53 protein-coding genes and 1 riboswitch (1 of these 54 cut by a window edge) are annotated in these 56,503 nt (G+C 71.0%); of the genes, 14 read left to right on the top strand and 39 right to left on the bottom strand.

Translation table 11 applies throughout. From position 1 onward, the window contains the following. On the top strand, positions 1-742 hold a 742-nt coding region (locus tag ABZ484_RS13540; RefSeq protein ID WP_358866035.1), incomplete at its 5' end, for a thiamine pyrophosphate-dependent enzyme. Positions 743-801: 59 nt separating this feature from the next. On the opposite strand, the gene ABZ484_RS13545 is transcribed toward ABZ484_RS13540, so the two are convergent. Continuing rightward, positions 802-1,209 carry a helix-turn-helix domain-containing protein gene (locus tag ABZ484_RS13545; protein WP_358866036.1) on the bottom strand — a complete coding sequence of 136 codons (408 nt, stop codon included), beginning with the start codon at positions 1,207-1,209 and terminating at the stop codon, positions 802-804. Positions 1,210-1,303: 94 nt separating this feature from the next. Between ABZ484_RS13545 and ABZ484_RS13550 the strand changes: the two genes are divergently transcribed. The 3 genes from ABZ484_RS13550 to ABZ484_RS13560 all read left to right on the top strand — a co-directional run bounded on the left by ABZ484_RS13550 (position 1,304) and on the right by ABZ484_RS13560 (position 3,934). Then, positions 1,304-2,158: an SDR family oxidoreductase gene (locus ABZ484_RS13550; RefSeq protein WP_358866037.1), complete on the top strand. Its 855-nt coding sequence runs from the start codon at positions 1,304-1,306 to the stop codon at positions 2,156-2,158. Between the two features lie 195 nt (positions 2,159-2,353). After that, positions 2,354-3,424 carry an EamA family transporter RarD gene (rarD, locus tag ABZ484_RS13555; protein ID WP_358866098.1) on the top strand — a complete coding sequence of 357 codons (1,071 nt, stop codon included), beginning with the start codon at positions 2,354-2,356 and terminating at the stop codon, positions 3,422-3,424. Positions 3,425-3,442: 18 nt separating this feature from the next. Beyond that, positions 3,443-3,934 (top strand): VOC family protein, encoded by a 492-nt coding sequence (locus ABZ484_RS13560; protein WP_358866038.1) that lies wholly within the window; start codon positions 3,443-3,445, stop codon positions 3,932-3,934. A gap of 18 nt (positions 3,935-3,952) precedes the next feature. On the opposite strand, the gene ABZ484_RS13565 is transcribed toward ABZ484_RS13560, so the two are convergent. Continuing rightward, positions 3,953-5,221: a tetratricopeptide repeat protein gene (locus ABZ484_RS13565; RefSeq protein WP_358866039.1), complete on the bottom strand. Its 1,269-nt coding sequence runs from the start codon at positions 5,219-5,221 to the stop codon at positions 3,953-3,955. Positions 5,222-5,398: 177 nt separating this feature from the next. Here ABZ484_RS13565 and ABZ484_RS13570 point away from each other — a divergent pair, with 177 nt between their 5' ends. After that, positions 5,399-5,908 (top strand): DUF6668 family protein, encoded by a 510-nt coding sequence (locus ABZ484_RS13570; protein ID WP_358866040.1) that lies wholly within the window; start codon positions 5,399-5,401, stop codon positions 5,906-5,908. Between the two features lie 12 nt (positions 5,909-5,920). On the opposite strand, the gene ABZ484_RS13575 is transcribed toward ABZ484_RS13570, so the two are convergent. The 4 genes from ABZ484_RS13575 to ABZ484_RS13590 form a co-directional block, all read right to left on the bottom strand. Next, complete coding sequence (locus ABZ484_RS13575; protein WP_358866041.1) at positions 5,921-6,814, bottom strand: ABC transporter permease; 894 nt, start codon at positions 6,812-6,814, stop codon at positions 5,921-5,923. Beyond that, positions 6,801-7,781 (bottom strand): ABC transporter ATP-binding protein, encoded by a 981-nt coding sequence (locus ABZ484_RS13580; protein WP_358866042.1) that lies wholly within the window; start codon positions 7,779-7,781, stop codon positions 6,801-6,803. The genes ABZ484_RS13575 and ABZ484_RS13580 overlap by 14 nt, the downstream gene beginning before the upstream one ends. A gap of 40 nt (positions 7,782-7,821) precedes the next feature. After that, entirely contained in the window at positions 7,822-9,036 is a 1,215-nt protein-coding gene (locus ABZ484_RS13585; protein ID WP_358866043.1) for a DUF2092 domain-containing protein, read from the bottom strand. Positions 9,037-9,317: 281 nt separating this feature from the next. Continuing rightward, positions 9,318-10,328 carry a polyprenyl synthetase family protein gene (locus ABZ484_RS13590; RefSeq protein ID WP_358866044.1) on the bottom strand — a complete coding sequence of 337 codons (1,011 nt, stop codon included), beginning with the start codon at positions 10,326-10,328 and terminating at the stop codon, positions 9,318-9,320. A 592-nt stretch (positions 10,329-10,920) separates the two neighbouring features. Next, positions 10,921-11,106: riboswitch (cyclic di-AMP (ydaO/yuaA leader) on the top strand. Positions 11,107-11,109: 3 nt separating this feature from the next. On the opposite strand from ABZ484_RS13590, the gene ABZ484_RS13595 reads away from it, so the two are divergent. Further along, complete coding sequence (locus tag ABZ484_RS13595; RefSeq protein WP_358866045.1) at positions 11,110-11,601, top strand: transglycosylase SLT domain-containing protein; 492 nt, start codon at positions 11,110-11,112, stop codon at positions 11,599-11,601. Between the two features lie 37 nt (positions 11,602-11,638). Here the strand turns inward: ABZ484_RS13595 and ABZ484_RS13600 are convergent, their stop codons facing one another. Next, positions 11,639-12,445, bottom strand: coding sequence for an HAD family hydrolase (locus ABZ484_RS13600; protein ID WP_358866046.1), 807 nt, complete (start codon positions 12,443-12,445; stop codon positions 11,639-11,641). A gap of 325 nt (positions 12,446-12,770) precedes the next feature. Further along, entirely contained in the window at positions 12,771-14,009 is a 1,239-nt protein-coding gene (locus tag ABZ484_RS13605; protein WP_358866047.1) for an ATP-grasp domain-containing protein, read from the bottom strand. 244 nt (positions 14,010-14,253) lie between these two features. On the opposite strand from ABZ484_RS13605, the gene fahA reads away from it, so the two are divergent. Together fahA and ABZ484_RS13615 are read left to right on the top strand one after the other, a co-directional pair. Next, positions 14,254-15,465: a fumarylacetoacetase gene (gene fahA, locus ABZ484_RS13610; RefSeq protein WP_358866048.1), complete on the top strand. Its 1,212-nt coding sequence runs from the start codon at positions 14,254-14,256 to the stop codon at positions 15,463-15,465. 316 nt (positions 15,466-15,781) lie between these two features. Beyond that, on the top strand, positions 15,782-16,720 hold the full coding sequence (locus tag ABZ484_RS13615) for a M56 family metallopeptidase (protein ID WP_358866049.1): 939 nt from the start codon (positions 15,782-15,784) through the stop codon (positions 16,718-16,720). A gap of 15 nt (positions 16,721-16,735) precedes the next feature. Here ABZ484_RS13615 and recQ read toward each other — a convergent pair whose 3' ends face one another. The 15 genes from recQ to ABZ484_RS13690 form a co-directional block, all read right to left on the bottom strand. Next, a complete protein-coding gene (recQ, locus tag ABZ484_RS13620; protein ID WP_358866099.1) occupies positions 16,736-18,742 on the bottom strand; it encodes a DNA helicase RecQ in 2,007 nt (668 codons plus the stop codon). Positions 18,743-18,929: 187 nt separating this feature from the next. Further along, positions 18,930-20,579 carry an NADH-quinone oxidoreductase subunit NuoN gene (nuoN, locus tag ABZ484_RS13625; RefSeq protein ID WP_358866050.1) on the bottom strand — a complete coding sequence of 550 codons (1,650 nt, stop codon included), beginning with the start codon at positions 20,577-20,579 and terminating at the stop codon, positions 18,930-18,932. Continuing rightward, entirely contained in the window at positions 20,576-22,147 is a 1,572-nt protein-coding gene (locus tag ABZ484_RS13630; protein WP_358866051.1) for an NADH-quinone oxidoreductase subunit M, read from the bottom strand. Before ABZ484_RS13630 ends, nuoN begins: the two co-directional genes overlap by 4 nt. 5 nt (positions 22,148-22,152) lie before the next feature. Further along, the gene (gene nuoL, locus ABZ484_RS13635; protein ID WP_358866052.1) at positions 22,153-24,099 is read right to left on the bottom strand and encodes an NADH-quinone oxidoreductase subunit L; all 1,947 of its coding nucleotides are present in this window, start codon (positions 24,097-24,099) and stop codon (positions 22,153-22,155) included. A 15-nt stretch (positions 24,100-24,114) separates the two neighbouring features. Next, complete coding sequence (gene nuoK / locus ABZ484_RS13640; protein WP_358866053.1) at positions 24,115-24,414, bottom strand: NADH-quinone oxidoreductase subunit NuoK; 300 nt, start codon at positions 24,412-24,414, stop codon at positions 24,115-24,117. Beyond that, positions 24,411-25,253: an NADH-quinone oxidoreductase subunit J gene (locus ABZ484_RS13645; protein ID WP_358866054.1), complete on the bottom strand. Its 843-nt coding sequence runs from the start codon at positions 25,251-25,253 to the stop codon at positions 24,411-24,413. The genes nuoK and ABZ484_RS13645 overlap by 4 nt, the downstream gene beginning before the upstream one ends. Next, positions 25,250-25,891 (bottom strand): NADH-quinone oxidoreductase subunit NuoI, encoded by a 642-nt coding sequence (nuoI, locus tag ABZ484_RS13650; protein WP_358866055.1) that lies wholly within the window; start codon positions 25,889-25,891, stop codon positions 25,250-25,252. The genes ABZ484_RS13645 and nuoI overlap by 4 nt, the downstream gene beginning before the upstream one ends. Then, complete coding sequence (gene nuoH, locus ABZ484_RS13655; RefSeq protein ID WP_358866056.1) at positions 25,884-27,248, bottom strand: NADH-quinone oxidoreductase subunit NuoH; 1,365 nt, start codon at positions 27,246-27,248, stop codon at positions 25,884-25,886. Before nuoH ends, nuoI begins: the two co-directional genes overlap by 8 nt. Beyond that, entirely contained in the window at positions 27,245-29,749 is a 2,505-nt protein-coding gene (locus ABZ484_RS13660) for an NADH-quinone oxidoreductase subunit G (protein WP_358866057.1), read from the bottom strand. Before ABZ484_RS13660 ends, nuoH begins: the two co-directional genes overlap by 4 nt. Next, entirely contained in the window at positions 29,746-31,122 is a 1,377-nt protein-coding gene (gene nuoF, locus ABZ484_RS13665) for an NADH-quinone oxidoreductase subunit NuoF (protein WP_358866058.1), read from the bottom strand. The genes ABZ484_RS13660 and nuoF overlap by 4 nt, the downstream gene beginning before the upstream one ends. Beyond that, complete coding sequence (nuoE, locus tag ABZ484_RS13670) at positions 31,122-31,901, bottom strand: NADH-quinone oxidoreductase subunit NuoE (protein ID WP_358866059.1); 780 nt, start codon at positions 31,899-31,901, stop codon at positions 31,122-31,124. The genes nuoF and nuoE overlap by 1 nt, the downstream gene beginning before the upstream one ends. After that, a complete protein-coding gene (locus ABZ484_RS13675) occupies positions 31,898-33,229 on the bottom strand; it encodes an NADH-quinone oxidoreductase subunit D (protein ID WP_358866060.1) in 1,332 nt (443 codons plus the stop codon). Before ABZ484_RS13675 ends, nuoE begins: the two co-directional genes overlap by 4 nt. Further along, a complete protein-coding gene (locus ABZ484_RS13680; protein WP_358866100.1) occupies positions 33,226-33,963 on the bottom strand; it encodes an NADH-quinone oxidoreductase subunit C in 738 nt (245 codons plus the stop codon). The genes ABZ484_RS13675 and ABZ484_RS13680 overlap by 4 nt, the downstream gene beginning before the upstream one ends. Positions 33,964-34,013: 50 nt before the next feature. Continuing rightward, positions 34,014-34,568, bottom strand: a complete 555-nt coding sequence (locus ABZ484_RS13685; RefSeq protein WP_358866061.1) for an NADH-quinone oxidoreductase subunit B family protein — start codon at positions 34,566-34,568, stop codon at positions 34,014-34,016. A gap of 14 nt (positions 34,569-34,582) precedes the next feature. Further along, complete coding sequence (locus ABZ484_RS13690) at positions 34,583-34,942, bottom strand: NADH-quinone oxidoreductase subunit A (protein ID WP_007383963.1); 360 nt, start codon at positions 34,940-34,942, stop codon at positions 34,583-34,585. An 883-nt stretch (positions 34,943-35,825) separates the two neighbouring features. Between ABZ484_RS13690 and ABZ484_RS13695 the strand changes: the two genes are divergently transcribed. Then, entirely contained in the window at positions 35,826-36,662 is an 837-nt protein-coding gene (locus tag ABZ484_RS13695) for a C40 family peptidase (RefSeq protein ID WP_358866062.1), read from the top strand. A gap of 144 nt (positions 36,663-36,806) precedes the next feature. Here the strand turns inward: ABZ484_RS13695 and ABZ484_RS13700 are convergent, their stop codons facing one another. Then, the gene (locus ABZ484_RS13700) at positions 36,807-38,099 is read right to left on the bottom strand and encodes a geranylgeranyl reductase family protein (RefSeq protein ID WP_358866063.1); all 1,293 of its coding nucleotides are present in this window, start codon (positions 38,097-38,099) and stop codon (positions 36,807-36,809) included. A gap of 98 nt (positions 38,100-38,197) precedes the next feature. On the opposite strand from ABZ484_RS13700, the gene ABZ484_RS13705 reads away from it, so the two are divergent. Then, positions 38,198-38,713, top strand: coding sequence for a GNAT family N-acetyltransferase (locus tag ABZ484_RS13705; protein WP_358866064.1), 516 nt, complete (start codon positions 38,198-38,200; stop codon positions 38,711-38,713). Between the two features lie 119 nt (positions 38,714-38,832). Then, the gene (locus tag ABZ484_RS13710; RefSeq protein WP_358866065.1) at positions 38,833-39,156 is read left to right on the top strand and encodes a PASTA domain-containing protein; all 324 of its coding nucleotides are present in this window, start codon (positions 38,833-38,835) and stop codon (positions 39,154-39,156) included. A 22-nt stretch (positions 39,157-39,178) separates the two neighbouring features. Here ABZ484_RS13710 and ABZ484_RS13715 read toward each other — a convergent pair whose 3' ends face one another. The 5 genes from ABZ484_RS13715 to ABZ484_RS13735 all read right to left on the bottom strand — a co-directional run bounded on the left by ABZ484_RS13715 (position 39,179) and on the right by ABZ484_RS13735 (position 44,690). Then, positions 39,179-39,871, bottom strand: a complete 693-nt coding sequence (locus ABZ484_RS13715) for a demethylmenaquinone methyltransferase (protein WP_358866066.1) — start codon at positions 39,869-39,871, stop codon at positions 39,179-39,181. 100 nt (positions 39,872-39,971) lie between these two features. Next, entirely contained in the window at positions 39,972-40,430 is a 459-nt protein-coding gene (locus tag ABZ484_RS13720; RefSeq protein WP_358866067.1) for a hypothetical protein, read from the bottom strand. Between the two features lie 7 nt (positions 40,431-40,437). Then, positions 40,438-41,652, bottom strand: coding sequence for a cyclic dehypoxanthinyl futalosine synthase (gene mqnC / locus ABZ484_RS13725; RefSeq protein ID WP_358866068.1), 1,215 nt, complete (start codon positions 41,650-41,652; stop codon positions 40,438-40,440). A 105-nt stretch (positions 41,653-41,757) separates the two neighbouring features. Next, positions 41,758-43,677 carry a protein kinase gene (locus ABZ484_RS13730; protein WP_358866069.1) on the bottom strand — a complete coding sequence of 640 codons (1,920 nt, stop codon included), beginning with the start codon at positions 43,675-43,677 and terminating at the stop codon, positions 41,758-41,760. A gap of 164 nt (positions 43,678-43,841) precedes the next feature. After that, complete coding sequence (locus tag ABZ484_RS13735) at positions 43,842-44,690, bottom strand: menaquinone biosynthesis protein (RefSeq protein WP_358866070.1); 849 nt, start codon at positions 44,688-44,690, stop codon at positions 43,842-43,844. Positions 44,691-45,051: 361 nt separating this feature from the next. Between ABZ484_RS13735 and ABZ484_RS13740 the strand changes: the two genes are divergently transcribed. Both ABZ484_RS13740 and ABZ484_RS13745 read left to right on the top strand, forming a co-directional pair. Then, complete coding sequence (locus tag ABZ484_RS13740; protein ID WP_004984723.1) at positions 45,052-45,255, top strand: cold-shock protein; 204 nt, start codon at positions 45,052-45,054, stop codon at positions 45,253-45,255. A gap of 176 nt (positions 45,256-45,431) precedes the next feature. Further along, entirely contained in the window at positions 45,432-46,106 is a 675-nt protein-coding gene (locus tag ABZ484_RS13745; RefSeq protein WP_358866071.1) for a class I SAM-dependent methyltransferase, read from the top strand. 58 nt (positions 46,107-46,164) lie between these two features. On the opposite strand, the gene ABZ484_RS13750 is transcribed toward ABZ484_RS13745, so the two are convergent. After that, positions 46,165-48,138: an AMP-dependent synthetase/ligase gene (locus ABZ484_RS13750; protein ID WP_358866072.1), complete on the bottom strand. Its 1,974-nt coding sequence runs from the start codon at positions 48,136-48,138 to the stop codon at positions 46,165-46,167. A gap of 415 nt (positions 48,139-48,553) precedes the next feature. Here ABZ484_RS13750 and ABZ484_RS13755 point away from each other — a divergent pair, with 415 nt between their 5' ends. Then, the gene (locus ABZ484_RS13755; RefSeq protein WP_358866101.1) at positions 48,554-49,399 is read left to right on the top strand and encodes a MaoC/PaaZ C-terminal domain-containing protein; all 846 of its coding nucleotides are present in this window, start codon (positions 48,554-48,556) and stop codon (positions 49,397-49,399) included. Here ABZ484_RS13755 and ABZ484_RS13760 read toward each other — a convergent pair. The 9 genes from ABZ484_RS13760 to ABZ484_RS13800 all read right to left on the bottom strand — a co-directional run. Then, positions 49,387-50,052, bottom strand: coding sequence for a TetR/AcrR family transcriptional regulator (locus ABZ484_RS13760; RefSeq protein WP_358866073.1), 666 nt, complete (start codon positions 50,050-50,052; stop codon positions 49,387-49,389). The genes ABZ484_RS13755 and ABZ484_RS13760 overlap by 13 nt on opposite strands. Positions 50,053-50,124: 72 nt before the next feature. Beyond that, positions 50,125-50,424: a DUF4229 domain-containing protein gene (locus ABZ484_RS13765; protein ID WP_358866074.1), complete on the bottom strand. Its 300-nt coding sequence runs from the start codon at positions 50,422-50,424 to the stop codon at positions 50,125-50,127. Between the two features lie 106 nt (positions 50,425-50,530). Next, positions 50,531-51,064: a GNAT family N-acetyltransferase gene (locus ABZ484_RS13770; protein ID WP_358866075.1), complete on the bottom strand. Its 534-nt coding sequence runs from the start codon at positions 51,062-51,064 to the stop codon at positions 50,531-50,533. 16 nt (positions 51,065-51,080) lie between these two features. After that, entirely contained in the window at positions 51,081-51,755 is a 675-nt protein-coding gene (locus ABZ484_RS13775; protein ID WP_358866076.1) for a UdgX family uracil-DNA binding protein, read from the bottom strand. A 70-nt stretch (positions 51,756-51,825) separates the two neighbouring features. Continuing rightward, positions 51,826-52,989, bottom strand: a complete 1,164-nt coding sequence (gene mqnE, locus ABZ484_RS13780) for an aminofutalosine synthase MqnE (protein WP_358866077.1) — start codon at positions 52,987-52,989, stop codon at positions 51,826-51,828. 47 nt (positions 52,990-53,036) lie between these two features. Next, the gene (locus tag ABZ484_RS13785) at positions 53,037-53,492 is read right to left on the bottom strand and encodes an Lrp/AsnC family transcriptional regulator (RefSeq protein ID WP_358866078.1); all 456 of its coding nucleotides are present in this window, start codon (positions 53,490-53,492) and stop codon (positions 53,037-53,039) included. 73 nt (positions 53,493-53,565) lie between these two features. Continuing rightward, positions 53,566-54,240 carry a UbiX family flavin prenyltransferase gene (locus tag ABZ484_RS13790; protein WP_358866079.1) on the bottom strand — a complete coding sequence of 225 codons (675 nt, stop codon included), beginning with the start codon at positions 54,238-54,240 and terminating at the stop codon, positions 53,566-53,568. A 28-nt stretch (positions 54,241-54,268) separates the two neighbouring features. Further along, positions 54,269-55,171, bottom strand: coding sequence for a menaquinone biosynthesis prenyltransferase MqnP (gene mqnP, locus ABZ484_RS13795; RefSeq protein ID WP_358866080.1), 903 nt, complete (start codon positions 55,169-55,171; stop codon positions 54,269-54,271). Further along, positions 55,168-56,503 carry the 3' portion of a menaquinone biosynthesis decarboxylase gene (locus ABZ484_RS13800; RefSeq protein WP_358866081.1) on the bottom strand. 122 nt of this gene lie beyond the right edge of the window, so the window shows 1,336 of its 1,458 coding nt (coding positions 123-1,458); its start codon lies beyond the right edge, outside the window — the gene reads right to left on this strand; its stop codon occupies positions 55,168-55,170. Before ABZ484_RS13800 ends, mqnP begins: the two co-directional genes overlap by 4 nt.

Raw genomic sequence — 56,503 nt, forward strand, 5'->3', positions numbered from 1 at the left:
CGGTGACGGCGACGCCCTGTCCATCGGCGGCAACCACCTCATCCACGCCCTGCGCCGCAACGTCAACCTCAAGATCCTCCTGTTCAACAACCGGATCTACGGCCTCACCAAGGGCCAGTACTCCCCCACCTCCGAACTCGGCAAAATCACCAAGTCGACGCCGATGGGCTCGCTGGACGCCCCCTTCAACCCGGTGTCGCTGGCGATCGGCGCGGAGGCCTCCTTCGTGGCCCGCACAATCGACTCCGACCGCAAACACCTGACCGAGGTGCTGCGCCAGGCGGCCGCCCACCCCGGCACAGCCCTGATCGAGATCTACCAGAACTGCAACATCTTCAACGACGGCGCCTTCGACGCCCTCAAGGACCGGCAGCAGGCCGAAGAAGCCCTCATCCGCCTGGAACACGGGCAGCCGATCCGCTTCGGCACCGACGGCTCCCGGGGTGTGGTGCGGGACGCGGCCACCGGCGACCTGAAGGTGGTCACGGTGACGCCGGAGAACGAGGGCGACATCCTGGTCCACGACGCCCACTCCGCCTCCCCCACGACGGCGTTCGCCCTGTCGCGGCTGGCCGACCCCGACACCCTCCACCACACACCGATCGGCGTCTTCCGCAGCATCGAACGACCCGTCTACGACACCCTCATGACCGACCAGCTCGACACCGCGATCGAACAGCGCGGCAAGGGCGACCTGGCCGCCCTCCTGGCCGGCGGCGACACCTGGACCGTCGTCGGCTGAGTCCGAGTCCGCCCGTCGTCCCTTTGTCGTCCGCTTGTCTTCGCTTGTCGTCAGTTCGCTCACGAGGCCCGGGACCGCGCGTCCCGGGCCTCGTCGTATGCCCGGCGAGCCTTCTCCACCTCGCCCATGCGGTCGTCGGTCCACTGAGCGAGAGCCCGCACCTGCTCCGCCGCCTCGCGGCCCAGTCCGGTCAGGGAGTAGTCGACGCGTGGCGGGATGACGGGCTTGGCGTCCCGGTGGACGAGGCCGTCGCGCTCCAGGGTCTGGAGGGTCTGCGTGAGCATCTTCTCGCTGACGCCCCGCCCGCCGACGCTGCCGATCGCCCGCCGCAGTTCGCTGAAACGGTACGGCCGGTCCAGGAGCTGGATCAGCACCAGCACGCCCCAGCGGCTGGTGACGTGCTCCAGGACCAGACGGTGGGGGCACAGCGCCTCGGCGTCCGCGAGCCGCTTGTCACTTACTGCCATGCCAGTACCTTACTTCAAAGTGGGTACTTTCCGATGGTTAGCGCCTCCCATAAGGTCGGTGCCATACACACCCCACGCCTTACGGAGACCCCCCATGAGCATCGTCGTCACCGGAGCCACCGGACACCTCGGCCGCCTCGTCGTGGAGCAGCTGCTGGAGAAGGTTCCGGCCGAGCGGATCACCGCCGTCGTCCGCACCCCGGAGAAGGCCGCCGACCTCGCCGGGCGCGGCGTGCGGATCGCCGTCGCCGACTACAACGCGCCCGAGACCTTCGACGGCCTGTTCGCGGCCGGCGACAGGGTGCTGCTCATCTCCGGCAACGAGTTCGACAAGGGGCGGGTACGGCAGCACCGGGTCGTCATCGACGCGGCCGAGGCGGCCGGTGTCGCGCTGCTCGCCTACACCAGCGCCCCCGGGAGCCTGTCGGCCGCCCTCGCCGACGACCACCGGGGCACCGAGGAGGCGCTGCTCGCCTCCGGACTGCCCTACACGCTGCTGCGCAACGGCTGGTACCACGAGAACTACACCGAGCAGCTCGCCCCCGTCCTGGAGCACGGTGCCGTCGTGCAGGCCGCGGGCGAGGGCCGGATCTCCTCCGCCTCGCGCGCCGACTACGCGGCCGCCGCCGTCGCGGTGCTCACCGGCGAGGGTCACGAGAACCGGACGTACGAGCTGGGCGGGGACCAGGCGTGGGGCTTCGCCGAGTTCGCCGCCGAAGTCAGCCGGCAGACCGGCAAGGAGATCGGCTACCGGCCGGTCTCGGTCGAGGAGTACCAGGGCATTCTGGCGGGCGCCGGGCTCCCCGGGCCGCTCGCCGCGATCCTGGCGGGCGTGGACGCGTCCATCGAGAAGGGCGAACTGGTGGTCGACTCCGGGGATCTGTCCCGGCTGACCGGCCGCCCGACCACCCCGCTCGCCCAGTCGATCGCCGCCGCACTCGAGGGCTGAGACCCCGTACGCCTCCCCACCCCCGCCTGTCATGACCGTATGCCGATACGGACATGACAGGCGGGGGTGCTCGGCGCTACCTTCTTGCTTGCTGCACCAGGATCCGGCCAGGCCGAACAAGAGGGAGGGCACGTGACCGAGAAGTCGCACGGCGAGCGGCGCACAGGACTGCTGAACGGCTTCGCGGCCTACGGGATGTGGGGGCTCGTCCCCCTCTTCTGGCCCCTGCTCAAGCCCGCCGGGGCGATGGAGATCCTCGCCCACCGGATGGTGTGGTCCCTCGCCTTCGTCCTCGTGGCGCTGCTCTTCACACGGCGCTGGGCCTGGGCCGGGGAACTGCTCCGGCAGCCGCGCAGGCTCGCTCTGATCGTGGTCGCCGCCGCGGTGATCACCGTCAACTGGGGCGTCTACATATGGGCCGTGAACAGCGGACACGTCGTGGAGGCCTCCCTCGGGTACTTCATCAACCCGCTGGTCACCATCGCGATGGGTGTGCTGATCCTCAAGGAACGGCTGCGTCCCGTGCAGTGGGCGGCGGTCGGCACCGGCGCCGCCTCCGTGCTGGTGCTCACCATCGGCTACGGCCGCCCGCCCTGGATCTCCCTCTGCCTGGCCTTCTCCTTCGCCACCTACGGACTGGTGAAGAAGAAGGTCAACCTCGGCGGCATCGAGTCGCTGGCCGCCGAGACCGCGGTCCAGTTCCTGCCCGCGCTCGGCTATCTGCTGTGGCTCGGCGCGCAGGGCGACTCGACCTTCTCGGGCGAGGGCGCCGGGCACGCGGCCCTGCTCGCCTCCACCGGCGTCGTCACCGCGCTGCCGCTGGTCTGCTTCGGCGCCGCCGCGATCCGGGTGCCGCTGTCCACACTGGGGCTGCTGCAGTACCTCGCGCCGGTCTTCCAGTTCCTGCTCGGCGTCGTCTACTTCCACGAGTCCATGCCGGCCGAACGCTGGGCCGGGTTCGCCCTGGTGTGGCTGGCGCTGTCCATGCTGACCTGGGACGGGCTGCGCTCGGCCCGCCGGGCCGCCCAGATCCGCGCCGGACTCACCGCCGCCCGGCCGGTGACGGAGCCCCAGGTCCACTCGGCGGCAGGGGCGCAGGGTCCGTCGCAGGCTCCTGTCCCCGCACAGGCACAGGTCCCGTCACAGGCGCACGTTCCGTCACAGGGGCACGTTCCGTCACAGGGGCACGTTCCGTCGCCGGACCCCGTGCCGGGATCCGGCGCGGGCGAGGCTTCGCAGCTGAACCCGGGCGTGGTGGAGGCCTGACGCCGTATAAGTGACGGCATGACTCAGACCGAGACCGGGGCGTCCGCCGACCGCGCGCCCGCCCCCGTGCACTGGAAGCTCGTCATCGACTGTTCCGACCCCCACGCACAGGCCGACTTCTGGGCCGGGGCGCTGCACTACGAGGTCGAGGACAACAGCGCCCTCATCGAACGGCTGCTGGAGCTCGGCGCGCTGCCGGGCGCGGCCACCGTCGAGTTCCACGGCCGCCCGGCCTTCCGGGACCTGATCGCCGTGCGGCACCCCGACGACCCGTACGACCACGAGCGCGGCACCGGGCTGGGACGGCGGCTGCTGTTCCAGCGGGTGCCGGAGACGAAGTCCGGCAAGAACAGGCTCCACCTCGACCTCCACCCGGGTGAGGGCCGGCGCGAGGAGGAGGTGGAGCGGCTCAAGGCCCTCGGGGCGAGCGAGGTGCGCCAGGTGAAGGAACCCGCCGGGGAGTGGGTGGTGATGGCGGACCCGGAGGGCAACGAGTTCTGCGTGGCGTAGGGCTCGTGGCCTTCGGGGTCAGTTCGACGGCGGCGGTGCCTGCCTGTGGGCCCGTTCGGTGAGGCGGCCCATGCGGGCACGGGCGGACTCCAGTTGTTCGATGTCGTCCGCGGCCGGGCCGTCCTCGGCGGTGAGCGCGGTCCACAGGTCGATCAGGTCCCGGCCGAGTCCGAGGCCCTGCTCCGGGTCGCGGATCGCACGCCAGGCGGTGGCCGCGCTCCGGACGTTGTCGTAGGCGCCCTCCGCGTCCCCGGTGCCGCGGTGGACGCGGGCCAGTTCGAGCGAGAGACGGAAGGCGCGCAGCGGATCACCGGCCAAGTAGGCGATGTAGGCGCACAGTTCGCGCAGGCGCAGCACCTCGGGGTGCTGGGCGCCGAGGGTGCCGGAGGCCTCCGTGACGGTGCGGTCCGCGAGGGTCGCCGCCTCCTCGATGCGTCCCGCCTTCACGGCCTCGCCGACCCGCGCCATGGGTTCGGCGAGCAGGCCGGTGCCGCCGTCTCCGGTCGCGGTCCTGGCGGCCCTGGGGTCGTCCCCGAGCACGGCCTCGGCCACGGCGTCGAACCCACGCGCGGGGGTGGGCTTCGGATCGGGGTCATCCCTCACCGGCGGCCCGGCGTCCATCACCGGCGGCCCCGCGTCCATCACCGGCGGCGGGCCGAACTCGCCCATCGGGGCCACCGCCGTACCCGGAGGGGGCGCGGGGGATGCGACGGGAGGTGCGGCAGGCGTCGCGCCGGCCGACGGCTCCGGTACGGCACGCAGCGCGAACGTCGGGGTGACCGGCACCTGCCGGAGCACGTGGGTCGCGCTGTCCCGTATCGGCTCGTTCCGCGTCTGCTCGTTCCTCGTGTGCTCGTTCCTCGTGTGCTCGTCCCTCGTGTGCTCGTTACGCACGGGCTCGTTCTGTGCCGGCTCGTCCGGTGCGGAGGTGCGCACGGGCTCCGCCGCGAAGGTGCTGGAGCCGTCGCCGTGGACCTGGAGCGGCACGACGTAGCCGATGCGTTCGTCGGTGACCGTGGCGAGGACGGAGCGGCCGGTGGCGAGTGCGATGCCCTGGAGGTGGTCGAGCACGGCCTGCTGGATCTCCTCGCCGGGCGCCGACCGGACCCGCACGCCACCGACCGAGGCCCAGGACCCGCCGTCGGAGACCTCCATGGCCTGCGCGCGCTCGGAGGTGTCGGCCGGTGTCACGGGTACATGCACGGGGATCGGCGACGTCGTCATGGGTGCCGCCGAGCGCGCGGCGCGCTTCTGTTCCCGCTTCTTCCCGCGGCTCAGTCGAGACATCGGCTCCCTCACTCGGATGCGTGCCATCCGGTCGTACGCGTACTGTCGAGTCTCTCTGCTCGCCTGCGCTCCCATGTCACCGCGACGTCACAGACTCGCACCAGGAACCGCGCCGGTGTGAGCGGGGTAACGCTCCGAACGCCACGACCGTCGGGATGACGAGAGAGGGAAACGGGCATGCGAACTGGCGTGCAGCACGGACCGGAGATCTGGCTCCGCGGGCCGGTGGCCCGCACCCACGACCTGCCCCTCGTCACACCCCGGCGGTTCTCCTGGGTGGCCACCCACGGCGGCGCGGGTACGACCACGCTCGCGGCCGTCTACGGCGGCCACGACTGCGGACGGAACTGGCCCGGCCCCGACGCTCCCCGATCGGTGCTGCTCGTCGCCCGGACACACGCGGCGGGACTGGACGCCGTGACACGGACGATCGGGACGTTCCGCAGGGGCGAGGCCCCGGCCGGGCTCGATCTGGACGCCGTGGTGCTCGTCGCGGACGCGCCGGGCCGGCTGCCGCGGCAGCTCGCCGACCGGGTGGCGCCGATCGAGTCCGTCATCGACGTCTACCGCGTCCCGTGGGTGCCCGGCTGGCGCCTCGGCGACCTGAGCGGACCTCCGCCGCGGGAGACCGAGCCGCTGGCCCGTCTCACCGGCGCGGCCGCTCGCTCGCTCCGGCCCCGGACCTGACCTCGGACCGGGCTAGGCGGTGATGTCCTTCGCGGTGAAGCGCGCCCAGGCCGCCGAGCCGAACACCGCCGCGTACAGCGCCTGGAGTTCCAGGTTCTTCACCAGGTCGTCCCAGTAGACCGGCTCGCGCATCAGGTCGGCGAAGGACATCCAGTAGTGCGAGAAGAGGTACGGCTGGATCGCGTGCAGCTGGGGTATCTGGTCGAGGATCTGCACCGTGATCAGCAGGCCCACGGTCGTCGCCATGGCCGCGATGCCGCTGTTGGTCAGCGTGGAGACGAACAGACCGAGGGCGGCGACCCCGGTCAGTGACACGGCGACGACGAGGGCTATCAGCAGCGCCCGGACCAGCCCCTCGGCGAAGCTGATCCGGGTGCCGGAGATGGTCGTCAGGTCGCCCAGTGGGAAGAGCAGCGCGCCCACGGCGAGCGCGAAGACGGCGACCACCAGGGTGGCGACCAGACAGAAGGCCATCGCCGTGGCGTACTTGGTGAGCAGCAGGCGGGTGCGGCCCGCCGGGGCGACCAGCAGATAGCGCAGGGTGCCCGCGTTCGCCTCGCCGGCTATCGCGTCGCCCGCGACCACGCCCACGGCCATCGGCAGGAAGAACGGCAGTGTGGCCGCCAGCGCGGTGAACACCAGGAAGAGCCCGTTGTTGGTGATCTGTGTGATGAACGCCGGACCGCCACCGCCCCCGCCCGCTGCGGACGAGCCGCCGCCGGTCTCGATCCGGACGGCCACTCCGACGAGGACCGGCACGGCTGCCAGCACACCGAGCAGCGCGAGGGTGCGCCAGCGCCGGAAGGTGGTCACCAGCTCACTGCGCAGCAGCCCGAGGGTCCACAGCGGCTTCGGGGAACCCGCGGCGATCCGCGCCGGCCCCGGCGCCGCCTCAGCCCGCGACATCGAACCCCTCCCCCGTGAGTGCCACGAACGCGTCCTCCAGCGAGGCGCGTTCGACCCCGAAGCCCCGCACGCGCACGCCTGCCGTGACAAGAGCGGCGTTCACCTCGGCGAGATCGCGCTCCGGCGGCTCGCCGGTCACCCGGTCGTCGGTGACGACGACGTCGCCGACTCCCTGTTCCTTCAGCACCCGGGCCGCCTCCGTCGTGTCCGGTGTGGTGACCACCAGCCGGCCGCGGGCCCCGGCGGCCAGCTCGGCGACCGAGCCCTGGGTGACCAGCCTGCCCCGGGCCATGACGGCCGCGTGCGTGCACACCTGCTCGATCTCGTCCAGCAGATGAGAGGAGAGGAAGACGGTCGTGCCGTCGGAGGCCAGCTCCCGCACCAGGGAGCGGATCTCCCGCATGCCCTGCGGGTCGAGGCCGTTGGTCGGTTCGTCCAGGACGAGCAGTCTGCGCGGCTGGAGCAGCGCGGCGGCGAGTCCGAGGCGCTGCTTCATGCCCAGCGAGTACGCCCTGGCCTTCTTGCCCGCGGCGGCGGTCAGTCCCACCCGGTCCAGTGCGGCCGAGACCCGGGCCCCGCGGGTGCGTGGATCGGCGGTCGGGTCGGCGGCGTCGTAGCGCAGCAGGTTGTCCCGGCCGGTCAGGAAGCCGTACAGGGCCGGGCCCTCGATCAGCGCGCCGACGTGCGGCAGCACGGCGCGCGAGGAGCGGGGCATGGGGTGCCCCAGGACCCGTGCCGTGCCGGACGTGGGTTCGATCAGCCCCATCAGCATGCGGATGGTGGTGGTCTTGCCCGAGCCGTTCGGACCGAGGAAGCCGAAGACGCTGCCCTCCGGGACGGTCAGGTCCAGGCCGTCGACGGCGAGCTGCCCGCCGCGGTAGCGCTTGGTGAGCGCACGGGTGTGGATGACGCCGTCTTCCGCACCCCGCGCGGCCCGCTCCGGCTGCGTGGCGGACACCTCGTCCATCGGCTCCCTCGGCTCCTCGGTCCGTCGTGCTCTCGTGTGCCTACTGTCCGGCGTTCGCCGCCTTCACCAGGGCGTCCTTGGTGACGGTGCCGACGTAGACCTTGCCGTCGTCCGTGATCAGGGCGTTGACCAGGCGGGTGGAGAAGACCGTGCCCTTGCCGAACTTCCCGCTGACGTGGTCGCCGAGCGAGCCGAGGAAGCCGCCCAGGTCCCCCTTGCCGGAGGACGACGGGATGCCGCCCTTGGCGCCGGAGTCGAGGACCGCGATGGAGTTCCAGCCCTTGCCGAGGACCTTCGTGCCCTCCTTGGCGAACCCCTTCTGCGGGGCGAGGTCCCGGTGCGGGGCCCCCGGCCGGACGGAGCGCGCGCCCGCCTCGGCGTCCTTCTTCTCGGTGACCTTCGCGCCCTTGGGCGGGGTGAAGTCGAACGTGGAAGCGGCCGGCCTGGCGAAACTGACCTGGGTGAAGCCGGCGTCCACCACGGCGGCGCCCCCGCTCGCCGGGGTGAGCGTGAACTTCAGCGGCATCCCGGTCCTGGAGTCCACCGCGATGCTGATCACGCCGACCGTGGTGCCGGAGGCGTGCTTGGGCTTGATGACCAGCCGGTAGGCGTCCCGGCCGGCGACCTGCGCGGTGCCGTCGACCGTCACCGAGGTGGTGTCGTCGACCGACTTCAGGGCCTGGTCGGCGAAGTCCTTGGGCGTGGCCGGCACCTCGTCCCGGTGCTTGGTGCCGTCCTGCTCCGCGGTGCTGTGGTAGACCTCGTTGGACTTGCTGTCGTAGCCCCAGACGTCCTTGCCGTTGTGGATGAGGCTGTACTCGGCGGCGCTCTCGATCAGCGAGACCTTCTGCCGGTCCGGGCCGTCCGCCGCGACGCGCAGGGTGTGCGTGCCGGAGGCCAGCTCGGTCAGCTTGGTGCTCGGGTCGGCCGACGATCCGTCACCGCCCTTGGCGGCGCCGGAGAGCAGGCCGCTCTCCAGACCGCCGAGGTTCGGCAGACCGAGGTCGGTGGTGATCTTGGCGGTGCCGGACAGCTGCTGGACGTCCGACTTGGCGATTTTCTCGATGAGTTGCTGCGCGGTGATCTTCGGAAGGTCCGGGTCGCCGGAGTCGGCGAGTGCGGGGACGAGCCCGATGGTCGCCGCCGCCACCCCCACCACCGCGACCGGGACGACGTAGCGCGCGGCCTTGCGCCGCGCCGAGTGCGGGTCGTCGACCGCCGCGCTCCTGGTGTCGTCGGATTCGTACGGTGCCATGTGTGCCTTACCTCCGTCGTCGGCGGCGGCTGACCGTCTGTACTGCTCCCACCCCGAGCCGCCATTCTCACCCGAATCGGTGAGGAGTGGTGTGGTCCGTGGTTTCCATCTGACCAAATCGGCCGCGCGGAAGCGTCAGACCGCGGAGCCAACTCCGCGTACGCCTGCGGTATGACATGAAGCGGCGGCGTCTCCACCCGACCCGTAGGGGTCGGGTGGAGACGCCGCCCGTGTCCGTGAGGGAAACCGGCCTCAGCAGGCCGCTTCGGGGAGGACCGGCCTCAGCCGGCGCGGTGCACCACCGCGTCGCACAGCTGGAGCAGCGCGGCCTTGGCGTCGCACTCGGGCAGCGGCGCCAGCGCGGCGCGCGCCTCCTCCGCGTACCGCACGGTGTCCCGGCGGGCCTGCTCCAGGGCGGGGTGCGCCCGCAGCGCCGCGAGGGCCTCCGCGTGGAGCGCGTCGTCGCTGAGGTCGGAGTCCAGCAGCTCGCACAGCGCGATGTCCTCGGACAGTCCCAGCCGCTGCGCCCGCTCACGCAGCCGCAGCACCGGCAGGGTCGCGATGCCCTCCCGCAGGTCCGTCCCCGGGGTCTTGCCGGACTCGTGCGAGTCGGAGGCGATGTCCAGCACGTCGTCGGCCAGCTGGAACGCGACACCCAGCCGCTCGCCGTACTGCGTCAGCACGTCCACGACGGTCTCGTCGGCGCCGGACATCATCGCGCCGAACCGGCACGACACGGCCACCAGCGACCCCGTCTTGCCGCCCAGCACGTCCAGGTAGTGGTCGACCGGATCCCGTCCGTCCTGCGGCCCCGCCGTCTCCAGGATCTGCCCGGTGACCAGCCGCTCGAACGCCAGTGCCTGCACGCGGACCGCCTCGGGCCCGAGGTCGGCGAGGATCTGGGAGGCCCGGGCGAACAGGAAGTCGCCGGTGAGGACCGCGACGGAGTTGCCCCAGCGGGTGTTCGCGCTGGCCACCCCGCGCCGCACGGCGGCCTCGTCCATCACGTCGTCGTGGTACAGCGTGGCCAGGTGGGTCAGCTCCACCACCACGGCCGCGGGCACGACCCCCGGCGCGTACGGGTCGCCGAACTGCGCCGCCAGCATCACGAGCAGCGGCCGGAACCGCTTCCCGCCCGCCTTGACCAGGTGCTGCGCGGCCTCGGTGATGAAGGGGACCTCACTCTTGGTGGCCTCGAGCAGCCCTTCCTCGACAGCCGCCAATCCGGCCTGGACATCGGCTTCGAGAGCCTGGTCCCGCACGCTCAGCCCGAACGGCCCGACGACGGTCACGAGGGGTCTCCTGTCTGCTGGTGTCTGCTGGCGCTTACACGGTTTGTCGATAGGTCGCTGCCATCACTCAAGTCAGCGTATCCGGTCACGTTTCGATCACCGATGGCGCCCACCTATACAGGCCAGGCGGTATCGGATCACGCCCGATATGTTTTCGATCGCCACATATGCACAGATATTTAGCGACTTACCTCTCCCTACCCGGGGTCGCCTCCACTCGCACACATGCGCACAGGTGCACACGTACGCACTGGCCACGAGGTCACCCGAAGTGACGACCGTCACGCCCGCACACCCCATGGCCCGATTTAACCCTATTGTCATCTCAATTCCGCTTAGCCGTAATTGCTCTTCGCTCCATGAAACCGTGAGTTGGGTCACGCCGGGCCTTCGACCCTCCGTGCGCCCCCTCTTCTCGCCTTCCCTTCCCCCGCATGCCAGTTGACCCTTGGCAATAGCAAAGGATCAAGCGCCCCATACGTCTCAGATCAAGGTCAATCAGGACGATCTGCAATCCGAGCACTTGTTCCGGACATGTGCTCTCGCATACGTTCCCGGTCCATCGAGCGGACGCCGAATCCTGCCGCCGCCCGATGCCCATCGACCGAACCACTCATGGCAGGAGCGGGGGACCCAGGTAAGTCGCCGGGCCGGAGCGCCGTACGTCGTCGTACGCCGTGCCGGAACGGCTTGGGGTGAAGCCGTGTCCCGCGGGACACGGCCGGGCACCTCCCCGCCCGAACCCGACAGCTCACCTCGCAGGCGTAGGAGAGGAATTTCCATGCCCGCACAGGTCCAGCGCCGTACCCGCGCCGCTCGTCTCGTCCGCACCCTCGCCGTCAGCGGCACGGGTGCCGCCGTCCTCGCCCTGCCGCTCATCGGCGCCACCAGCGCCTCCGCCGCCACCCCGGCCAAGAGCACGACCACCGAGGCCGCGAGCACGGTGGCCTACCCGAACACCCTCGACGGCTGGATCCGCGAGTCCCTCGCGATCATGTCCGACAAGGGCATCCCGGGCAGTTACAACGGCATCTACCGCAACGTGATGCGCGAGTCGTCCGGCAACCCGCAGGCCATCAACCTCTGGGACTCCAACGCCGCCAAGGGCATCCCGTCCAAGGGCCTGCTCCAGGTCATCCAGCCGACCTTCAACGCCTACCACGTCGACGGCACCTCGTTCGACATCTACGACCCGGTCGCGAACATCACGGCCGCCTGCAACTACGCGGCCGACCGGTACGGCTCGATCGACAACGTCTTCAGCGCGTACTGATCGGCCGCCCCCCCGTTCTCGTCGCCCCACCCGTTCTCTAGGGGAACAACCGCTCGAGGACGACGGCGATGCCGTCGTCCTCGTTCGACAGGGTGACCTCGTCGGCCACGGCCTTCAGCTCGGGATGGGCGTTGGCCATGGCCACGCCCCGGGCGGCCCACTGGAACATGGGGATGTCGTTCGGCATGTCCCCGAAGGCCACGGCGCTGTGCCGGCCGAGCCCCAGGCGCTCGGCGGCCAGCGCCAGCCCGGTCGCCTTGGTGATGCCGCAGGGCTGGAGCTCGACGGTCCCCGGCCCCGACATGGTGACCGTGGCGAGCGAACCGACCGCGCCACGGGCGACCTCGGCCAACTCGTCGTCGGACAGCACGGGATGGCGCAGCAGCACCTTGCTGATGGGCGCCTGCCACAGTTCCTCACGCCGCTCGACCCGCCACGCCGGCAGGGTCGGGTGCGGCATGCGGTACCCCGGCTCGATGAGCGTGAGCCCGTCCGCTCCGTCCTGGTCGACCGCGGCGTACACCTCCCCCACCTCGGCCTCGATCTTGCCGAGCGCGGTCTCGGCCGTCTCCGTGTCCAGCGTGACCGACCACAGCAGACGGTCGGCCCCGGCGTCGTAGAGCTGCGCCCCCTGGCCGCACACCGCGAGGCCCGTGGAGCCCAGGGCCTTCAGCAGCGCCCGGACCCTCGGCGCCGGCCGGCCGGTGACGACGAGGTGCCGGGCACCGGCCGCCGCGGCCCGCGCGAGTGCGGCCAGGGACCGCTCGGACACGGTGTCGTCGGCGCGCAGCAGCGTTCCGTCCAGGTCGGTGGCGATGAGGGCATATGCAAGGGGAGCGGGCATGATCAGAGAATACGGATCCGCCGCACCCCCGGCCCCACCGGAACCGGACGCCCCCTGCAGCCCCGCCTTACCGGCCGCCACCTCCCTCCAACTCGTCCACCGCCTCCGCGAAATGCTGAGCCGTGTGCCACCGCCAGATGGCGGGCCGGCCGTGGTGAGGCGAACTCCGTGCCGCACACGAAGCTCCGTGCGCAGCTCGTGGCCGAGGAAGCCCAACGCGGCCAAGACGATTTACGAAGTCCCTCCCCAGGATGTGCAGATGCGTCGCGTCACCTGCCGCCGCGGTGGGCGGGGCCGGCCGCGGGACGACCGCCGGACATGGCGTCTAACCGGTCGTGCCGCTACGGCGGTTGGTGCGCCACAGCTGGAACAGGTGCTTCGCGCCCGGCCGCACGAAGCGGGCCAGCATGGTGAGGAACGGCAGCGGGTCGTCACCCGCGAACCAGGCCGGCTCGGTCCCGCTCGCCTTCGCCGGGGCGTGCGGTGTGGTGTATCCGCTGCGCCGGTAGGCGATCAGGGCGGGCAGGTCGATGTTCTCCACGACGTAGCGGTGGCCGGCCCGCTGTTCCCCCTCGGGAACGGGCCGCCCGGTCAGGTCGAGGTGCATGGCGCGTACGACATCCACCCCCGACTCGTTCTCGAAGAGCCGGAACTGGGCGCCCATGCGCGGGTTGAAGTCGAGAAGCTTGTACTGTCCGTCGCGCCGGTCGAAGCGCAGGTCGAGGTCGATGATTCCGGTGAAGCCGATCTGTTTGATGAAACGCGCGGCGAGGTCGGCGAGTTCCGGGTTGTCGACCACGTACGCGTTGGCCGTCATCCCCGCGTGCGGCGGCCAGGAGCGGACCTTCACACCGGTGAACATCGCGAGCGGCGTGGAGTCCTGGTCGAAGTAGGCGTGCACGATCCAGTCCTCGGCCTCCTCCCGGGGCAGGTACTCCTGGAGGATCACCCCCGGCCGAGGGCCCCAGTCGCGGGCGAGCGCGAGCAGTCCCTCGCGGGTGGCGATCCGCGTGGTGCCGTTCACGGCCGGCCGGCTGCGGCGCACGAACGCCTCGCGGTTCTTGGCCACCACCGGGAAGCGGGCCGTCTCGGCGAACGCGGCGATGTCCTCGTACGACTGCGGGAAGGCCGCCGCCGGGCTCGGGACGCCGTGCTCGACGCAGAGTTCGTGCAGGCCCTGCTTGCTGGCCAGGCGGCGCGGCAGATCCGGGGTGACACGCGGGAAGAGGAAGTGGCCCTTGAGTTCGTCCTGGTGCTCGGCGATCAGGACGGCCGCCTCCTCGTCGGTGGGCACCAGGACGGTGGGCCGCCCGATGCGGTTGCCGATCCGCAGCAGTCCCTCCACCAGGTGGTCCGCCTCCTCGGTGCCCCTCGTCGGCCAGACGAACGCCCGTTTGAGATAACGGGAGGAGGCCGCCGGCGTGTAGGCGTCCTCGGTGATCGCGTACATGGGCACGCCCAGCCGGCCCAGACTGCGGATCGCCCCCACCCCGCCGTGGTGCAGCGGATAGTCGCCGAACTTCACGATCAGGCCCGGCACATCACGGTCGGCGCCGAAAGGCACGCTGACGGCATTCCTGGCCACGGGTCCCCCCACGTGTCCCCCCTACGGAGCGGACCCACCCCGTCCGCGTCCCCCAAAGGACGCTAAGCCGGAATTGCCCGCTCCGACAAGGCCAATCCGGACATTGCAAACTCTTTAGGCACTGCCCAAGACAGCCAACGCCCCCGTAACGTGTGGCGCGACCACATGAACGTGTGGCCCGAACCACTGGAACGCACGGCACACGAAAGAGAGGCAGTACCCGATGCCCCCCTTCGAGGTCCCCGAGGGCGACCCCTTCGGTCCGCACAACCTTCCCTACGGCGTCTTCTCCCGCGCCGGATCGCAGGAGCGGACCGTCGGCGTCCGGCTCGGCGACCACGTCCTCGACGCGGGCGCCGCGGCCGTGGCGCTCGGCTCGCCGTACGCCGCCCTGCTCGCGCGGCCCACTCTGAACCCGCTGCTCGCGGCCGGCCGCACCGCCTGGTCGGACGTGCGGCGCGCGCTGACGGCGTGGGTGACGGTGCCGTCGCATCAGGAGACGGTCGCGCCGTTCCTGCACCCGCTGTCCTCGGTGACCCTGCACCTGCCCTTCGAGGTCGCCGACTACGTCGACTTCTACGCCTCCGAGAACCACGCGCGGAACGTGGGGCAGATCTTCCGCCCGGACGCCGAGGACTCGCTGACCCCCAACTGGAAGCACCTGCCGATCGGCTACCACGGCCGCTCGGGCACGGTGGTCGTCTCGGGCACGGACGTCGTGCGTCCCTCGGGCCAGCGGAAGGCCCCCGGCGATCCCGCCCCGGTCTTCGGGCCCTCCGTCCGGCTGGACATCGAGGCCGAGGTCGGTTTCGTGGTCGGTGTGCCGTCGCGGCTCGGCCGGCCGGTGGCGCTGGAGGACTTCCGGGAGCACGTCTTCGGGCTGTGCCTGCTCAACGACTGGTCGGCGCGCGACATCCAGGCCTGGGAGTACGTCCCCCTCGGCCCGTTCCTCGGCAAGTCGTTCGCCACCTCGGTGTCGGCGTGGATCACGCCGCTGGACGCGCTGGAGGAGGCACGGGTGGCCGCGCCGGAGCGCACCCACCCGCTGCTGCCCTACCTGGACGACTCCGGGGACGAGCCCGGCGGCTACGACCTGCGGATCTCCGTCGCGATCAACGGCCATGTGGTGTCCGAGCCGCCCTTCTCCACCATGTACTGGACGGCCGCCCAGCAGCTCGCCCACATGACGGTCAACGGTGCGTCCCTGCGCACCGGCGACCTGTACGGCTCGGGCACCGTGAGCGGGGCCGAGCCCGCGCAGCGCGGCTCACTGCTGGAGCTCACCTGGAACGGCCGTGAGCCACTCGAACTCCCGGACGGCAAGCGGACGTTCCTGGAGGACGGGGACGTGGTGACACTGTCCGCCTGGGCCCCGGGCGCGAACGGCGTACGGGTGGGGCTGGGAGAGGTCACGGGACGGATCGTGACGGGCTGACCGGCACGTCGGGCGACCGCGCGCGGCGGTGTGCGGTGAGGTGCGCACAGCCGTGTGCACACGGAAGTGAGCGCCCGGTGGTGTGCGCACCGTGACGCGGTGGGTGCGGCGGGGATTGGTTGCCGTTCAGGCCCTGACTGGCGCCGCCCATCGCCGTCATACTGACGGCAGACCGTGCGCGAGCCCCGCGCCGGCCGCCGCACAGCACCTCAGCGCCACCCGCACCGCCGCGCCACCCGCACCACCAGCACTCGGCACCACCCCACCGCACGACCCGACACCCGCCCACCTCCGATCAGGATCCGGAGTCCGTGGCATGACCGTCTGCCTGCTCCTGCTGGGCGCCGTCGCACTGACGGCCGCCGTGCCCGTACCGCGCGCGCTGACCCGGGCGGGGTGGCCCGAACGGGAACCGGTCGTCGCGCTGTGGGTGTGGCAGTGCCTGGTCGCCACCGTCCTCCTGTGCTGCCTGGCCGGGCTGGTCCTGGGCACCGCGGCTGTCTTCCACACCGTCCGCGACCGGGTGTTCGCGCCCGCCCCGCCGTCGGTGACCGCCGCGTACGGCCTGTCGGCCGCGCCGGCCTGGGCCACCGCCCTGACCCTGCTGCTGGCGTGCGGGGCCGCCTGGACCACCGCGATGCTCGGCCGCGAGCTCGCGGAGGCCCGACGCCGCCGTGGCCTGGCCCGCGCGCACCTGCGGGAGCGCGCGCCCGACCTGCCCGCCGGGCTGCCCGCCGCCCGCGGCCCGATGCTGGTGCTGGAGGACGAGTATCCCGACGCCTGGTGGATGCCCGGCCATCCGCCGCAGCTCATCGTCACCACCGGCGCCCTGCACCGCCTCACCGGCCATCAGCTCGACGCCGTCCTCGCCCACGAACGCGGACACGCCCGCGCCCACCACGACTGGCTGCTGCACCTGTCGACCGCACTGGCGACGGGCTTCCCGCGCGTCCCCCTGTTCACCCACTTCTGCGACCAGACCCACCGCCTGGTCGAACTGGCCGCCGACGACACCGCCTCCCGCCGCCACGGCCACCTCACCACCGCCCTGGCCCTGATCGAGCTCAACCAGCACCGCGGAGTCCTCTCCTGCGCCTCCAGTCACCGTCTGCTCGGTGAGCGGGTGGACCGCCTCCTGGAGCCCCCGCCCCGGCTGGACCGCAGGCGAAGGGCCCTGACGACGACGGTCGCGGCCCTGGTTCCCCTGCTGCCGCTCCTGATCACCTTCGCCCCCGGACTGACGGCGCTGCGCTGAACGGGCCGGGTCCGGCTACGTCCCCTCCCCGGGCTCGGGCTCGGTGTCCCAGTCCGCCTCCGGGTCCGGAGCGGGCCCGTCCTTCGCCGCGTCCTGCCCGGCCGCCCCGTCCGCCCCGGCGGCGGCCGGCCCGCCCAGCGACTCGAGCACCCCGAGGACACCCTCCCCGTACGTCGCCAGCTTCTTCTCACCGACCCCGCCGACCGTGCCCAACTGGGCCACGGACGTGGGCCGGAGCGTGACGATCTCGCGGAGCGTGGCGTCGTGGAAGATGACGTACGCCGGGACGCCCTGCTCGCGGGCCTGCTCGGCACGCCAGGCGCGCAGGGCCTCGAAGGCGGGCAGCAGTTCCTCGGGGAGTTCGGCCACGGCGGCCTTGCTCCTGCCCCGCCCCGAGGACGTCGACGACCCCGAGGACGAGGCCCCCGACCGCGCGGCGGCCGGCCGCTTCGGCTCCTTGCGCAGCGGCACCTCCCGCTCGCGCCGCAGCACCGCGGCGCTCGCGTCGGTCAGCACCAGCGTGCCGTACTCCCCCTCGACCGCGAGCAGTCCCTGCGCCAGCAACTGGCGTACGACACCTCGCCATTCGCCCTCGGCCAGATCCTCGCCGATGCCGAACACGGAGAGCTGGTCGTGGTCGAACTGGATCACCCGGCCGGTGCGCTTGCCGAGCAGGATGTCGATGATCTGCCCCGCGCCGAACTTCTGGCCCCGCTCCCGCTGCAGTCTCACCACCGTCGACAGCACCTTCTGGGCGGCGACCGTGCCGTCCCAGGTCTCGGGCGGGGTCAGACAGGTGTCGCAGTTGCCGCAGCCCGCCTGGTCCGGGTCCTGGCCGAAGTAGGCGAGGAGCTGACCGCGGCGGCACCGTGCCGTCTCGCACAGGGCGAGCATCGAGTCCAGGTGGGCTGCGGCCCGGCGGCGGAACGCCTCGTCGCCCTCCGAGGACTGGATCAGCTTGCGCTGCTGGATGACGTCGTTCAGGCCGTAGGCCATCCACGCCGTCGACGGCAGGCCGTCCCGTCCGGCGCGGCCCGTCTCCTGGTAGTAGCCCTCGACCGACTTGGGCAGGTCCAGATGGGCGACGAAGCGGACGTCCGGCTTGTCGATGCCCATGCCGAAGGCGATCGTGGCGACCACCACCAGGCCGTCCTCGCGCAGGAAGCGGGACTGGTGGGCCGCGCGCGTGCCCGCGTCCAGGCCCGCGTGGTAGGGCACCGCCTCGATGCCGTGCTGCGAGAGGAACTCGGCCGTCCGCTCCACCGAGTTGCGCGAGAGGCAGTACACGATGCCCGCGTCGCCCGCGTGCTCCGCGCGCAGGAAGGCCAGTAGCTGCTTCTTCGGATCGACCTTGGGCACGATCCGGTACTGGATGTTGGGCCGGTCGAAGCTCGCCACGAAGTGCCGGGCCCGCGGCATGTCCAGCCGCTGGGTGATCTCCTGGTGGGTGGCGTGCGTGGCGGTCGCCGTGAGCGCGATCCGCGGCACGTCCGGCCAGCGCTCGCCCAGCACCGACAGCGTCAGGTAGTCCGGGCGGAAGTCGTGGCCCCACTGCGAGACGCAGTGCGCCTCGTCGATGGCGAAGACGGAGATCTTGCCGCGGGAGAGCAGGTCCATCGTGGTGTCCAGGCGCAGGCGCTCCGGTGCCAGATAGAGCAGGTCCAGCTCGCCCGCCAGGAACTCGGCCTCGACCACCCGCCGCTCGTCGAAGTCCTGGGTGGAGTTGATGAAGCCGGCGCGCACGCCCAGCGCCCGCAGGGCGTCCACCTGGTCCTGCATCAGCGCGATCAGCGGCGAGACCACGATGCCCGTACCGGGTCTGACCAGGGCCGGGATCTGGTAGCACAGCGACTTGCCGCCACCGGTGGGCATGAGGACGACGGCGTCGCCGCCCGCCACCACATGCTCGATGACCGCTTCCTGCTCGCCCCGGAAGGCCTCGTATCCGAAGACCCGGTTCAGCGTGGCCAGCGTCTCGCTGTCCGTCACTGGCATCTCGGTGACACCGCCCGTCCCGCCCATCGTCTCGTCCCCCGTACGTCGTCCCTCGACCACTGCCTCCACGATAGGGGGCGGCGCCGACAACGCCGGAGTTATCCACAGGCCGGCACCCTGGGCCCGGGCCCTGTGGATCTGCGACCCCCCTCACACCGCTGCCCGGCACCCCCGCTGACGGAGGTGCCGGGCAGCCGGCCGGTGAAGGGGTGCCTCAGCGCACGAACACCCCGGCCTGGTTCGCCAGGTCCAGGAAGTACTGCGGGGCCACGCCCAGGACCACCGTGACCGCCACACCCACGCCGATCGCGGTCATCGTCAGCGGCGACGGCACGGCCACCGTCGGGCCCTCCGGCCGCGGCTCGCTGAAGAACATCAGCACGATCACCCGGATGTAGAAGAAGGCGGCGATCGCGGACGAGATCACACCGATCACGACCAGCGGCACCGCGCCGCCCTCCGCCGCCGCCTTGAACACGGCGAACTTCCCGGCGAACCCGGAGGTCAGCGGGATGCCCGCGAAGGCCAGCAGGAAGACCGCGAACACGGCCGCCACCAGCGGCGAGCGCCGGCCGAGACCGGCCCACTTCGACAGGTGCGTCGCCTCGCCGCCCGCGTCGCGCACCAGCGTCACCACGGCGAACGCGCCGATCGTCACGAAGGAGTACGCGGCCAGGTAGAACAGCACGGAGGACACGCCGTCCTTCGAGGTGGCGATGACACCCGCGAGGATGAATCCCGCGTGGGCGATCGACGAGTACGCCAGCAGCCGCTTGATGTCGGTCTGCGTGATCGCGACGATCGCACCGCCCAGCATGGTGAGGATCGTCACGCCCCACATGACCGGCCGCCAGTCCCAGCGCATGCCCGGCAGCACGACGTACAGCAGCCGCAGCAGCGCGCCGAACGCCGCCACCTTGGTCGCCGCCGCCATGAACCCGGTGACAGGGGTCGGGGCGCCCTGGTAGACGTCGGGCGTCCACATGTGGAACGGGACCGCGCCCACCTTGAACAGCAGACCCATCACGATCATCGCGGCGCCGATCAGCAGCAGCGCGTCGTTGCCCATGGTGTTGGCCAGCGCCGGGTCGACGTTCGGCACGTTGCCCTCGACGACCCGCGCGATCGTGGCGTACGACACGGAGCCCGCGTACCCGTACAGCAGGGCGATGCCGAACAGGGTGAACGCCGAGGCGAACGCGCCGAGCAGGAAGTACTTGACCGCGGCCTCCTGCGACATCAGCCGCTTGCGGCGGGCCAGCGCGCACAGCAGGTACAGCGGCAGGGAGAAGACCTCCAGGGCCACGAACAGCGTCAGCAGGTCGTTGGCCGAGGGGAACACCAGCATGCCGGCGACCGCGAAGAGCAGCAGCGGGAAGACCTCGGTGGTGGTGAAACCGGCCTTCACCGCGGCCTTCTCGCTGTCGCTGCCCGGCACGGCCGAGGCCTGCGCGGCGAAGGAGTCGATGCGGTTGCCGTGCGCCTGCGGGTCCAGGCGCCGCTCGGCGAAGGTGAACAGGCCGACCAGGGAGGCCAGCAGGATCGTCCCCTGGAGGAAGAGCGAGGGGCCGTCGACCGCGACGGCGCCCATCGCCGCGATGTGCGCCTTGGTGGTGCCGTAGCCGTCCGCCGCGAGCGCGACGACCGCGGCGAACGCGGCCGCGAGCGCGACGACGGACACGAACACCTGCGCGTAGTAACGGGACCGGCGCGGGATGAACGCCTCGATGAGCACCCCGACGATCGCCGCGCCCACGACGATCAGGGTGGGCGACAACTGCCCGTATTCGATCTTCGGCGCCTGGATCTTCGAGATCGGGTCGGCTGCCGTTGTCCACAGGCTGTGGACGGCTGTTGCACTCACTTGGCCGCCTCCACCGCGGGCTTGGGGTCGGTCTGGTGTACGTCGGACATGGTCTGCTTCACCGCCGGGTTGACGATGTCCGCGACCGGCTTCGGATAGACCCCCAGGAAGATCAGCAGCACGATCAGCGGGGCCACCACCACCAGCTCGCGCACCCGCAGGTCGGGCATCGCCGAGACCTCCGGCTTCACCGGGCCGGTCATCGTCCGCTGGTAGAGGACGAGGGTGTACAGCGCGGCGAGCACGATGCCGAAGGTGGCGATGATGCCGATCGCCGGGTGCCGCGTGAACGTGCCGACCAGGACCAGGAACTCGCTGACGAAGGGCGCGAGCCCCGGCAGCGAGAGCGTCGCCAGACCGCCGATCAGGAAGGTTCCGGCGAGCACCGGCGCCACCTTCTGGACGCCTCCGAAGTCGGCGATGAGCCGCGAGCCGCGCCGGGAGATCAGGAACCCGGCGACCAGCAGGAGCGCGGCCGTCGAGATGCCGTGGTTGACCATGTAGAGCGTCGCGCCGGACTGGCCCTGGCTGGTCATCGCGAAGATGCCCATGATGATGAAGCCGAAGTGCGAGATCGACGCGTAGGCGATCAGCCGCTTGATGTCCCGCTGGCCCACCGCGAGCAGCGCCCCGTACAGGATGCTGATCAGCGCCAGGACGAGGATGACGGGCGTGGCCCACTTGCTGGCCTCCGGGAACAGCTGGAGGCAGAAGCGCAGCATCGCGAAGGTGCCCACCTTGTCCACGACCGCCGTGATGAGCACGGCGACCGGGGCGGTGGCCTCACCCATGGCGTTGGGCAGCCAGGTGTGCAGCGGCCACAGCGGCGCCTTCACCGCGAAGGCGAAGAAGAAGCCGAGGAACAGCCAGCGTTCGGTGCTGGTCGCCATGTGCAGGGAGCCGTTGGCACGGGCCTGCGCGATCTCGGTGAGCGAGAAGTTCCCCGCGACCACGTACAGGCCGATCACCGCGGCCAGCATGATCAGACCGCCGGCCAGGTTGTAGAGCAGGAACTTCACCGCCGCGTACGACCGCTGCGTGGAGGCCGTCTCCTCGCCGTGCTCGTGGGCACGGTCCCCGAAGCCGCCGATGAGGAAGTACAGCGGGATCAGCATGGCTTCGAAGAAGATGTAGAAGAGGAAGACGTCCGTGGCCTCGAAGGAGATGATCACCATCGCCTCGACGGCCAGGATCAGGGCGAAGAAGCCCTGCGTCGGCCGCCAGCGGCGGCTGCCGGTCTCCAGCGGGTCTGCGTCGTGCCAGCCCGCGAGGATCACGAACGGGATCAGCAGGGCGGTCAGCGCGACCAGTGCCACGCCGATGCCGTCCACACCGAGCTCGTACCGGACCCCGAAGGCCGAGATCCAGGCGTGGGACTCGGTGAGCTGGTAACGGGCGCCGCCCGGGTCGAAGCGCACCACGACGGCGATGGCCAGGGCGAGCGTGGCGAGCGAGGCGATGAGCGCCAGCCACTTGGCGGCGGTGCGCCGGGCGGCCGGCACGGCGGCCGTGGCCACCGCCCCGAGGGCCGGGAGCACCGCCGTCGCTGTCAGCAGAGGAAAGGACATCGGTATCAGACCGCCCTCATCAGCAGGGTCGCGGCGACCAGGAGCGCCGCACCGCCGAACATCGAGACCGCGTAGGAGCGCGCGAAGCCGTTCTGCAGCCGGCGCATCCGTCCGGACAGGCCGCCCATCGAGGCCGCCGTGCCGTTGACGACGCCGTCGACCAGGGTGTGGTCGACGTACACCAGGGACCGGGTGAGGTGCTCGCCGCCGCGGACCAGTACGACGTGGTTGAAGTCGTCCTGGAGCAGGTCGCGCCGGGCCGCCCGGGTGAGCAGCGACCCGCGCGGGGCGACGGCCGGGACCGGCTTGCGGCCGTACTGGGCGTAGGCGATCGCGACGCCGACGACCAGGCACACGATGGTCGCTCCGGTGACCGTCAGGGCGCTGACCGGCGAGTTGCCCTCACTGTGCCCGGTGACCGGCTCCAGCCAGTGCAGGAAGCGGTCGCCGATGCTGAAGAACGCGCCGCCGAAGACGGACCCGACGGCCAGCACGATCATGGGGATCGTCATGACCTTCGGCGACTCGTGCGGGTGCGGCTCCGCGTGCTCGCCCCGCTCCTCGGCCGCCGGCTCCACGCCGGGCTCGGCCGGGGAGGCGGTGGGCTGGTGGCGCCAGCGCTCCTCGCCGAAGAACGTCATCAGCATCACCCGCGTCATGTAGTACGCCGTGATGGCCGCGCCCAGCAGGGCCGCGCCGCCGAGGATCCAGCCCTCGGTGCCGCCCTTGGCGAAGGCCGCCTCGATGATCTTGTCCTTGGAGAAGAAGCCGGACAGGCCGGGGAAGCCGATGATGGCGAGGTAGCCGAGGCCGAAGGTGATGAACGTGACCGGCATGTACTTCCTGAGGCCGCCGTACCTGCGCATGTCGACCTCGTCGTTCATGCCGTGCATGACGGAACCGGCGCCGAGGAACAGCCCGGCCTTGAAGAAGCCGTGCGTCACCAGGTGCATGATCGCGAAGACGTAGCCGATGGGGCCGAGGCCCGCGGCCAGCACCATGTAGCCGATCTGCGACATGGTCGAGCCGGCCAGCGCCTTCTTGATGTCGTCCTTCGCGCAACCGACGATCGCACCGAACAGCAGCGTGACCGCGCCGACCACGGTGACGGCGAGCTGCGCGTCGGGCGCCGCGTTGAAGATCGCGCCGGAGCGGACGATGAGGTAGACGCCCGCGGTCACCATCGTGGCGGCGTGGATGAGCGCGGAGACCGGGGTCGGGCCCTCCATCGCGTCCCCGAGCCAGGACTGCAGCGGCACCTGGGCGGACTTGCCGCACGCGGCGAGCAGCAGCATCAGGGCGATCGCGGTGAGCCTGCCCTCGCCGGTGTCCCCCGCATGGCTGAGGACCGGGCCGAAGGCGAAGGTCCCGAACGTCGTGAACATCAGCATGATCGCGATCGACAGACCCATGTCGCCGACGCGGTTGACCAGGAAGGCCTTCTTCGCGGCGGTGGCCGCGCTGGGCTTGTGCTGCCAGAAGCCGATCAGCAGGTAGGAGGCGAGACCGACGCCCTCCCAGCCGACGTACAGCAGCAGGTAGTTGTCGGCGAGGACGAGCAGCAGCATCGCCGCGAGGAACAGGTTGAGATAGCCGAAGAAGCGGCGGCGCCGCTCGTCGTGCTCCATGTACCCGATTGAGTACAGGTGGATCAGTGAGCCGACGCCGGTGATCAGCAGCACGAACGTCATCGACAGCTGGTCGAGCCGGAAGGTGACGTCCGCCTGGAAGCCGGCCACCGGGATCCAGCTGAACAGGTGCTGGATCATGGTCCGGTTTCCGGCGTCCTTGCCGAGCAGGTCGGCGAAGAGGACCAGGCCGATCACGAAGGAGACGGCCGCGAGCAGGGTGCCGAGCCAGTGGCCGACGGCGTCGAGCCGCCGGCCGCCGACCAGGAGGACGGCCGCTCCGAGCAGGGGCGCCGCGATCAGCAGCGCAATCAGGTTGTCCACGATTCTTCCGACCCCTTACAGCTTCATCAGGCTGGCGTCGTCGACCGAGGCCGAGTGGCGGGAACGGAACAGCGACACGATGATCGCGAGACCGACCACGACCTCCGCTGCGGCGACGACCATCGTGAAGAAGGCGATGATCTGGCCGTCGAGACTGCCGTGCATCCGGGAGAAGGCGACGAACGCGAGGTTGCAGGCGTTCAGCATCAGCTCGATGCACATGAAGACCACGATGGCGTTGCGCCGGATGAGGACGCCGGTGGCGCCGATCGTGAACAACAGGGCGGCGAGATAGAGGTAGTTGACGGGATTCACTTCGACGCCTCCTCGGTCCGCTTGAAGGCCGACGGCTGGATCTCGGTGCGCTCCAGGCGTTCCTCGGCGCGCTGCTCCAGGGCCTTGAGGTCGTTCAGCGCCTCGGCGGATACGTCCCGGATCTGACCGCGCTCGCGCAGGGTCTTGCTGACCGTGAGCTCGGAGGGGGTGCCGTCGGGCAGCAGACCCGCGATGTCCACCGCGTTGTGCCGGGCGTAGACGCCGGGGGCCGGCAGCGGCGGTACGTACTTCCCCTCGCGCACGCGCTGCTCGGACAGCTCGCGCTGGGTCCTGGCGCGCTCGACGCGCTCCCGGTGGGTGAGGACCATGGCGCCGATGGTGGCCGTGATGAGCAGGGCGCCGGTGAGTTCGAAGGCGAACACGTACTTGGTGAAGATGAGGGACGCCAGTCCCTCCACGTTGCCGTTCGCGTTCGCCTTGCCGGTGCCGGCGAAGTCCTTCAGGGAGGCGTTGGCGATACCCGCGAAGAGCAGGACGCCGAACCCGAGCCCACACAACAGGGCCAGCCAGCGCTGGCCCTTGATGGTCTCCTTCAGGGAGTCCGCGGCGGTCACACCGACGAGCATCACCACGAACAGGAACAGCATCATGATCGCGCCGGTGTAGACGACGATCTGCACGATGCCGAGGAAGTAGGCGCCGTTGGCGAGATAGAACACCGCCAGGACGATCATGGTGCCGGCCAGGCACAGCGCGCTGTGCACGGCCTTCTTCATGAAGACGGTGCACAGGGCCCCGATCACCGCGACGGTGCCGAGGACCCAGAACTGGAAGGCCTCACCGGTGGAGGTGGTGTAGGCGGCGAGTTGTGCGGTCATCGGCCGATCACCTTCTCCGAGGCCGGCTCGTCCTCGCCGAAGGTCGCCGCCGCCTCCTGCGGGCTCTCGCCCTTGGAGACGGCGACCTGGCGCACCGTGCCGGGCGCGGCCTCCGTCACCAGGCCCCGGTAGTAGTCCTGCTCGTCCGTCCCGGGGTAGATGGCGTGCGGCGAGTCGACCATGCCCTCTTCGAGGCCGGCGAGCAGCTGTTCCTTGGTGTAGATGAGGTTCGCGCGACTGGAGTCGGCCAGTTCGAACTCGTTGGTCATCGTCAGCGCGCGCGTGGGGCACGCCTCGATGCACAGGCCGCACAGGATGCAGCGGGCGTAGTTGATCTGGTAGACGCGGCCGTACCGCTCGCCCGGCGAGTAGCGCTCCTCGTCGGTGTTGTCGGCGCCCTCCACGTAGATGGCGTCGGCGGGGCAGGCCCAGGCGCACAGCTCGCAGCCGACGCACTTCTCCAGGCCGTCCGGATGGCGGTTGAGCTGGTGCCGTCCGTGGAAGCGCGGAGCGGTGGTCTTCTTCTGCTCCGGGTACTGCTCGGTCAGCCGCTTCTTGAACATGGCCTTGAAGGTCACGCCGAAGCCGGCCACGGGGTTCATGAAACCGGGTGTGGTCTCCTTGGGCTCCTCAGCCATCGGACGCCTCCTTTCCATCCAGAGATCCGTCACTGGCAGTATCCGATCCGCCACTGACAATCAACTCGCCCTCGCGGCGGGGGCGGCGCCGCGGCACCGCCGGCAACTCCTGACCCGGCAGCGGCGGCACGGGGAACCCGCCGGCCATCGGGTCGAACCCGGCCGGTTCGGCCGCCGGCTGCTCGGCCGCCTTCGCCTTCTCGCGGAACATGTCGGCGACGAAGGACAGCACCAGCAGGGCCAGGACCGCGCCACCGACGTACAGGGCGATGTCGGCGAAGTCGTAGTTCTCGTTCCTGAGGGTCCGCACGGCCGCGACGAGCATCAGCCAGGTCACGGAGACCGGGATCAGGACCTTCCAGCCGAGCTTCATCAGCTGGTCGTAGCGGACCCGGGGAAGGGTGCCGCGCAGCCAGATGAAGAAGAACAGCAGCAGCTGCACCTTGATCACGAACCAGAGCAGCGGCCACCAGCCGTGGTTGGCGCCGGCCCAGAAGGTGCTGATCGGCCAGGGGGCCCGCCAGCCGCCGAGGAAGAGCGTGGTCGACACGGCCGAGACCGTCACCATGTTCACGTATTCGGCGAGCATGAACATCGCGAACTTGATCGACGAGTACTCGGTGTTGAACCCGCCCACCAGGTCGCCCTCGGACTCCGGCATGTCGAAGGGGGCGCGGTTGGTCTCGCCGACCATGGTGACGATGTAGAGGATGAAGGAGACCGGCAGCAGCAGGATGTACCAGCGGTCGTGTTGCTGCGCGACGATCGTCGACGTCGACATCGAGCCCGAGTACAGGAACACCGAGGCGAACGCGGCGCCCATGGCGATCTCGTAGGAGATCATCTGCGCGCACGAGCGCAGGCCGCCGAGCAGCGGATACGTCGATCCGGAGCTCCAGCCCGCCAGCACGATGCCGTAGATGCCGACCGAGGCGACCGCGAGCAGGTAGAGCACCGCGATCGGCAGGTCGGTCAGCTGCATGGCCGTGCGGTGGCCGAAGATCGAGACCTCGTTGTCCGCCGGGCCGAAGGGGATCACCGCGATCGCCATGAAGGCCGGGATGGCCGCGACGATCGGCGCGAGGACGTAGACCACCTTGTCCGCGCGCTTGACGACGACGTCCTCCTTGAGCATCAGCTTGATGCCGTCGGCGAGCGACTGGAGCAGTCCCCAGGGGCCGTGCCGGTTCGGGCCGATGCGCAGCTGCATCCAGGCGACGACCTTGCGCTCCCAGACGATGGAGAACAGCACGGTCACCATCAGGAACGCGAAGCAGAACACCGCCTTGACGACGACCAGCCACCAGGGGTCGGTGCCGAACATCGAGAGGTTCTCTGCGGCGAGGTACGGGCTCATGCCTCCACCTCCTTGGGGGCCTCGGTCGCGCGGGTCGCCGGGCCGATGCGGACGAGGGAGCCGGGCAGGGCCCCGGTGCCGGAGGCGACGCCACCACCGACGGAGTTCAGCGGGAGCCACACCACCCGGTCGGGCATCTCGGTGATCTCCAGCGGGAGTTCGACCGTCCCGGAGGGGCCGGTCACGGCGATCGGGTCGCCGTCGGCGACGCCCGCCTCGGCGGCCGTGGCGGCCGACACGCGCGCGCGTGCCGCGTGCCGGGTCCCGGCGAGCGCCTCGTCGCCCTCCTGGAGGACGCCGTGGTCGAGCAGGAGCCGGTGCCCGGCGAGCACCGCCTCCCCGGTGGCCGGCCTGGGCAGCACGCCCGCGCTGTCCAGCGGGTCGGTGGCGCGCGGTCCGGTCCAGGCGCCGAGCCGGTCCAGCTCGGCGTGCGCGGTCCGCAGGTCCGGCAGCCCCAGATGGACGTCCATGGCGTCGGCCAGCATCTGGAGCACCCGCAGGTCGCTGGGCGCCAGGCGGCGGGTCATCTGGTCGGGCTTGAGCGCGGCCTCGAAGAAGCGCACCCGGCCCTCCCAGTTGAGGAAGCTGCCGGACTTCTCCGCGACGGCCGCCACGGGCAGGACCACGTCCGCGTGCTCGGTGACCTCGCTGGGCCGCAGCTCCAGCGACACCAGGAAGCCGACCTCCGCCAGGGCGGCACGCGCGCGTGCCGGGTCGGGCAGGTCGGCGACCTCCACACCGGCGACGACCAGCGCCTGCAACTGGCCGTCGGCCGCGGCCTGGACGATCTGGGCGGTGTCACGGCCGTAGCGGTGCGGGAGTTCGGCGACGCCCCACACGGCGGCGACCTCCTCCCGCGCGCGCGGGTCGGTCGCCGGGCGGCCGCCCGGCAGCAGCGACGGCACGGCGCCCGCCTCGATCGCACCGCGCTCGCCCGCCCGGCGCGGCATCCACACCAGCTGGGCACCGGTCGCGGACGCGGCCCGTACGGCGGCGGTGAGTCCGCCCGCCACCGAGGCCAGCCGCTCTCCGACGACGATCACGGCTCCCTCGGCGCGCAGCGCCTGCGCGGCCTGTGCGCCGTCGTCCTCCAGGCCGACACCGCTCGCCAGCGCGTCCAGCCACTCGGTCTCGGTGCCCGGCGCGGCCGGCAGCAGCGTGCCGCCCGCCTTCTGAAGGCCCCGGGTGGCGTGGGTGGCCACGGCGAACACCTTCTGCCCGTGCCCCCGCCAGGCCTTGCGCAGCCTCAGGAAGACCCCGGGCGCCTCCTCCTCGGACTCGAAGCCGACGAGCAGGACCGCGGGTGCCTTCTCCAGGGAGGTGTACGTGACACCCGTACCGTCGACGTCCCGTCCGCGTCCGGCGACCCGGGCGGCCAGGAAGTCTGCCTCCTCGCTGCTGTGCACGCGTGCGCGGAAGTCGATGTCGTTGGTGTCGAGCGCCACGCGCGCGAACTTGCTGTACGCGTAGGCGTCCTCGACGGTGAGCCGGCCGCCGGTGAGGACGCCGGTCCGGCCGCGCGAGGCGAGCAGGCCCTGGGCGGCGATCTCCAGCGCCTCCGGCCAGGACGCCGGGACGAGCTCGCCCTCGGGGTTGCGCACCAGCGGCGTCGTCAGCCGGTCCTTCTGCTGCGCGTACCGGAAGGCGAACCTGCCCTTGTCGCAGATCCACTCCTCGTTGACCTCGGGGTCGTTGGCGGCGAGCCGCCGCATGACCTTGCCGCGGCGGTGGTCGGTGCGGGTGGCGCAGCCGCCCGCGCAGTGCTCGCAGACCGACGGCGACGACACCAGGTCGAAGGGGCGGGAGCGGAACCGGTAGGCCGCCGAGGTCAGCGCGCCGACCGGGCAGATCTGGATGGTGTTGCCGGAGAAGTACGACTCGAACGGGTCGCCCTCGCCGGTGCCGACCTGCTGAAGCGCCCCCCGCTCGAGCAGCTCGATCATCGGGTCGCCGGCGACCTGGTTGGAGAACCGGGTGCAGCGCGCGCACAGCACGCACCGCTCGCGGTCCAGCAGCACCTGCGTGGAGATCGGCACGGGCTTCTGGAACGTCCGCTTCTTCCCCTCGAAGCGGGACTCGGCGTTGCCGTGCGACATGGCCTGGTTCTGGAGCGGGCACTCGCCGCCCTTGTCGCAGACCGGGCAGTCCAGCGGGTGGTTGATGAGCAGCAGCTCCATCACACCCTTCTGCGCCTTCTCCGCGACCGGCGAGGTCAGCTGGGTCTTGACCACCATGCCGTCCGTGCAGGTGATGGTGCAGGACGCCATCGGCTTGCGCTGGCCCTCGACCTCGACGATGCACTGGCGGCAGGCACCGGCCGGGGCGAGCAGGGGGTGGTCGCAGAACCGGGGGATCTCGATGCCGAGCCGCTCGGCGGCCCGGATGACCAGCGTGCCCTTGGGCACGCTGATCTCGATGCCGTCGATCGTCAGCGTCACGAGATCTTCCGGCGGGAGTGCCGCCTCACCGCCCGAGGAGGGGGCGTTGGTGGTCACGGTCATGCGAGCACCTCCGTGTGCTGGTCCGCCCAGGCCGTCGACTTGGCCGGGTCGAAGGGGCAGCCGCGGCCCGTGATGTGCTCCTCGTACTCCTCGCGGAAGTACTTCAGGGAGGAGAAGATCGGCGAGGCCGCACCGTCGCCGAGGGCGCAGAAGGACTTGCCGTTGATGTTGTCGGCGATGTCGTTCAGCTTGTCGAGGTCGGCCATGACGCCCTTGCCGGCCTCGATGTCCCGCAGCAACTGAACGAGCCAGTACGTCCCTTCACGGCAGGGTGTGCACTTGCCGCAGGACTCGTGGGCGTAGAACTCGGTCCAGCGGGTCACGGCCCGCACCACGCACGTCGTCTCGTCGAAGCACTGGAGGGCCTTGGTGCCGAGCATGGAACCGGCGGCGCCGACACCCTCGTAGTCGAGGGGGACGTCGAGGTGCTCGTCGGTGAACATCGGCGTCGAGGAGCCGCCCGGGGTCCAGAACTTCAGCCGGTGCCCGGGGCGCACGCCGCCGCTCATGTCGAGGAGCTGGCGCAGCGTGATGCCGAGCGGCGCCTCGTACTGGCCGGGGGCGGCGACGTGGCCGCTGAGCGAGTACAGCGTGAAGCCCGGGGACTTCTCGCTGCCCATCGACCTGAACCATTCCTTGCCGTTTTTCAGGATGGCGGGAACCGACGCGATCGACTCGACGTTGTTCACCACAGTCGGGCACGCGTAGAGGCCCGCGACAGCAGGGAAGGGGGGACGGAGCCGCGGTTGACCGCGGCGGCCTTCGAGCGAGTCCAGCAGCGCTGTTTCCTCACCGCAGATGTAGGCGCCCGCGCCCGCGTGCACGGTGATGTCCAGGTCGATTCCGCTGCCCAGGATGTTCCTGCCGAGGTAGCCCGCCGCGTAGGCCTCGCGCACGGCCGAGTGCAACCGCCGCAGCACGGGGACGACTTCACCCCGCAGATAGATGAAGGCATGCGACGACCTGATGGCATAGCACGCGATCACCATGCCCTCGATGAGGCTGTGCGGGTTCGCGAAGAGGAGCGGGATGTCCTTGCAGGTGCCCGGCTCCGATTCGTCGGCGTTGACAACTAGATAGTGCGGCTTTCCATCACCCTGGGGAATGAACTGCCACTTCATCCCCGTCGGGAACCCAGCGCCGCCACGCCCGCGTAGACCGGAGTCCTTGACGTACGCGATCAGGTCGTCCGGCGACATGGCGAGTGCCTTGCGAAGTCCCTCGTATCCTTCGTGCCTTCGGTAGGCGTCCAGCGTCCAGGACCTGTCCTCGTCCCAGAAGGCCGACAGCACGGGTGCGAGCAGCTTCTCCGGGCTGGACTCTCCCCCAGCCTCCGGCTGGGAGGTGCCCCCATATCGAGTGGACAAGGTCATCACTCCCCCTCCTCAGCGCGGTGGTCGGAGGGCTGCTGGTCCCCGGCCCCCTGGGTGCGCGGGTGGACCACGCGCGCGGGTGCGGCCTCTCCCCTGGCCAGGCGGAGGCCCACCAGCGAGGCGGGTCCCGCGCTGCCGCCGGCCTCGGTGGCCCCCTGCCGCTCGTCGGGGAAGCCGGCCAGGATCCGGGCGGTCTCCTTGAAGGTGCACAGCGGCGCGCCGCGGGTCGGCGACACCGGCCGGCCCGCCCTAAGGTCGTCGACGACGCGCCTGACGGTCGCCGGGGTCTGGTTGTCGAAGAACTCCCAGTTGACCATCACGACCGGCGCGTAGTCGCAGGCCGCGTTGCACTCGATGTGCTCCAGGGTGATCTTGCCGTCGTCGGTGGTCTCACCGTTGCCGACGCCGAGGTGCTCCTGGAGCGACTCGAAGATCGCGTCGCCGCCCATCACCGCGCACAGGGTGTTGGTGCAGACGCCCACCTGGTAGTCGCCGGACGGCTTGCGCCGGTACATGGTGTAGAAGGTGGCGACCGCGGTGACCTCGGCCGTGGTCAGGCCGAGTACGTCCGCGCAGAACTGCATCCCGGTGCGCGTGACGTACCCCTCCTCCGACTGCACCAGGTGCAGCAGCGGCAGGAGGGCGGACCGGGAGTCGGGGTAGCGGGCGATGATCTCGCGCGCGTCGGTCTCCAGACGGGCGCGGACGTCGTCCGGGTAGTCGGGCGCGGGCAGCTGCGGCATGCCCAGGCTGACGCCCTCGGAAGAAGAGGTGGTCACCGGTCGACGCCTCCCATCACGGGGTCGATGGACGCGACGGCGACGATGACGTCGGCGACCTGGCCGCCCTCGCACATCGCCGCCATGGCCTGCAGGTTGGTGAAGGACGGGTCGCGGAAGTGGACCCGGAAGGGGCGGGTGCCGCCGTCGGACACGGCGTGCACTCCGAGCTCGCCCTTGGGCGACTCGACCGCCGCGTACGCCTGTCCCGGCGGGACGCGGAAGCCCTCGGTGACCAGCTTGAAGTGGTGGATCAGGGCCTCCATGGAGGTGCCCATGATCTTCTTGATGTGGTCGAGGGAGTTGCCCAGTCCGTCCGGCCCCAGGGCGAGCTGGGCGGGCCAGGCGATCTTCTTGTCGGCGACCATGACCGGGCCGGGCTGCAGCCGGTCCAGACACTGCTCGACGATCCGGAGCGACTGGCGCATCTCCTCCAGGCGGATCAGGAAGCGGCCGTAGGCGTCGCAGGTGTCGGCGGTCGGGATGTCGAAGTCGTACGTCTCGTAGCCGCAGTACGGCTGGGTCTTGCGCAGGTCGTGCGGCAGGCCGGTGGCGCGCAGGATCGGGCCGGTGGCGCCGAGGGCCATGCAGCCGGCCAGGTCGAGGTAGCCGACGTCCTGCATGCGGGCCTTGAAGATGGGGTTCCCGGTGGCGAGCTTGTCGTACTCCGGGAGGTTCTTCTTCATCTTCTTCACGAACTCGCGGATCTGGTCCACCGCGCCGGGCGGCAGGTCCTGGGCGAGTCCGCCGGGCCGGATGTACGCGTGGTTCATCCGCAGGCCCGTGACCAGCTCGTAGATGTCGAGGATCATCTCCCGGTCGCGGAACCCGTAGATCATGATCGTGGTGGCGCCCAGCTCCATGCCGCCGGTGGCGATGCACACCAGGTGGGAGGAGAGGCGGTTCAGCTCCATCAGGAGCACCCGGATGATCGTGGCCCGGTCGGGGACCTGGTCCTCGATGCCGAGGAGTTTCTCGACGGCGAGGCAGTAGGCGGTCTCGTTGTAGAAGGACGTCAGGTAGTCCATGCGCGTGACGAAGGTGGTGCCCTGCGTCCACGTGCGGTACTCGAGGTTCTTCTCGATGCCGGTGTGCAGATAGCCGATGCCGCAGCGGGCCTCGGTGACGGTCTCGCCCTCGATCTCCAGGATCAGGCGCAGCACCCCGTGGGTGGACGGGTGCTGGGGGCCCATGTTGACGACGATGCGCTCGTCGTCGGCGCGGGCCGCGGACTGGACGACCTCGTCCCAGTCGCCACCGGTGACCGTGTAGACGGTGCCTTCCGTGGTCTCGCGGGCCGCCGCGGAAGAGGGGGTGTGCGTGCTCATGAGTACGACCTCCGCTGGTCCGGAGCCGGGATCTGTGCGCCCTTGTACTCGACGGGGATGCCGCCGAGGGGGTAGTCCTTGCGCTGCGGGTGGCCCTGCCAGTCGTCCGGCATCATGATCCGGGTCAGCGCGGGATGACCGTCGAAGACGATCCCGAAGAAGTCGTAGGTCTCGCGCTCGTGCCAGTCGTTCGTCGGATAGACCGAGACCAGCGACGGGATGTGCGGGTCGCTGTCGGGGGCGCTGACCTCGAGGCGGATCAGCCGGTTGTGGGTGATCGAGCGCAGGTGGTAGACGGCGTGCAGCTCGCGGCCCTTGTCGTGCGGGTAGTGGACGCCGCTGACTCCCGTGCACAGCTCGAAGCGCAGGGCGGGGTCGTCGCGCAGGGTGCGGGCGACGCGCAGCAGGTGTTCGCGCTCGATGTGGAAGGTGAGCTCGCCGCGGTCGACGACCGTCTTCTCGATGGCGTTGTCGGGCAGGAGTCCCTGTTCCTCCAGCGCGCCCTCGAGCTCGTCGGCGACCTCGTCGAACCAGCCGCCGTAGGGCCGGGTGGCCGGTCCCGGGAGGCGGACCGAGCGGACCAGGCCGCCGTAACCGGAGGTGTCGCCGCCGTTGTTGGCGCCGAACATGCCGCGCTGGACGCGGATCTCCTCGCCGCCCTCGCCGCGCCGGCCGGGCAGGTTCTCGGCGGAGAGGTCCTTCTCCGGGTTGACCCCGTTCGCGGACCCGTTCAGCCCGTTCGCGCCGCCCGTGCCCTTCGCACCGCCGGTGCCGTTCACGTCGCTCACCGCAGCAGCCCCTTCATCTCGATCGTGGGCAGGGCCTTGAGCGCCGCCTCCTCCGCCTCGCGGGCCGCCTCCTCGGCGTTCACGCCGAGCTTGGTGGACTGGATCTTCTGGTGGAGCTTGAGGATCGCGTCCATCAGCATCTCGGGGCGGGGCGGGCAGCCGGGAAGGTAGATGTCGACGGGGACGACGTGGTCGACGCCCTGGACGATCGCGTAGTTGTTGAACATGCCGCCCGAGGAGGCGCAGACACCCATGGAGATCACCCACTTGGGGTTGGGCATCTGGTCGTAGACCTGCCTGAGGACCGGCGCCATCTTCTGGCTGACCCGGCCGGCCACGATCATCAGGTCCGCCTGACGGGGCGAACCGCGGAACACCTCCATGCCGAAGCGCGCCAGGTCGTAGCGGCCGGCGCCGGTGGTCATCATCTCGATCGCGCAGCAGGCGAGGCCGAAAGTGGCCGGGAAGACGGACGCCTTGCGCACCCAGCCCGCGGCCTGCTCGACGGTCGTCAGCAGGAATCCGCTCGGCAGCTTTTCTTCGAGTCCCATGTCTGTAAGGCCCCTCAGTCCCATTCCAGGCCGCCGCGCCGCCATACGTACGCGTAGGCGACGAAGACGGTGAGCACGAAGAGCAGCATCTCCACGAGCCCGAAAACACCCAGGGCGTCGAAGGTGACCGCCCACGGGTAGAGGAAGACGATCTCGATGTCGAAGACGATGAAGAGCATCGCCGTCAGGTAGTACTTGATGGGGAAGCGCCCGCCGCCGGCCGGCGTGGGGGTCGGCTCGATACCGCACTCGTACGCCTCGAGCTTGGCGCGGTTATACCGCTTCGGACCGATCAGCGTGGCCATGACCACGGAGAAGATCGCAAAGCCTGCCCCGAGGGCTCCCAGTACGAGGATGGGCGCATACGCGTTCACCGCTCCTCGCTCCTCTCAGTCGGCACTGACTGCTGGCGGTTGCGCTGGACTCAGATCCGTCTCATCTGTCCCACCACCCCCGCCGGCCCCGCGAAGATCGAGAACATGTGAAGCAGGTCACAAGCCCAACTGCAGGGCATCTTATGCCCGACGCTCTGTGATCTGCGACACGGGGTATTACTCGAGCTTTGTGATCTCCACCACCTGACGAACGATCATCAAGGCGGATGAGCGGTGATCTTCGCACTCGAAGCACCTGAGCGATCACCAGTGGTTACATTTTACCTCGTATTTGCAGGTGAGAGGGGGTCTGCACTATCAGATGCCCAACGTCCGGCGCAAAGTGGCAAGGGCCGTCAAGACCTTGATATAGGGCTGCTTTTCACACATCGGGGGGACGGCGGAACGGGAAGTGGACACGTTCACCGCTTCACAAGCGGGCGCCCGTCAGCACGAGAGGCGCCAGGCGGCACCAAAGGGGCCACTGAGTTCTTCGAGGCTCGCGGGATCGGCGTGACTCTTGTGATGAAAGGGACTTCAGTTCATCAAACCGGCATAACCCTCACATCGCCCTCCGCGACCGCGAATGGGCCTGATACCCAGACGCAGGGCGGCATGGTGACCGTTCCGTGACCTCCGCCACATCCATGAGAAGGCCATGAGAACCGGGCTTGGCCAACGGTCCCGACCAGTGGTAGGCGCAGGGCAATTCGGGCGTAACAGCGAAAGACCATGATCACAGGCATGATCACGTGCGCCCGCAATGTCCGTTACGGCGTCAATAAAGAACGACACGCCCGGGATTCGAGCCCCCCGTTGAGTAAATGTGGCGCAGCACACGTTTCTTGAAGATATGAAGGAGCCCCTGATACCGGTTGTTCCCATGTCCCACACCGCTCACATACGCAGCCACCGGAAGCCCCGCCGTAGCGCGTCGAAAATCGCGATGCGGGCCGGAGTTGCCGGTGGCGTCCTCGGCACCCTGGCGGTAGCCAGTGCGTCCGCCTCGTCGGCGAACGCGGCCGAGCCGGTCACCCAGACCCTCGAACTGCCCACGCTGACCGCCGACCTGGCCGCCCAGGTCGCCCAGTCCGCGGACGCCACGCAGCAGGCCGCCGCGAACTACCAGCTCCAGGCCGAGCGCGACGCGGCCGCCGCGAAGGCCGCGAAGCAGGCCAAGTCGGACCTGGCGGAGGCGAAGAAGAAGGCCGAGGCCGCGGCCAAGAAGAAGGCCGCCGAGGCCGCCGCTCGCAAGGCCGCCGCCGAGCGCGCCTCGCGCAGCACCGCGCGGACCACGCTCTCCGCCTCGACGGGCTCCGGCGTCTCCGCCTCCGCCTCCGTCTCCACGAGCACGTCCACGGCCACCGGTTCGGCCGCCGCCGTCATCTCCTTCGTCAAGGCGCAGATCGGCAAGTCCTACGTCATGGGCGCCACCGGGCCCAGCGCCTACGACTGCTCCGGCCTGGTGCAGGCCGCCTTCAAGCAGGTGGGCATCAGCCTGCCGCGCGTCTCGCAGGACCAGTCGACCGCCGGCACCCAGGTGTCGCTGTCCAACCTGCAGCCCGGCGACATCCTCTACTGGGGCGGCGCGGGCAGCGCGTACCACGTGGCCGTGTACGTCGGTGACGGTATGTTCGTCGGCGCGCAGAACCCCTCCACCGGCATCGTGGAGAAGCCGCTGTCGTACGACCCGCCGACCGGCGCGGTCCGGGTGCTCTGAGGCACCGCACAGAGCCGTACGGGGTGAAGGGCCGCAGCCGCTCGGGGGCAGCGGCCCTTCCGGCGTCACCGGTCGCGGACACAGGAACGGATGAGGCCGGCTCGGGAACGAGCCGGCCTCTGAGTCATCGCGTCCCGCGGCGGTTCACGCCTTCGGCGCCACCTTGCTCAGGCCGTTGATGATGCGGTCCATCGCGTCGCCGCCCGTGGGGTCGGTGAGGTTGGCCAGCAGCTTGAGGGTGAACTTCATCAGCAGCGGGTGGGTCAGGCCGCGCTGGGCGGCGATCTGCATGACCTTCGGATTGCCGATGAGCTTCACGAAGGCCCGGCCCAGCGTGTAGTAGCCGCCGTAGGTGTCCTTCAGGACGCGCGGGTAGCGCTGCAGGGCGAGTTCGCGTCCGGCGGCCGTGCCGCGGGAGTGCGCCTGGACGATGATGTCGGCGGCGAGCTGGCCGGACTCCATGGCGTAGGCGATTCCCTCGCCGTTGAAGGGGTTCACCAGCCCGCCGGCGTCACCGACGAGCAGCAGCCCGCGCGTGTAGTGCGGCTGGCGGTTGAAGGCCATGGGCAGCGCGGCACCGCGGATCGGTCCCGTCATGTTCTCCGGCGTGTAGCCCCAGTCCTCGGGCATGGAGGCGCACCAGGCCTTGAGGATCTCGCGCCAGTCCAGCTCCTTGAAGGAGGCGGAGGTGTTGAGCACGCCGAGGCCCACGTTGGACGTGCCGTCGCCCATGCCGAAGATCCAGCCGTAGCCGGGCAGGAGACGGTCCTGGGAGCCGCGCCGGTCCCACAGCTCCAGCCAGGACTCGAGGTAGTCGTCCTCGTGGCGCGGCGAGGTGAAGTACGTCCGTACGGCCACGCCCATCGGGCGGTCCTCGCGGCGGTGCAGGCCCATCGCCAGGGACAGCCGGGTGGAGTTGCCGTCGGCGGCGACGACGAGCGGTGCGTGGAAGGTGACCTCGCGCTTCTCCTCCCCCAGTTTGGCCTTCACCCCGGTGATGCGGCCGGTGCGGTCGTCGACGACCGGCCCGGAGACGTTGCAGCGCTCGAACAGCCGCGCGCCCGCCTTCTGGGCCTGCCGGGCGAGCTGCTCGTCGAAGTCGTCGCGTTTGCGGACGAGTCCGTAGTCGGGGAAGGAGGCGAGTTCCGGCCAGTCCAGCTGGAGTCGGACACCGCCGCCGATGATGCGCAGCCCCTTGTTGCGCAGCCAGCCGGCCTCCTCCGAGATGTCGATGCCCATGGCGACGAGCTGCTTGACGGCGCGCGGGGTGAGGCCGTCGCCGCAGACCTTCTCGCGCGGAAAGGCGGTCTTCTCCAGCAGGAGTACGTCGAGACCGGCCCGCGCGAGGTGATACGCGGTGGTGGAACCGGCCGGCCCCCCGCCCACGACGATCACATCGGCGGTGTTCTCGGAGAGGGGCTCAGTCACGACGGTCACGGCGGGATCTCCCCAAGTTCGAAATCTGCGTGCCGACCGGCACTGGACATGGGCAGTCTATTCAGCAGAATTGATCACCCGGCCGAAGGGATGCCCCCGTGAACCGAGCCCTCCCCGTCGTACGGCTGCGCGTCCCCACCGACGAGGACGCCGTCGCCTGGCACCGGATCTTCGACGACCCGGACGTCATGGAGTTCCACGGCGGCAAGTCGGCCGAGCTGTCCGTCTACGAGGAGCTCACCGCCCGCCAGCGCCGGCACGACGCCGAACGGGGCTTCTGCCTCTGGACGATGCTGGACGAGTCCGGCACGGTCATCGGTTTCACCGGCGCCCAGCCGTGGCCGGGCGACTGGGGTCCGGTCGGGGAGATCGAGATCGGCTGGCGGCTCGGACGGGAGTACTGGGGCCGGGGATACGTCACCGCCGCCGCCCGGTTGACCCTGGAGCGGCTGCGCGCGGTGGGGCTGCCGACGGTGGTGGCCATGGTGGACGCGCGCAACGCGCGGTCCATCGCGGTCACCCGGCGCCTCGGCATGCGCCTGGCGGAGACCTTCGTGACCCCGGTGTTGCGGCGCGAGGGCCACTGCTACCGGCTCGACCTCGGCGCTTCGTGACGGAGCGTATTCGATTGTCACGGAAAGACACCTGACGCTTCCGGGCGGCACCCTGGCCGGTTACCCTTCCAGTACCGCTGGGGGTGACGTCTGTGCACATAACACCCAAGACACCGGAAGTGCGTGTTCCGCGCCTGGTCGGACTGATGGCCGTGGACGCGCGCGAGACCGCCCGGGCGCGGGGCCTGTTCCTCAACGCTCCCGACCGCCCCGACTTCCACCTGACCGTCGTCGACTACGTCGTACGCCAGTACCCGCAGCCCGGCGCCGAGGTGCCCCGGGACTCCATGGTCTACGTGTGGTTCGACTTCGGCCTGGGCGAGGGCGGTGGAGGCGTCCGCGAGCCGCGCGTGCCGAGGCCGCCCGCGGGCGGTCTGTCCCGGGAACTGGACGAACCGGGCCGGCCGTACGCCGTCACCCCGGCAGCCGTCACCCCCACATGAGAACGACGGCCCGCCTGGGCACTCAGGCCTTGAAAGCCCGGTGCAGCGCCACGATGCCGCCGCTGAGGTTGCGCCAGGCCACCTGCGACCAGCCCGCCGTGCGCAGCCGCTCGGCCAGCGCGGGCTGGTCGGGCCAGGCGCGGATGGACTCGGCGAGGTAGACGTACGCGTCGGGGTTGGAGGACACCGCGCGTGCCACGGGCGGCAGGGCGCGCATCAGGTACTCGGTGTAGACGGTGCGGAACGGCGCCCAGGTGGGGTGCGAGAACTCGCAGATCACCACCCGGCCGCCGGGCCGGGTCACCCGGTGCATCTCGCGCAGCGCCGCGTCGAAGTGCTGGACGTTGCGCAGCCCGAAGGAGATGGTGACCGCGTCGAAGGTGTCGTCCTTGAACGGCAGCCGGGTGGCGTCGCCCGCCGTGAACGGCAGCCAGGAGTGCCGCCGCTTGCCGACCTGGAGCATGCCGAGGGAGAAGTCGCAGGGGACGACGTAGGCGCCGGCGCGGGTGAAGGGCAGCGAGGAGGTGGCCGTACCGGCGGCGAGGTCGAGGACCTTCTGCGCCGGCCGGGCGTCGACCGCTCTGGCGACCTCCTTGCGCCACCGCCGGTCCTGTCCCAGGGACAGCACGTCGTTGGTCAGGTCGTACCGTTCCGCCACGCCGTCGAACATCGAGGCGACTTCGTGCGGCTGCTTCTCCAGGGATGCGCGGGTCACGGGCCCATTGTGGCAGGCGGGGGTGCGACGTCCCGGAAGCGGCCCGCGCTTGTTCCGCGCGGCGGACGCGCGGGCCTTCAGGACGAGGACCCGCCGGCGCTCAGCGGCGGCGGTGCACGAGGCGTCCGGCGCAGACGGTGGCGAGGCAGGCGCCGGTGCCGTCGAACACGGCGAGGTCGGCGCGGCCGCCGGGAACCAGGGCGGGCGGTGAGGCCGCGCCCGTGAGAACCAGGACGTCGTTCCGCCCGGCGGCGGCGCGGAGTCCGGGCGAGTCGGCGTACGGCTCCAGAACAGCCACCGCCCCCGACTTCAGGACGGCGTGCACGCGTTCGCGGGGCGAGGGGGCGTCCGGGAGGGGACCCGCGTGGACCCGGCCGGGCCCGAGGACACCGGGCCAGCGGCGCACCCGGGCGCCCGGGAACCGCTCGGTCACCTGCGCGAGCGGCCCCACGGCGGCGATCCGGTCGCCCTCGACGGCGACGGCACCGTCGCGCACGGACTCGGGATCGTCGCCCTCCCAGGCGTGGCGGACCTCGTCCGCCGCGTGGATCGTCAGCACGGCAGGCTCAGTTGGACGCCAGCAGCTTCAGCTCGGGGTGTGCGGTGCCACCCGCGATCGCGGTCGAGGAGATGTGGGACATCACGCGGTCGTCGACCGGGTCGTTCGCCGGGTCGTCGTGGACGACGAGGTGCTCGTACGTCGTCGAGCGCTGGGCCGGGACGCGGCCCGCCCGGCGGATCAGCTCGATGATCTCCATCCGGTTGGAGCGGTGCTTGGCACCGGCCGAGGAGACGACGTTCTCCTCCAGCATGATCGAACCGAGGTCGTCGGCGCCGTAGTGCAGGGTCAGCTGGCCGACGTCCTTGCCGGTGGTCAGCCAGGAGCCCTGGATGTGCATCACGTTGTCCAGGAAGAGGCGGGCGATCGCGATCATCCGCAGGTACTCGAAGATCGTGGCCTGGGTGCGGCCCTTCAGATGGTTGTTCTCCGGCTGGTAGGTGTACGGGATGAAGGCGCGGAAGCCGCCCGTGCGGTCCTGGACGTCCCGGATCATGCGCAGGTGCTCGATGCGCTCGGCGTTGGTCTCGCCGGTGCCCATCAGCATGGTGGAGGTGGACTCGACGCCCAGCCGGTGCGCGGTCTCCATGATCTCCAGCCAGCGTTCACCGGACTCCTTCAGCGGCGCGATGGCCTTGCGCGGCCGCTCGGGGAGGAGTTCGGCGCCGGCGCCGGCGAAGGAGTCGAGCCCGGCCTCATGGATCCGGGTGATGGCCTCCTCGACGGAGACGCCGCTGATCCGGGCCATGTGCTCGACCTCGGAGGCGCCCAGCGAGTGGATGACCAGCTGGGGGAAGGCCTCCTTGATGGCGCGGAAGTGCCGCTCGTAGTACTCCACGCCGTAGTCCGGGTGGTGGCCGCCCTGGAACATGATCTGCGTGCCGCCGAGCTCGACGGTCTCGGCGCACCGCCGCAGGATGTCGTCCAGGTCCCGGGTCCAGCCCTTCTCCGTGTCCTTCGGGGCGGCGTAGAAGGCGCAGAACTTGCACGCCGTGACGCACACGTTCGTGTAGTTGATGTTGCGCTCGATGATGTACGTCGCGATGTGCTCGGTGCCCGCGTACTTGCGACGGCGCACGGCGTCGGCGGCGGCGCCCAGCGCGTGCAGCGGCGCGCGACGGTAGAGCTCGAGCGCCTCCTCGGGGGTGATCCGCCCGCCGGCGGCGGCACGGTCGAGGACGGCTGTGACATCAACAGCTGCGAGGTCGGCCTTCTCGGTCACCGGCGGTCCCTTTCGCAGGATTCGTAAGGGTCTGGAAAGACCCGGCCAGCCTACGCCAGCGCCTTCACCGAGCCGACGCCAGGCCGTCCGGTGCCGGGCGTCCCGTCAGTCCACGCGGGTCACGCGGGCCTTGGGGTTTCCGGCCTTCGGGTCCTCGGAGGTGAACCGCAGTGCGTCGGCGCCGTCGGGGCGGAGGTGGACCACATGGGCGTCGGGGACGCAGTGCGAGGGGTTGTCCTTCTTGCCCCGCCCGACGGCCACGAGTTCCTTGCCGGTGACGGACTTCAGGGTGAGGACGTCGACGCAGGCGCCTCCGAAGGCGTCGGTCTGGGTCACCGAGCCGACGACGCCGCCGGGCGCGGCCTGACGGACGACGATGTCGTAGGTGCCGCCGGGTATGTCCACCCCGGCCGCGGTCACCGTGCCGGTGCCGCGCCAGGTGCCGAGGTACACCTTGGGCACGGCGGCGGCCGACGACGACGCGGACGGCCGGCCTCCGGCGTCCGCGGGGGGCGTGCTGCCGGCGTCGGAGGACCCGCCGCCGTGGAGCTGGTTGAGCAGCACCCCGCCCACCGTGGTCACCACCGCCAGCGCTCCCGCGACCGCGAGCACCACACTGCAGCTCAGCCGCCGCCCCCGGCCGCCGTTCCCGGGTGCCGACCCGGCCGCCACGGTGACGGAGAACCTGCCGGGCCCGGACCCGGGTCCCGACCCCGGAGCCGGGTCGCCCGAGAGGCCCGGCGTATCGGAGACGGGCGCGGCCGGGAACGGCGCATCGGCGACCGGTGCGCCGGAGAACGGCGCCGCCGTCGGCTGTCCGGGCAGGGGCGGCAAGGTCGTGGCGGACGCTCGCGGCGGGGACACGGAGGGGGCCGTCGGCATCACGGGCGGCGGACCGAACTCCCCGGTCACCACCGGCGCTTCGGACGTCCGGGCCTCCGGCCCGGAACCGGCGGGCCCGTTCCCCTCCCGCACACCGCCCCCGGCAGCGGTGACCGACGCCCTGCTGAACCCCACCGGGCCGGACGCCGATTCAGCCGGTCCGGCAGGTCCTGCCGCAGCTCCGGCCGGTCCGGCAGCTCCGGCCGGTCCGGCAGCCCCGTCCGATCCGGCGAGCTCGCTGTGCGCGGCCTCCAGGTTCAGCAGGTGTACGGCGCTGCGGCTGACCTGCTCGACCAGCCGGCCCGGAAGCCAGCCGCCGGACACCAGGCCGGCCGCGCCCTCGGGGGCGAGGCGGTGGGCTATCTCGGCGGGGGTGGGGCGGGCGGCCGGGTCCTTGGACAGGCAGGCCCGTGCCAGCTCCCGCAGTTCGCCGTCGGCCAGGGAGTCCAGCTCCGGTTCCTCGTGGACGACCTTGTAGAGCAGTGCCGCCGACGAGTCGCCCGGGAACGGCGGCTCGCCCGTCGCCGCGTGCACCAGGACCGCGCCCAGCGAGAAGACGTCCGCCGCGCCCGTGACGCCCTTGCCGAGGATCTGCTCGGGCGCCATGTAGCCCGGCGAGCCGATCGAGACACCGGACGAGGTCAGCGACGCCGTGCCGTCCATGGCGCGGGCTATGCCGAAGTCGATCAGCAGCGGGCCGTCGAGGGTGAGCAGCACGTTGGACGGCTTCACGTCCCGGTGCACCAGGCCCAGCTCGTGCACCGCCGTCAGTGCCTCGGCCAGACCGGCGACGAGGCCCCGTACGGAGTGCGCGGGCAGCGGTCCCCCGTCCGCGACCGCCGCCGCGAGGGAGGGACCGGCCGCGTAACCGGTGGCGACCCAGGGCACGGACGCCTCCGGGTCGGCGTCCAGCACCGGGGCCGTCCAGGCGCCGCCCACCCGGCGCGCGGCGGCCACCTCGCGCCGGAACCGGGCCCGGAACTCCTCGTCCAGCGCGAAGTGCGGATGCACGATCTTCACCGCGACCGTGCGGCCCCCCGCGCTGCGTCCGAGGTACACACGGCCCATGCCGCCGGAGCCCAGCCGGCCGAGCAGCCGGTAGGGCCCCACAACGGTGGGCTCGTCGGCTCCCAGCGGCTGCATGCGTCCGTCCTCCCCCGTACGACTCCCCCAGCAGGGTAGTGCCGAAGGGCAGGGTCACCCCAGGGACTTCCCGCGGCCCGGACCGCCTACGGCCTAGCGGACGCGACCGGCGCGGGCACGACCGGCATGACCACGGCAGGCGCGGGCACGCCGGCCCGGGCTCGCTACGGCCGCAGCAGGTCGACCTTCACGTCCGCCGGGAAGCCCGTCGTCGGGCCGACCCGGCGGGCGAACTCGGCGACCGCCTCCAGCTGCGGTCCGCCGAAGCTGAAGTCGAGGGTGGTGAAGTACTCCTGAAGGACCTTCTCGTCGAAGGCCTCCCAGCGGGCCGCCTGTTCGGCGACCTTGCCGACCTCCTCCAGGGAAAGGTCGCGGGAGGAGAGGAACGCCTCGTGCACCTTCCGGGTGAGGAACGGCTCCCGCTCGGCGTACTCGCGGCGCGCCGCCCAGACCGCGAAGACGAACGGCAGCCCGGTCCACTCCTTCCACAGCTGCCCGAGGTCGTGCACGTCGAGCCCGTAGCGGGGGCCGTCGTGGAGGTTCGCGCGCAGGGCCGCGTCCCCGATGAGCACGGCCGCCTCCGCCTCCTGCATCATCAGGCTGAGGTCGGGCGGGCAGGTGTAGTAGTCCGGTGTCACGCCGTACCGCTCGGCGAGCAGCAGCTGGGCCAGGCGGACCGAGGTGCGGGAGGTCGAGCCGAGGGCGACACGGGCGCCGTCGAGCCGGTCCAGCGGGACCTGCGAGACGATCACGCACGACATCACCGGGCCGTCGCAGCCGACGGCGATGTCGGGGAAGGCGACCAGGTCGTCGGCGTGCTTGAGGAACTCCACGAGGGTGACCGGGCCGATGTCGAGGTCTCCCCGCACGATCTGCTCGCTGAGCTTCTCCGGGGTGTCCTTGGTGAGCTCGAAATCGAGGAGCGTGCCCGTTCTCGCGAGCCCCCAGTACAGGGGCAGGCAGTTGAGGAACTGGATGTGGCCGACGCGCGGCCGGGTGCGAGAATTGTCCACATCGCGAGACTAGACCCTGGTCGGCACGGCCCTGTCGCCGCCCCCTCGACCGCCCCGGGACCGCCCCGGCTCTCACCCGCCCGGCCGATGCCCGGGCCTACTTCCACCAAATGCTCTGCGTCAAGCTCTCACCAGAGCCTTCAAACGTCCGGGTGACGTGATCTTGACCTCTATTGCATTCCCGGGCCCGCGTGCTAGGCTCGCCAGCAAGTTGCAGTTTTGGTTTCCCTTGCAGTACAGAGCCTGCGGAGCATGTGACCGCGGGCTCTGGTCGTTTTCAGACGTATGCAGTTGTGCGGCGATCTCGTTTTCACATTGCAGGTTCTGGAGCAGGGCGACCCTTTGGGCCCAAGGAGGGCTTATGGCTACCGGAACCGTGAAGTGGTTCAACGCCGAAAAGGGCTTTGGCTTCATTGCCCAGGAAGGCGGCGGCCCCGACGTCTTCGTCCACTACTCCGCGATCAACGCGACCGGTTTCCGCTCTCTCGAAGAGAACCAGCAGGTGTCCTTCGACGTCACCCAGGGCCCGAAGGGCCCGCAGGCGGAGAACGTCACCCCGGTCTGAGCGAATCTCGCGCAGTACCAGACCTGAGCGCAGTACCCAAGGAGCCCCGCGCCGCAAGGCGACGGGGCTCCTGCCTTTGCCGGGCCGGGGCCCAGGCGTCCGGTGAATTCTCGGCGAACTCTTTTCGCCACGCGGCCCGGGCCTCGTTGTCAGTGGGCCCCTCTACAGTCCCGGCCATGACGACGAACCCGACGGACTTCCTCACCCCCACCCGCACCTTCTACGACGCCATCGCCGAGGACTACGCCGAGCTCTTCCGCGAGCCCTTCGCGGCCAGGCCCCTGGACCGCGCGGTGCTCACGGCCTTCGCCGAACTCGTGGGGGACGGCGGCGAGGTGGCCGACCTCGGGTGTGGTCCCGGGCGGGTCACGGCGTACCTGGCCGCGCTGGGGACGGACGTGTTCGGCCTGGACCTGTCGGCCTCGATGCTCGCCGTCGCCCGCCGGGAGAACCCGGGGCTGCGGTTCGAGCAGGGCTCGATGCTGGAGCTGGACGTTCCGGACGGCGCCCTCGCCGGCGTCGTCTCCTGGTACTCCTCCATCCACACGCCCGTGGACCGGCTGCCGTCCCTGTTCGCGGAGTTCCACCGCGTCCTCGCGCCCGGCGGGCACCTGCTGGTCGCCTTCCAGGCCGGCGACGAGCCGCTCCGCCTGGAGCGCCCTTTCGGCCACCCGGTCTCGCTCGACTTCGAGCGGCGGCGGCCGGAGCGGATCGGCGAGCTGCTGACCGCGGCCGGATTCGCGCCGCACTCCCGGATGGTGCGGGAACGGGACGAGGCGCTCGGGGAGACGGCCCCGCAGGCGTTCCTGATCGCCCGCAAGCCTCCCCTCCCGTCGCCGCACGAGGCGTGAACGCGAGCCGCCCCCGGGCGGCTCAACCCGGGCTCACGCCTCGTACCGCGACCCGCGCTCACGCCTCGTACAGTCGCTCCACATCCCGCGCGAAGTCCCGCATGATCGCCTCCCGCCGCAGCTTCATCGACGGGGTCAGATGGCCCGCCGCCTCCGTGAAGTCCACGGGCAGCACGGCGAAGCGGCGGATCGACTCGGGGCGGGAGACCAGCTTGTTGGCCTCGTCCACGGCCCGTTGCAGGACGGCCGCCAGCTCCGGGTCGTCGGTCAGCAGCTCCGGCGGCACCGGGTGCCTGCCGTTCATCCGGCGCCAGTGGGTGATGCCGTCCGGGTCCACGGTGATCAGGGCGGAGACGTAGGGGCGGCCGTCGCCCAGGACGATGCACTGGGAGATCAGGGGGTGGGAGCGGAGCCAGTTCTCCAGGGGTGCCGGGGCCACGTTCTTGCCGCCCGCCGTGATCAGGATCTCCTTCTTCCGGCCGGTGATCGTCAGATAGCCCTCGTCGTCCAGGCGGCCGATGTCACCGGTCGGGAACCAGCCGTCGTGCGTCGCCGGGACCACCCCGCCGGCGTGCGGGTCCCAGTACCCGCGGAACACCTGGCCACCGCTCAGCAGCACCTCGCCGTCGGCGGCGATACGCACCCTGGTGCCCGGCAGCGGCCAGCCGACCGTCCCCAGGCGGGGCCGGTCCGGGGGCGTCACCGTGGCCGCGCCCGTGGTCTCCGTCAGGCCGTAGCCCTCGTATACCTCGATACCCGCCCCGGCGTAGAAGGCGGCCAGGCGGCGGCCCAGCGGGGAGCCGCCGCAGATCACATGCCGCAGCCGGCCGCCGAGGGCACCGCGTATCCGGCGGTAGACGAGCGGGTCGTAGAAGGCGCGTGCCGTCTTCAGCGCGCGGCTCGGCCCGGGGCCCGTGCCGTGCCGGCGGGCCTCGACCGCCTCGCCGTAGCGGCGGGCCACCCCGGCGGCGCGGTCGAAGGAGGACGCCCGGCCGCCGCGTTCGGCCGTGGCCCGGGCGTTGTTGTAGATCTTCTCCAGCATGTACGGGATGGCCAGCAGGAACGTCGGCCGGAAGGTCGCCAGGTCGGCCAGCAGGTCCTCGGCCGCGAGGCTCGGCGCATGGCCCAGCCGTACCCCGGCGCGGACGCAGGCGACCGCCACCATGCGGCCGAAGACATGCGAGAGCGGGAGGAAGAGGAGCGTCGCGGGCTCCTCCGCCGTCCGGCTCCTGAAGACCGGGTAGAGGAGTTCGATCGCGTTGTCGACCTCGGCGAGGAAGTTGCGGTGGGTCAGCGCGCAGCCCTTCGGGCGGCCCGTCGTGCCCGAGGTGTAGACGAGGGTCGCCAGGGTGTCGGGGCCGAGCATGCCCCGGCGCACGTCCACCTCCTGGTCCGGGACGGCCGCGCCCGCCTCCGCCAGGCGGTCGACGTGGCCCTGGTCGACGACCCAGATGTGGCGCAGGTCCAGCAGGCGGTCGCGCTCCGGGCCGAGGGCCGCCGCCTGCCCGGCCGTCTCGGTCACCAGGGCGACCGCGCCGGAGTCCTGGAGGATCCAGCGGGTCTGGAAGAGGGAGGAGGTGGGGTAGACGGGGACGGTGACCAGGCCCGCGGCCCAGGCGGCGAAGTCCAGCAGCGTCCACTCGTAGGTGGTGCGGGCCATGACGGCGATCCGGTCGCCCGGCATCAGGCCCTCCGCGATCAGGCCCTTCGCCACCGCCCGTACCTGGTCGGCGAACTGCTGTGCCGTCAGGTCGGTCCAGCCGCCGCCCGCGGCCCGTCGGCTCAGGACGCGGCGGGCGGGCTCCGCGGTCGCGTTCTCGAACGGCAGGTCGGCCAGCGAGCCGTGCGTCACCTGGGCCACCAGCGGCGGTACGTACGCCTCCCGCACCTCGCCGTCCAGCCGCCGGGTCTGAGGCGCGACGAACACCGGGCCGCCGTCGGGGTCGTAGTCGTAGCCGTGGTCGCGCTCCGGGGCGGACGGCGGCACGGCGGAACCGGCGGGCGACGGGGACGACGAGTACGAGATGGGCATGGCAGCTCCTGGGGCCGGCGGCGACTACCGCTCTGCTGCATGGGGGTACGCGCGGTGCGAACCGAGTCGTTCACCGGTGGTGCGTGCGCGGCTGTGCGGGCCTTGGGTGTTACCGCCGGTTGCAAGCGGGATCGTACGGCGCGCTCGTGGGGAGTCCGTGCGGGTTCGGGGCGGGTTGGGAGATGGTCCGGGAACGGGGCTGTGCAATCTTCGGCTTCACGGAGCGGCGTCCGCAGGCCGCTGCGGGCAGCGTCGTGCAAGGGGGCTCATCTCGACCGGCTCCTCACCCATGACATAGGCTTACCTTCGGTAACCTTACTCCAGGGTAAGTACTTCGGGCTTCAGTCGCACGGGAGTCGCACATGGCCGCAGGCCCTCAGGTGATCGAGGTCGGCGCCCAGGAGCGGGGGGCGTGATGCGTCTCCTCCTCACCGGGTCCCCCTCCCTTCCGCCTCTCCTCCTGCGCGGAGCCCTGCTGTCCCCCTTCAAGCGGCCCGGCCCCGACGCCGAGTTCCCCCGCGTCCGGCTCGTCCTGCCGGGACTGCGCACCGACCCCGCGCGGCTGGCGGCGTACGAGCGGGTGTGCGGGTTCCCCGCCGGTCCGGCCGGGGACGGCACGCTGCCGGTGACGTATCCGCACGTGCTCGGCTTTCCGCTCGCCATGCGGCTGATGAGCGGGAGGAACTTCCCGCTGCCGCTGCTCGGCCTCGTCCACACGTCGCTGGAGATCACGCGGCACGGGGCGCTGACGGCCACCGGGGAGTACGAACTCACCGTGTACGTCGAGGGGTCGGCGCCGCACCGGCGGGGCACGGAGGCCGTCGTCGTGACGGAGATGCGGGCCGGCGGGGACGTCGTGTGGGAGTCGAGGAGCCGGTATCTGGCCCGGCACCGCACGCGGCACCGGGCCGGCGAGCCACCCGGGGAGACACGCAAGCCGCTGCCCGCCGTCGCCGAGTGGCGTCTGGCCGGCGATCTCGGACGGCGGTACGGCGCCGCGTCCGGCGACCGCAACCCGATCCACCTCCACCCGCTCACCGCCCGGCCGTTCGGCTTCCCCCGCGCGATCGCGCACGGCATGTGGACCGTGGCCCGATGTCTCGCCGCACACGGCGCGCCCGCGTCCTGCGTCGTACGCGCCGAGTTCCGGGCGCCGGTGCCGCTGCCGGGGACGGTGACGTACGCGGCGCAGGGCGGGCGTTTCGAGCTGCGGGACCGGGGGGACCGGGTGCGGGTGGCCGGGGAGGTCTACCCCCTCTGAGCCACCGGCCGCTCCGCCGGTGGCGACCAGAGGCGGCCCTCCATGAGGTTGCCCAGGCCCGCCCAGGCGAAGTTCATCAAGGTGGCCGCGGCCTGGCGGGCGGTGACGCCCGGGGTGGTGTTGGCCCAGGCGGCGAGGGACTCGGCGGCGCCGACCAGGGCCTCGGCGAGCCCGGCGACCTCGCGCTCGGGCAGATCGGGGTCGCCGTGGGCGTTCCGGGCCGTGACGGCGATGAGCTGGGTGACGAAGGCGACGATCTCCGCGCGCATCGCGGCCACCTCGGACGCGAACGGCTCACCGTGCGTGCGCGCCTGGAGGTGCAGCACCGCCCAGCCGTCCGGGTACCGCGCGGTGTGCGTGAAGAACGCCCGCAGCCCCTCCCAGAGCTGCCGGTCGGCGGGCGCGTCGGCGCGCACCCCGGCGCGCACGGCCTCGGTGAGCGCGGTGGCCTCACGCCGTATGCAGGCGCTGAAGAGGTCTTCCTTGGAGTTCAGATACAGGTAGACCAACGGCTTGGAGACGCCCGCGAGTTCGGCGATCTCGTCCATGGACGCGGCCATGTAGCCGCGCCGCCCGAAGGTCCGTACGGCGGCGTCGAGCATCTGCTGTTCGCGAACGGCCCGCGGCATCCGCTTGGTCTTCACGGCACCCATGGGCGCAAGCCTACGGTTCGCGGCGCCGCCCGCAGGGCCCCGAAGCGGCCACGCGCGGCCGCTCCGACCGGATCAGGACGCCTGGGTCCGGGCCCGCGCCCGCTCGTCGGCCAGGTCCTCCGCACCGGCGCTGGCCTCCATGTTCGCCTTCATCCGGTCCACCCGCCGGGCGACCTGCACCGACGCCCGGTCCCGCTCCTTGCGCAGGGCGACGAAACTGATCGGGGCCGAAATCACCAGGGCGAGCAGCGCGATCCACAGGCCGTTGGAGCTGCCGAGGCCGCGCGGGGCGATGCCGAAGTGGACGAGGCCCCAGACGACCACGAGGCAGCCCACGAAGATCCCGAGGCGCATCAGTGTGTAGCGGAGCATCTCAATCCACTCTTCCGTATCCATGGGGGGAGGTCCAAAGGCCCACGGTCCAGTGAAGCACGCCCGGCACCGGATCTTTCACGGGGGTGCCAAAGCGGGCAAACCCTCAGGTCAGCGGCAGAAGCATGATCACGTCGTCGCGTTCGTCGCCCGGTGCGACGCGGATGGCGCCGGGCACCCGGCCGACCTCCTTGTAGCCGCAGGAGGCGTAGAACCGCTCCAGGCCGAGCCCGCCCCGGCAGGTGAGCCGGATCGCCTCGATGCCGTCGATGCCGCGGGCCGCGTCCTCGGCGGCCGCGAGCAGGTCCCGTCCGTAGCCGTGGCCCTGGTGGCGGGGGTGCACCATCACCGTGTAGAGCCACAGCCAGTGGGTCATCAGCCGGTGGGTGTTGTGGGTCAGGAAGGCCGTCGCGGCGACGCGGCCGTCCTCGTCGTGGCCGACCAGGAGGCGGGCGCGGCCCTCGGCCATCGCGACGAAGTGCCGCACCAACTCGGCCCGTGTCTCCTCGCGCGTCACCGGAGTCACCGGCGCCACGAAGCCGACCGCGCCGCCCGCGTCCGTGACGTCGGTCCACAGGTCGAGGATGCCGTCGCGCAGCTCGCGGTTCACGGAGGGATCCAGTGTGAAAGTAAGGGGCATAGAGCGAGTGTACCTATTACCCCAGTGCTCTCGCCGCCACTTTCAGGTCCGCGACCAGTCCCCCGTACGCCGCCTTGCGGTCCTCGTCGTCCTGCGCCCGCAGCACCGACGACGGATGCACGGTCGGCACCAGCCGCTCGGGCCGCCCGTGGATCTCCCGCTCCAGGACCGTGCCGCGCACCTCGCCGACCCGGAACGACGAACCGAGCAGCGCCTTCCCGGCGGTCGCCCCGAGCACCACGATCAGCTCGGGCTCCACGACCGCCAGCTCGGCGGCGAGCCACGGCCCGCACGCCGTCATCTCCCGCAGGCTCGGCGCCTTGTGGATCCGGCGCTTGCGCGGCTCGGCCTGCGTGAACTTGAAGTGCTTGACGGCGTTGGTGACGTACGCCTCGCCGGGGTCGATGCCCGCCTCGGCCAGCGCCCGGTCCAGGAGCTTGCCGGCGGGCCCGACGAACGGCTCGCCCTGCCGGTCCTCCTGGTCCCCCGGCTGCTCGCCGACCAGCATGACCCGGGCGTCCGCGTTCCCGGCGCCGAACACCGTCTGCGTGGCGTTCAGGTGCAGCGGACAGCCCCGGCACTCGGCGGCGGCCCGGCGCAGCGCCGGCAGCCCGCCGCGCTCCGGCAGGAAGGGCTCGGCGGTGTACGCCTCCTCGGGCGCACCGGCGGCAGCCGACGTACGGGAACTCACGCCCGCCGGGTACCGCGCCCCGAAGGGCTCACACCCGCGCGGGCGGGGCTCACATCCACCTGCGACGGGGTCACACCCGCATGGGCTGGGGCAACTCGCGGCGCGCCGGTTCCGGACCGTCGAACTCCCGGATGATCTCGTAGCGCGTGTTGCGCTCCACCGGGCGGAAACCCGCGTCGCGGATCAGCTCCAGCAGGTCCTCGCGGGTCAGCTTGTTCGGGGTGCCGAAGTCGTCCGCGTCGTGCGTGATCTTGTACTCGACCACCGAGCCGTCCATGTCGTCCGCGCCGTGCTGGAGCGCGAGCTGGGCGGTCTGCACGCCGTGCATCACCCAGAACACCTTCACATGCGGGACGTTGTCGAACAGCAGCCGGGAGACGGCGAAGGTCTTCAGCGCCTCCGCACCGGTGGCCATCGTCGTGCGGGCCTGGAGCCGGTTGCGGACCTTGCCGTCCTTCATGTCGACGAAGTCGTGCTGGTAGCGCAGCGGGATGAAGACCTGGAAGCCGCCGGTCTCGTCCTGGAGTTCACGCAGCCGCAGCACGTGGTCGACGCGGTGGCGGGGCTCCTCGATGTGGCCGTAGAGCATGGTGCACGGGGTCTTCAGGCCCTTCTCGTGTGCCAGGCGGTGGATCCGGGACCAGTCCTCCCAGTGGGTGCGGTGGTCCACGATGTGCTGCCGGACCTCCCAGTCGAAGATCTCCGCGCCGCCGCCGGTCAGCGACTCCAGGCCGGCGTCGATCAGCTCGTCGAGGATCTCGGAGGCGGAGAGCCCGGAGATGGTCTCGAAGTGGTGGATCTCGGTGGCCGTGAACGCCTTCAGCGACACGTTCGGCAGGGCCGCCTTCAGCTCGCGCAGGGAGCGCGGGTAGTAGCGCCAGGGCAGGTTGGGGTGCAGGCCGTTGACGATGTGCAGCTCGGTGAGGTTCTCCGACTCCATCGCCTTGGCGAGCTTCACCGCCTCCTCGATGCGCATCGTGTACGCGTCCTTCTCGCCCGGCTTGCGCTGGAAGGAGCAGTACGCGCAGGACGCGGTGCACACGTTCGTCATGTTGAGGTGCCGGTTGACGTTGAAGTGCACCACGTCGCCGTTCATACGGGTGCGCACCTCGTGCGCCAGGCCGCCGAGCCAGGCCAGGTCGTCCGACTCGTACAGCGCGATGCCGTCCTCACGGGTCAGCCGCTCGCCGGAGCGGACCTTCTCCTCCAGCTCGCGCTTGAGCCCGACGTCCATGCCAACACCTTTCTCCGACAGCACCGACAGCTCGGCCAACCCTATGCCTACACCTCCTCCGGCAGCTCCCCGACCCGGTTCTCCCACTTCGTGGACAGCACGATGGTGGTACGGGTCCGGGAGACGCCCTTGGTGCCGGACAGCCGCCGGATGATCCTCTCCAGACCGTCGACGTCCGTGGCGCGCACCTTGAGCATGTAGGAGTCGTCGCCCGCGATGAACCAGCAGTCCTCGATCTCGGGCAGGTCCTTCAGCCGCTGCGCCACGTCCTCGTGGTCGGCGGCGTCCGAGAGCGAGATGCCGATCAGGGCGGTGACGCCGAGGCCGAGCGAGGCGGCGTCCACGGTGGCGCGGTAGCCGGTGATGACACCGGCCGCCTCCAGCCGGTTGATGCGGTCGGTGACGCTCGGTCCCGACAGTCCGACGAGGCGCCCCAGCTCCGCGTAGGAGGCCCGGCCGTTCTCCCTCAGGGCCTGGATGAGCTGCCTGTCCACCGCGTCCATGCGATCGAGCCTTCCGCTGAAGAGTTCTCTGAAGTGATAAGGGATGGGTGGGTGGGTGAGTGCCGGATGCCGCTCAGGCGGTGCCGCCGGCGCCGCCGAGCTCGCCCTCCCACCGCCGGTAGAGGGTGTGCGCGACTCCCACCGCGTCGAGCACACGTCCGGCGACGAAGTCCACCAGGTCCTGGATGTGCGTCGCCCCCGCGTAGAAGGCCGGAGAGGCGGGCAGTACGGTGGCGCCCGCGTCGTCCAGTGCCACCAGGTGCCGCAGCGTCGGTCCGTTCAACGGGGTCTCCCGAACGGCCACGACCAGCGGCCGGCGCTCCTTGAGGGTGACGCCCGCCACCCGTTGCAGCAGATCCTTCGACAGCCCGAGGGCGACCCCGGCGACGCAGGCGGTGGACGCCGGCACGATGAGCATCCCCTTCGCGGGGTACGACCCCGAGGACGGCCCCGCGGCCAGGTCGCCGGCGTTCCAGTACCGCACACGGTCGACGTCGGCGTCGAAGGCGTCCGGCTTGCCGTCGGCCCCGCGCGCCAGCCATTCCCGCAGGTCGTCCCGCCAGTGGGCGTCCCGGAAGGAGATGCCGGTCTCGTCGAGCAGCGTGAGCCGCGAGGCCCGGCTGACCACCAGGTCGACACTCTCCCCGGCGTCGAGCAACGCCCGCAGCACAGCGGCCGCGTACGGCGTCCCGGACGCGCCGGACACCCCCACGATCCAAGGCGTGCGCTGCGTTTCTCCTGCGTTCACGTCTTGAGCGTACCGGGATGCCGGGTACTCAGACCGACAGGCCCCGCACCAGCAGGTCCAACAGCGCGCACACGAACAGGGCGATCCCGATGAACCCGTTGACGCTGAAGAACGCCCTGTTCAGACGGGACAGGTCGTGCGGGCGGACGATCGAGTGCTCGTAGACGAACGCGGCCGCCACGACGACCAGGCCCAGCCAGAAGAAGGCGCCCGCGCCGGTGACGACCGCGTACCAGACGAGCAGCGCGGTGGTGACGGTGTGGCAGGCCCGGGCCCCCCAGATGGCGGCCGGGATCCCGAAGCGGGCCGGGACCGACCGCACGCCGATCTCACGGTCGGTCTCGACGTCCTGGCAGGCGTAGATCAGGTCGAAGCCGCCGATCCAGACGCCGACGGCCAGACCCAGGACCACCGCCTTCCAGTTCCACTCGCCGCTGATCGCCAGCCAGCCGCCGATCGGGCCCATCGCCTGGGCCAGGCCCAGGATGGCCTGCGGGAAGTCGGTGAACCGCTTGCCGTAGGGGTAGACCACCATCGGGATCACCGCGATGGGGGCGAGGGCCAGGCAGAGCGGGTTGAGCAGGGCCGCGGCGGCCAGGAAGACCACGACGGCGATCAGGGCGCCCGTCCAGGCGTGGCGGACGGACATCGTGCCGGTCACCAGTTCGCGCTGCGCGGTGCGGGGATTGCGGGCGTCGATCTCCCGGTCGATGATCCGGTTGACCGCCATGGCGAAGGTGCGCAGACCCACCATGCAGACGGTGACCAGCAGCAGCCGCCCCCAGTGGATGTTCCTGTCCCACGCGAACATCGCCGTCAGCGAGGCGATGTACGCGAAGGGCAGCGCGAACACCGAGTGCTCGATCATCACCAGGCGCAGGAACGCCTTGGTGCGTCCCGGTTGCGGGAGTGCCGCGGAGGCGCTGCTCACAGGCCGTACTCCTTCCAGCGGCGGTCCACCAGGGCCGCCGTATCGGGGTCCGACAGGACCATGTCCGGCCACCCGCCGTCCCGCGTGTAGCCCTCCTCGGGCCATTTCCTGGTCGCGTCGATGCCCGCCTTGCCTCCCCAGAACTGCTGGTAGGAGGCGTGGTCGAGGTGGTCGACGGGGCCCTCGGCGACCGTGAGGTCGCGGGCGTAGTCCGTGTTGCCCAGCGCCCGCCAGGCGACCTCGTGCAGGTCGTGCACGTCGCAGTCGGCGTCGACGACCACGATCAGCTTGGTCAGCGACATCATGTGCGCCCCCCAGATCGCGTGCATCACCTTCTGCGCGTGCTTGGGGTACTTCTTGTCGATCGAGACGATCGCGCAGTTGTGGAAGCCGCCCGCCTCGGGCAGGTGGTAGTCCACGATGTCCGGCACGATGATCTTCAGCAGGGGCAGGAAGAAGCGCTCCGTGGCCCGGCCCAGCGGGCCGTCCTCCGTCGGGGGCCGGCCGACCACGATCGACTGGAGCAGCGGGCGCCTGCGCATCGTCACGCAGTCGATGGTCAGCGCCGGGAACGGCTCCTGCGGGGTGTAGAAGCCGGTGTGGTCGCCGAACGGCCCCTCCGGCAGCATCTCGCCGGGCTCCAGCCACCCCTCCAGCACGACCTCCGCCTGCGCCGGCACCTGCAACGGCACCGTCCGGCAGTCGACCATCTCGATCCGCCTGCCCGCGATGAACCCGGCGAACAGGTACTCGTCGATGTCCCCGGGCAGCGGGGCGGTGGAGGCGTACGTCACGGCGGGCGGGCATCCGAAGGCGATGGCGACCGGCAGCCGCTCGCCCTTCCTGGCCGCCACCTGGTAGTGGTTGCGGCTGTCCTTGTGGATCTGCCAGTGCATGCCGATGGTGCGCCTGTCGTGGCGCTGGAGGCGGTACAGCCCGAGGTTGCGGACGCCGCTCTCGGGGTCCTTGGTGTGGGTGAGTCCGAGGTTGAAGAAGGACCCGCCGTCCTTCGGCCAGGTGAACAGCGCCGGCAGCCGGTCGAGGTCCACCTCGTCGCCGCGCAGCACGACCTCCTGCACGGGCGCGTTGTCGCTCTTCACCTTCTTCGGCGGTACGTGCGTCATCGCGCCGAGCTTGCCGAACGCCTCGCGCACGCCCACGAACCCGTGCGGCAGCTCGGGCTTGAGCAGCCCGCCGATCCGGTCGCTGATCTCGCCGTACGACTTCAGGCCGAGCGCCTTCAGCAGCCGCCGGTCGGTGCCGTAGACGTTCATGGCCAGCGGCATGGCCGAGCCCTTCACGTTCTCGAAGAGCAGCGCGGGACCGCCGGAC

Source organism: Streptomyces sp. NPDC006393 (genome assembly GCF_040628575.1).
In the GTDB taxonomy this organism is placed as follows: Bacteria; Actinomycetota; Actinomycetes; order Streptomycetales; family Streptomycetaceae; genus Streptomyces.

Bases quoted from the DNA above. Each gene is read 5' to 3' on its own strand.
- ABZ484_RS13545 (WP_358866036.1), bottom strand. From the start codon at position 1,209: ATGGCAGTAAGTGACAAGCGGCTCGCGGACGCCGAGGCGCTGTGCCCC.
- ABZ484_RS13550 (WP_358866037.1), top strand. From the start codon at position 1,304: ATGAGCATCGTCGTCACCGGAGCCACCGGACACCTCGGCCGCCTCGTC.
- rarD (WP_358866098.1), top strand. From the start codon at position 2,354: ATGTGGGGGCTCGTCCCCCTCTTCTGGCCCCTGCTCAAGCCCGCCGGG.
- ABZ484_RS13560 (WP_358866038.1), top strand. From the start codon at position 3,443: ATGACTCAGACCGAGACCGGGGCGTCCGCCGACCGCGCGCCCGCCCCC.
- ABZ484_RS13565 (WP_358866039.1), bottom strand. From the start codon at position 5,221: ATGTCTCGACTGAGCCGCGGGAAGAAGCGGGAACAGAAGCGCGCCGCG.
- ABZ484_RS13570 (WP_358866040.1), top strand. From the start codon at position 5,399: ATGCGAACTGGCGTGCAGCACGGACCGGAGATCTGGCTCCGCGGGCCG.
- ABZ484_RS13575 (WP_358866041.1), bottom strand. From the start codon at position 6,814: ATGTCGCGGGCTGAGGCGGCGCCGGGGCCGGCGCGGATCGCCGCGGGT.
- ABZ484_RS13580 (WP_358866042.1), bottom strand. From the start codon at position 7,781: ATGGACGAGGTGTCCGCCACGCAGCCGGAGCGGGCCGCGCGGGGTGCG.
- ABZ484_RS13585 (WP_358866043.1), bottom strand. From the start codon at position 9,036: ATGGCACCGTACGAATCCGACGACACCAGGAGCGCGGCGGTCGACGAC.
- ABZ484_RS13595 (WP_358866045.1), top strand. From the start codon at position 11,110: ATGCCCGCACAGGTCCAGCGCCGTACCCGCGCCGCTCGTCTCGTCCGC.
- ABZ484_RS13600 (WP_358866046.1), bottom strand. From the start codon at position 12,445: ATGCCCGCTCCCCTTGCATATGCCCTCATCGCCACCGACCTGGACGGA.
- fahA (WP_358866048.1), top strand. From the start codon at position 14,254: ATGCCCCCCTTCGAGGTCCCCGAGGGCGACCCCTTCGGTCCGCACAAC.
- ABZ484_RS13615 (WP_358866049.1), top strand. From the start codon at position 15,782: ATGACCGTCTGCCTGCTCCTGCTGGGCGCCGTCGCACTGACGGCCGCC.
- recQ (WP_358866099.1), bottom strand. From the start codon at position 18,742: ATGGGCGGGACGGGCGGTGTCACCGAGATGCCAGTGACGGACAGCGAG.
- ABZ484_RS13630 (WP_358866051.1), bottom strand. From the start codon at position 22,147: ATGTCCTTTCCTCTGCTGACAGCGACGGCGGTGCTCCCGGCCCTCGGG.
- ABZ484_RS13645 (WP_358866054.1), bottom strand. From the start codon at position 25,253: ATGACCGCACAACTCGCCGCCTACACCACCTCCACCGGTGAGGCCTTC.
- nuoI (WP_358866055.1), bottom strand. From the start codon at position 25,891: ATGGCTGAGGAGCCCAAGGAGACCACACCCGGTTTCATGAACCCCGTG.
- nuoH (WP_358866056.1), bottom strand. From the start codon at position 27,248: ATGAGCCCGTACCTCGCCGCAGAGAACCTCTCGATGTTCGGCACCGAC.
- ABZ484_RS13660 (WP_358866057.1), bottom strand. From the start codon at position 29,749: ATGACCGTGACCACCAACGCCCCCTCCTCGGGCGGTGAGGCGGCACTC.
- nuoF (WP_358866058.1), bottom strand. From the start codon at position 31,122: ATGACCTTGTCCACTCGATATGGGGGCACCTCCCAGCCGGAGGCTGGG.
- ABZ484_RS13675 (WP_358866060.1), bottom strand. From the start codon at position 33,229: ATGAGCACGCACACCCCCTCTTCCGCGGCGGCCCGCGAGACCACGGAA.
- ABZ484_RS13685 (WP_358866061.1), bottom strand. From the start codon at position 34,568: ATGGGACTCGAAGAAAAGCTGCCGAGCGGATTCCTGCTGACGACCGTC.
- ABZ484_RS13695 (WP_358866062.1), top strand. From the start codon at position 35,826: ATGTCCCACACCGCTCACATACGCAGCCACCGGAAGCCCCGCCGTAGC.
- ABZ484_RS13730 (WP_358866069.1), bottom strand. From the start codon at position 43,677: ATGCAGCCGCTGGGAGCCGACGAGCCCACCGTTGTGGGGCCCTACCGG.
- ABZ484_RS13740 (WP_004984723.1), top strand. From the start codon at position 45,052: ATGGCTACCGGAACCGTGAAGTGGTTCAACGCCGAAAAGGGCTTTGGC.
- ABZ484_RS13745 (WP_358866071.1), top strand. From the start codon at position 45,432: ATGACGACGAACCCGACGGACTTCCTCACCCCCACCCGCACCTTCTAC.
- ABZ484_RS13750 (WP_358866072.1), bottom strand. From the start codon at position 48,138: ATGCCCATCTCGTACTCGTCGTCCCCGTCGCCCGCCGGTTCCGCCGTG.
- ABZ484_RS13755 (WP_358866101.1), top strand. From the start codon at position 48,554: ATGCGTCTCCTCCTCACCGGGTCCCCCTCCCTTCCGCCTCTCCTCCTG.
- ABZ484_RS13760 (WP_358866073.1), bottom strand. From the start codon at position 50,052: ATGGGTGCCGTGAAGACCAAGCGGATGCCGCGGGCCGTTCGCGAACAG.
- ABZ484_RS13765 (WP_358866074.1), bottom strand. From the start codon at position 50,424: ATGCTCCGCTACACACTGATGCGCCTCGGGATCTTCGTGGGCTGCCTC.
- ABZ484_RS13770 (WP_358866075.1), bottom strand. From the start codon at position 51,064: ATGCCCCTTACTTTCACACTGGATCCCTCCGTGAACCGCGAGCTGCGC.
- mqnE (WP_358866077.1), bottom strand. From the start codon at position 52,989: ATGGACGTCGGGCTCAAGCGCGAGCTGGAGGAGAAGGTCCGCTCCGGC.
- ABZ484_RS13785 (WP_358866078.1), bottom strand. From the start codon at position 53,492: ATGGACGCGGTGGACAGGCAGCTCATCCAGGCCCTGAGGGAGAACGGC.